The sequence below is a fragment of the Nostoc sp. genome, assembly GCF_036917155.1.
GTDB lineage: Bacteria > Cyanobacteriota > Cyanobacteriia > Cyanobacteriales > Nostocaceae > Nostoc.
In genome coordinates, this window is record NZ_JBALDZ010000129.1 from 1 (window position 1) to 57,671 (window position 57,671).

At 42.0% G+C, this 57,671-nt stretch carries 49 protein-coding genes and 1 pseudogene (1 of these 50 running past the window's edge); 26 read left to right on the forward strand and 24 right to left on the reverse strand.

Annotated features, from left to right (window positions below):
• Positions 1-369: 369 nt before the first annotated feature.
• The 3 genes from V7K67_RS34435 to V7K67_RS17730 form a co-directional block, all read right to left on the reverse strand.
• On the reverse strand, positions 370-498 hold the full coding sequence (locus tag V7K67_RS34435) for a hypothetical protein (protein WP_442943855.1): 129 nt from the start codon (positions 496-498) through the stop codon (positions 370-372).
• A gap of 72 nt (positions 499-570) precedes the next feature.
• Positions 571-717 (reverse strand): hypothetical protein, encoded by a 147-nt coding sequence (locus tag V7K67_RS34440; RefSeq protein WP_442943856.1) that lies wholly within the window; start codon positions 715-717, stop codon positions 571-573.
• The gene (locus tag V7K67_RS17730) at positions 714-1,088 is read right to left on the reverse strand and encodes a DUF433 domain-containing protein (protein ID WP_334731942.1); all 375 of its coding nucleotides are present in this window, start codon (positions 1,086-1,088) and stop codon (positions 714-716) included. The genes V7K67_RS34440 and V7K67_RS17730 overlap by 4 nt, the downstream gene beginning before the upstream one ends.
• Positions 1,089-1,762: 674 nt before the next feature.
• Here V7K67_RS17730 and V7K67_RS17735 point away from each other — a divergent pair.
• The 4 genes from V7K67_RS17735 (at position 1,763) to V7K67_RS17750 (ending at position 7,863) form a co-directional block, all read left to right on the forward strand.
• The gene (locus V7K67_RS17735; protein WP_335167749.1) at positions 1,763-4,519 is read left to right on the forward strand and encodes a DUF3131 domain-containing protein; all 2,757 of its coding nucleotides are present in this window, start codon (positions 1,763-1,765) and stop codon (positions 4,517-4,519) included.
• Positions 4,520-4,685: 166 nt separating this feature from the next.
• Positions 4,686-6,668, forward strand: coding sequence for a glycosyltransferase (locus V7K67_RS17740; protein ID WP_334731944.1), 1,983 nt, complete (start codon positions 4,686-4,688; stop codon positions 6,666-6,668).
• Between the two features lie 47 nt (positions 6,669-6,715).
• Positions 6,716-7,429 carry a PIG-L deacetylase family protein gene (locus tag V7K67_RS17745; RefSeq protein WP_334705504.1) on the forward strand — a complete coding sequence of 238 codons (714 nt, stop codon included), beginning with the start codon at positions 6,716-6,718 and terminating at the stop codon, positions 7,427-7,429.
• 107 nt (positions 7,430-7,536) lie between these two features.
• Positions 7,537-7,863 (forward strand): STAS domain-containing protein, encoded by a 327-nt coding sequence (locus V7K67_RS17750; RefSeq protein WP_334705503.1) that lies wholly within the window; start codon positions 7,537-7,539, stop codon positions 7,861-7,863.
• A 225-nt stretch (positions 7,864-8,088) separates the two neighbouring features.
• On the opposite strand, the gene V7K67_RS17755 is transcribed toward V7K67_RS17750, so the two are convergent.
• Positions 8,089-9,279, reverse strand: coding sequence for a SpoIIE family protein phosphatase (locus tag V7K67_RS17755; RefSeq protein WP_334731945.1), 1,191 nt, complete (start codon positions 9,277-9,279; stop codon positions 8,089-8,091).
• A gap of 150 nt (positions 9,280-9,429) precedes the next feature.
• On the opposite strand from V7K67_RS17755, the gene V7K67_RS17760 reads away from it, so the two are divergent.
• Together V7K67_RS17760 and V7K67_RS17765 are read left to right on the forward strand one after the other, a co-directional pair.
• Entirely contained in the window at positions 9,430-9,846 is a 417-nt protein-coding gene (locus tag V7K67_RS17760) for an ATP-binding protein (protein WP_334705501.1), read from the forward strand.
• A gap of 85 nt (positions 9,847-9,931) precedes the next feature.
• Positions 9,932-10,201 carry a hypothetical protein gene (locus V7K67_RS17765; protein ID WP_334731946.1) on the forward strand — a complete coding sequence of 90 codons (270 nt, stop codon included), beginning with the start codon at positions 9,932-9,934 and terminating at the stop codon, positions 10,199-10,201.
• 171 nt (positions 10,202-10,372) lie between these two features.
• On the opposite strand, the gene V7K67_RS17770 is transcribed toward V7K67_RS17765, so the two are convergent.
• The 7 genes from V7K67_RS17770 to V7K67_RS17800 all read right to left on the reverse strand — a co-directional run bounded on the left by V7K67_RS17770 (position 10,373) and on the right by V7K67_RS17800 (position 23,949).
• A complete protein-coding gene (locus V7K67_RS17770; RefSeq protein WP_442943857.1) occupies positions 10,373-12,790 on the reverse strand; it encodes an ATP-binding protein in 2,418 nt (805 codons plus the stop codon).
• A 4-nt stretch (positions 12,791-12,794) separates the two neighbouring features.
• Positions 12,795-13,319 carry a Rab family GTPase gene (locus V7K67_RS17775; protein WP_334705499.1) on the reverse strand — a complete coding sequence of 175 codons (525 nt, stop codon included), beginning with the start codon at positions 13,317-13,319 and terminating at the stop codon, positions 12,795-12,797.
• A gap of 174 nt (positions 13,320-13,493) precedes the next feature.
• Positions 13,494-15,680, reverse strand: a complete 2,187-nt coding sequence (locus V7K67_RS17780) for an OmpA family protein (protein ID WP_335167754.1) — start codon at positions 15,678-15,680, stop codon at positions 13,494-13,496.
• A 149-nt stretch (positions 15,681-15,829) separates the two neighbouring features.
• Complete coding sequence (locus tag V7K67_RS17785; protein WP_335167756.1) at positions 15,830-16,486, reverse strand: hypothetical protein; 657 nt, start codon at positions 16,484-16,486, stop codon at positions 15,830-15,832.
• 325 nt (positions 16,487-16,811) lie between these two features.
• Entirely contained in the window at positions 16,812-21,518 is a 4,707-nt protein-coding gene (locus V7K67_RS17790) for a GAF domain-containing protein (RefSeq protein WP_335167758.1), read from the reverse strand.
• Between the two features lie 353 nt (positions 21,519-21,871).
• Positions 21,872-23,209 (reverse strand): hypothetical protein, encoded by a 1,338-nt coding sequence (locus V7K67_RS17795; protein ID WP_335167760.1) that lies wholly within the window; start codon positions 23,207-23,209, stop codon positions 21,872-21,874.
• A gap of 413 nt (positions 23,210-23,622) precedes the next feature.
• Positions 23,623-23,949, reverse strand: coding sequence for a S1 family peptidase (locus V7K67_RS17800; RefSeq protein WP_334731951.1), 327 nt, complete (start codon positions 23,947-23,949; stop codon positions 23,623-23,625).
• 56 nt (positions 23,950-24,005) lie between these two features.
• Between V7K67_RS17800 and V7K67_RS17805 the strand changes: the two are divergent.
• From V7K67_RS17805 to V7K67_RS17820, 4 genes and pseudogenes are all read left to right on the forward strand, one after another.
• Positions 24,006-24,539 (forward strand): annotated as a pseudogene (locus V7K67_RS17805) (BamA/TamA family outer membrane protein); the annotation flags it as partial.
• 4 nt (positions 24,540-24,543) lie between these two features.
• Positions 24,544-24,681 (forward strand): hypothetical protein, encoded by a 138-nt coding sequence (locus V7K67_RS17810; RefSeq protein ID WP_334731952.1) that lies wholly within the window; start codon positions 24,544-24,546, stop codon positions 24,679-24,681.
• Positions 24,682-24,714: 33 nt separating this feature from the next.
• Entirely contained in the window at positions 24,715-27,738 is a 3,024-nt protein-coding gene (locus V7K67_RS17815; RefSeq protein ID WP_335167762.1) for a UPF0182 family protein, read from the forward strand.
• A 117-nt stretch (positions 27,739-27,855) separates the two neighbouring features.
• Entirely contained in the window at positions 27,856-28,038 is a 183-nt protein-coding gene (locus V7K67_RS17820; protein ID WP_334706711.1) for a hypothetical protein, read from the forward strand.
• A 163-nt stretch (positions 28,039-28,201) separates the two neighbouring features.
• On the opposite strand, the gene V7K67_RS17825 is transcribed toward V7K67_RS17820, so the two are convergent.
• The 5 genes from V7K67_RS17825 to pheS form a co-directional block, all read right to left on the reverse strand.
• Positions 28,202-28,675 carry a hypothetical protein gene (locus V7K67_RS17825; protein ID WP_334706710.1) on the reverse strand — a complete coding sequence of 158 codons (474 nt, stop codon included), beginning with the start codon at positions 28,673-28,675 and terminating at the stop codon, positions 28,202-28,204.
• Between the two features lie 101 nt (positions 28,676-28,776).
• Positions 28,777-29,079 carry a hypothetical protein gene (locus V7K67_RS17830; protein WP_179066195.1) on the reverse strand — a complete coding sequence of 101 codons (303 nt, stop codon included), beginning with the start codon at positions 29,077-29,079 and terminating at the stop codon, positions 28,777-28,779.
• Positions 29,080-29,342: 263 nt separating this feature from the next.
• Complete coding sequence (locus tag V7K67_RS17835) at positions 29,343-29,987, reverse strand: Uma2 family endonuclease (RefSeq protein ID WP_334731993.1); 645 nt, start codon at positions 29,985-29,987, stop codon at positions 29,343-29,345.
• A 352-nt stretch (positions 29,988-30,339) separates the two neighbouring features.
• Positions 30,340-30,555: a hypothetical protein gene (locus V7K67_RS17840; RefSeq protein ID WP_334731954.1), complete on the reverse strand. Its 216-nt coding sequence runs from the start codon at positions 30,553-30,555 to the stop codon at positions 30,340-30,342.
• Positions 30,556-30,600: 45 nt separating this feature from the next.
• A complete protein-coding gene (pheS, locus tag V7K67_RS17845) occupies positions 30,601-31,593 on the reverse strand; it encodes a phenylalanine--tRNA ligase subunit alpha (RefSeq protein ID WP_179066197.1) in 993 nt (330 codons plus the stop codon).
• Between the two features lie 371 nt (positions 31,594-31,964).
• Here pheS and surE point away from each other — a divergent pair, with 371 nt between their 5' ends.
• From surE to V7K67_RS17870, 5 genes are all read left to right on the forward strand, one after another.
• On the forward strand, positions 31,965-32,762 hold the full coding sequence (surE, locus tag V7K67_RS17850) for a 5'/3'-nucleotidase SurE (protein WP_334731994.1): 798 nt from the start codon (positions 31,965-31,967) through the stop codon (positions 32,760-32,762).
• Positions 32,763-33,059: 297 nt separating this feature from the next.
• On the forward strand, positions 33,060-33,956 hold the full coding sequence (locus V7K67_RS17855; protein ID WP_334731955.1) for an MBL fold metallo-hydrolase: 897 nt from the start codon (positions 33,060-33,062) through the stop codon (positions 33,954-33,956).
• A gap of 310 nt (positions 33,957-34,266) precedes the next feature.
• Positions 34,267-34,485, forward strand: coding sequence for a hypothetical protein (locus V7K67_RS17860; protein ID WP_334706706.1), 219 nt, complete (start codon positions 34,267-34,269; stop codon positions 34,483-34,485).
• 117 nt (positions 34,486-34,602) lie between these two features.
• On the forward strand, positions 34,603-35,667 hold the full coding sequence (locus V7K67_RS17865; RefSeq protein ID WP_335167765.1) for a bifunctional riboflavin kinase/FAD synthetase: 1,065 nt from the start codon (positions 34,603-34,605) through the stop codon (positions 35,665-35,667).
• Between the two features lie 155 nt (positions 35,668-35,822).
• The gene (locus V7K67_RS17870) at positions 35,823-36,731 is read left to right on the forward strand and encodes an AAA family ATPase (protein ID WP_334731957.1); all 909 of its coding nucleotides are present in this window, start codon (positions 35,823-35,825) and stop codon (positions 36,729-36,731) included.
• Between the two features lie 310 nt (positions 36,732-37,041).
• Here V7K67_RS17870 and V7K67_RS17875 read toward each other — a convergent pair whose 3' ends face one another.
• Both V7K67_RS17875 and V7K67_RS17880 read right to left on the reverse strand, forming a co-directional pair.
• Entirely contained in the window at positions 37,042-37,509 is a 468-nt protein-coding gene (locus tag V7K67_RS17875; protein ID WP_334731958.1) for a type II toxin-antitoxin system YhaV family toxin, read from the reverse strand.
• Positions 37,502-37,834 (reverse strand): hypothetical protein, encoded by a 333-nt coding sequence (locus V7K67_RS17880; RefSeq protein WP_334706702.1) that lies wholly within the window; start codon positions 37,832-37,834, stop codon positions 37,502-37,504. Before V7K67_RS17880 ends, V7K67_RS17875 begins: the two co-directional genes overlap by 8 nt.
• A gap of 29 nt (positions 37,835-37,863) precedes the next feature.
• On the opposite strand from V7K67_RS17880, the gene V7K67_RS17885 reads away from it, so the two are divergent.
• From V7K67_RS17885 to V7K67_RS17910, 6 genes are all read left to right on the forward strand, one after another.
• Complete coding sequence (locus V7K67_RS17885; protein WP_442943858.1) at positions 37,864-38,202, forward strand: RNA-guided endonuclease InsQ/TnpB family protein; 339 nt, start codon at positions 37,864-37,866, stop codon at positions 38,200-38,202.
• Between the two features lie 248 nt (positions 38,203-38,450).
• The gene (locus V7K67_RS17890; RefSeq protein WP_335167768.1) at positions 38,451-39,044 is read left to right on the forward strand and encodes a cytochrome C; all 594 of its coding nucleotides are present in this window, start codon (positions 38,451-38,453) and stop codon (positions 39,042-39,044) included.
• Between the two features lie 445 nt (positions 39,045-39,489).
• Entirely contained in the window at positions 39,490-42,282 is a 2,793-nt protein-coding gene (gene secA / locus V7K67_RS17895) for a preprotein translocase subunit SecA (RefSeq protein WP_334731960.1), read from the forward strand.
• Positions 42,283-42,880: 598 nt separating this feature from the next.
• Positions 42,881-44,785, forward strand: a complete 1,905-nt coding sequence (gene dnaK, locus V7K67_RS17900; protein WP_334706699.1) for a molecular chaperone DnaK — start codon at positions 42,881-42,883, stop codon at positions 44,783-44,785.
• 160 nt (positions 44,786-44,945) lie between these two features.
• Positions 44,946-45,317: a hypothetical protein gene (locus V7K67_RS34445; RefSeq protein ID WP_442943860.1), complete on the forward strand. Its 372-nt coding sequence runs from the start codon at positions 44,946-44,948 to the stop codon at positions 45,315-45,317.
• Between the two features lie 167 nt (positions 45,318-45,484).
• On the forward strand, positions 45,485-46,423 hold the full coding sequence (locus V7K67_RS17910) for a phosphoribulokinase (RefSeq protein ID WP_334706719.1): 939 nt from the start codon (positions 45,485-45,487) through the stop codon (positions 46,421-46,423).
• On the opposite strand, the gene V7K67_RS17915 is transcribed toward V7K67_RS17910, so the two are convergent.
• The 3 genes from V7K67_RS17915 to V7K67_RS17925 are packed head-to-tail and all read right to left on the reverse strand — an operon-like array spanning position 46,417 to position 48,640.
• Entirely contained in the window at positions 46,417-46,608 is a 192-nt protein-coding gene (locus V7K67_RS17915; protein ID WP_334731961.1) for a hypothetical protein, read from the reverse strand. The genes V7K67_RS17910 and V7K67_RS17915 overlap by 7 nt on opposite strands.
• A 40-nt stretch (positions 46,609-46,648) precedes the next feature.
• Positions 46,649-47,224: a Uma2 family endonuclease gene (locus tag V7K67_RS17920; protein WP_334706697.1), complete on the reverse strand. Its 576-nt coding sequence runs from the start codon at positions 47,222-47,224 to the stop codon at positions 46,649-46,651.
• 48 nt (positions 47,225-47,272) lie between these two features.
• Positions 47,273-48,640: a cytochrome P450 gene (locus V7K67_RS17925; RefSeq protein WP_334731962.1), complete on the reverse strand. Its 1,368-nt coding sequence runs from the start codon at positions 48,638-48,640 to the stop codon at positions 47,273-47,275.
• A gap of 458 nt (positions 48,641-49,098) precedes the next feature.
• Here V7K67_RS17925 and V7K67_RS17930 point away from each other — a divergent pair, with 458 nt between their 5' ends.
• The gene (locus tag V7K67_RS17930; protein WP_334731963.1) at positions 49,099-49,479 is read left to right on the forward strand and encodes a calcium-binding protein; all 381 of its coding nucleotides are present in this window, start codon (positions 49,099-49,101) and stop codon (positions 49,477-49,479) included.
• A gap of 3 nt (positions 49,480-49,482) precedes the next feature.
• Here V7K67_RS17930 and V7K67_RS17935 read toward each other — a convergent pair whose 3' ends face one another.
• The 3 genes from V7K67_RS17935 to folB all read right to left on the reverse strand — a co-directional run bounded on the left by V7K67_RS17935 (position 49,483) and on the right by folB (position 52,666).
• Entirely contained in the window at positions 49,483-50,043 is a 561-nt protein-coding gene (locus tag V7K67_RS17935; protein WP_334706694.1) for a sugar O-acetyltransferase, read from the reverse strand.
• 39 nt (positions 50,044-50,082) lie between these two features.
• Entirely contained in the window at positions 50,083-51,363 is a 1,281-nt protein-coding gene (locus tag V7K67_RS17940) for a GGDEF domain-containing response regulator (protein ID WP_334731964.1), read from the reverse strand.
• Positions 51,364-52,297: 934 nt separating this feature from the next.
• Positions 52,298-52,666 carry a dihydroneopterin aldolase gene (gene folB / locus V7K67_RS17945; protein WP_334731965.1) on the reverse strand — a complete coding sequence of 123 codons (369 nt, stop codon included), beginning with the start codon at positions 52,664-52,666 and terminating at the stop codon, positions 52,298-52,300.
• A 344-nt stretch (positions 52,667-53,010) separates the two neighbouring features.
• On the opposite strand from folB, the gene menD reads away from it, so the two are divergent.
• The 4 genes from menD to V7K67_RS17965 form a co-directional block, all read left to right on the forward strand.
• Positions 53,011-54,774 carry a 2-succinyl-5-enolpyruvyl-6-hydroxy-3-cyclohexene-1-carboxylic-acid synthase gene (gene menD / locus V7K67_RS17950; RefSeq protein WP_334731966.1) on the forward strand — a complete coding sequence of 588 codons (1,764 nt, stop codon included), beginning with the start codon at positions 53,011-53,013 and terminating at the stop codon, positions 54,772-54,774.
• 101 nt (positions 54,775-54,875) lie between these two features.
• Positions 54,876-55,103 carry a helix-turn-helix domain-containing protein gene (locus V7K67_RS17955; protein WP_334731967.1) on the forward strand — a complete coding sequence of 76 codons (228 nt, stop codon included), beginning with the start codon at positions 54,876-54,878 and terminating at the stop codon, positions 55,101-55,103.
• A 684-nt stretch (positions 55,104-55,787) separates the two neighbouring features.
• Positions 55,788-56,843 carry a magnesium-protoporphyrin IX monomethyl ester (oxidative) cyclase gene (gene acsF, locus V7K67_RS17960; protein WP_334731969.1) on the forward strand — a complete coding sequence of 352 codons (1,056 nt, stop codon included), beginning with the start codon at positions 55,788-55,790 and terminating at the stop codon, positions 56,841-56,843.
• A gap of 317 nt (positions 56,844-57,160) precedes the next feature.
• Positions 57,161-57,671: the beginning of an FAD-dependent oxidoreductase gene (locus tag V7K67_RS17965; protein ID WP_335167772.1), read on the forward strand. The gene runs 1,520 nt beyond the window's last position; 511 of the gene's 2,031 nt are visible here — the first part of the coding sequence; its start codon is at positions 57,161-57,163; the stop codon falls past the right edge of the window.

The window sequence follows — 57,671 nt, forward strand, 5'->3', positions numbered from 1 at the left end:
TCTTGCTCTAAACGGTTAGTCTGGTCAGGTGAAGTCTCCTACAAGCCCCTAGCTTCAGCTATGGGGTTGGTACTCAACTAGAGAACCCTGACATTCTTATGATAGACCTAGTTCAATTTTATGGCTTCTTGGTTGAGAAACACCCTAATCAATAGACATCTGGTGAAAATGAATGTAGAGACGTAGCACTGCTACGTCTCTACAAGGATTCTGTATAACGCATATTTAATTTCTGGAGATGTCTAATATAAACATAAAGCTAAAGCTAATCTAAAATTTAATCTTGCCATATAGCTTAATCTCCTAATAATTCGTAGGGGGTGCAAATTATTGGTAAGTCTTTACGGAATAAAAATCCGCATCGAACCTCTATAGATTAAGCACAATCTCAATCAAACGTTCGACGCACCGTTCACGATATTTGGAGTCATTTAGCAGTCGATCGGTATTTCCAATCGGAATCACGGGCAAAGATATTGCAGTGTTTTCTTCACGCATGACAAGCTGCTAGTGAATCCTTCCCTTTCATACTGCGATTGGCTGTGAGCAAAATCATCTGGTTTTCCTGAGCTACTTGTCATCACTATTGATTGACAACTCCATCTCAGCAAATGTGACAAATTGAATCGAGACTGTATCAAGCCAACCTTGACTAGCGATCGCACCAAAAAAAACCAGTGCATGTCCTTTGAGATTGTGGTCGATCAAAAAAATCATACTTTAGATTCACGTTTTGCCCTAGCTGCCTGAAGTTTTTCCCAAGCCGCTTCGGTTCCGGGTTTTGGAGGCTTTACAGCAATTCGAGCAATCAGATCGCGATTTTTCTCTTCATAGTACTGCTGAAGCTCTTCAGCTTCCTTGAGAACTATTTGATACTCAGCTTCAACATCGGCACGATTTATCTCAATGTAAGCTAGAGCAGCATTAATTTGTTCTTCGGTCAGATCGAACAAGCCTCGGATAAACTTAGGTGGGTACTGTTCTGTTACATAGTCCATCACGTCATACAGAGTGATACGAGTGCCTGCGATCGTCAGTCCGCGTTCTGTGCGAATAATAGCTGCTTGCCCATTTGATGCCAGAGTCATAAGCTGTCGTGCATTTAAATTGTATAATATTGGGTCTAAAACCCTTCCATAGCCTAGAGTCAGCTAAAAAACTAGATGCGTGGCAGCTTATCTCAATGCTTCTCTGAAACTAACTCCATACTACCGAAAAACTTATGAATTAAGGTGTGGGTATCCCGTTGTAGACATCACTATGCAATGTCCAAGATGTGCATCAACACCGCAAGAATAGCAAAAAATGTGGTAAACAAAATCACATATTTGAGACAGCACCATCAGTAATTTTCTTCCTCGCAGCACTTAATGCTGTAATACTTTTTCCAGTGCCGCTCGCTGCAACCAATAGTGATTTTTGAGCATTAGACATCTCCAGAAATTAAATATGGGTTATCCAGAGTCCTTGTAGAGACGTAGCAGTGCTACGTCTCTACATTCATTTTCACCAGATGTCTATTCGATACAGCATACACATCTATGAATTTCTGCTGCCAATCTCCCAGTTCTCTGTATTTGTTAAGTGGCAACGATATTCTCCTTGTAGCTAACTAGACCTGATGAAAACTCGATTTATGAATTATAACTGTACAGACGGGCTATGACGCTCCTAATTCCTTCTTTACACTATGATATACAAACCCCCTCAACAAAAGCTGTTGAGATGGATTGCATTGTTCCTAGTTGGGACATTTCTGCAATTGTTGTTTTACATCCCGACACCAGTCTTATCCCAAAATTCCAATAGCTGTAGCAATATTACAGCCCCGCTCACACCTGAAGAACAAACTTATGCTCGTGCTGCTTGGCAGTATTTTGTCAAAAATTATCAGCCAGCAACGGGGTTTACCAATTCTACTGGGGGTTATCCTTCGGGTACACTCTGGGATATGGGTAACTACCTGATGGCGTTGAATGCTGCACGCTGGTTGAATCTGACTGACCAAGCAGACTTTGATTCTCGCCTCAATAAGTTTTTGACGACTCTCAACACCCTGAAGTTATTTGAAGATGCGCTGCCAAATAAAGTTTATAACGCGGCCACTGCACAGATGGTTGATTATGGTAACAATCCACTAGAGCGGGGTATTGGTTGGTCGGCTTTGGATGTTGGGCGAATTCTGGCTGCTTTTGATGTCATCCGTACCTGTCATCCTCAATATAATGAGTGGCTCAAAGGGATTGTAGCAAAGTGGCAGGTGGCGCGATCGCTCAAAGATGGACAACTTTTTGGTGCTACTGTTCTCCCTGACAACAAAACGTTACTGGTGCAAGAAGGACGACTCGGCTACGAAGAATACGGCGCTAGGGGTTATCAACTCTGGGGTTTCTCTGCACCCAAGGCTATTGCTTTAGAACCGTTTAAGTTAGTCGAAATTAATGGTGTCCAAATTCCTGTTGATAGCCGTGACTTTCAAAGCACCAATGCTAATAATTATGTTGTGAGTGAGTCTTATATCCTGGATGGGATTGAATTTGGCTTGCAAGGTGAGTTAGCTGATTTTGCTGCCAGGGTTTTAGATGTCCAAAAACGGCGTTTTGATACCACAGGTCAGTTAACTGCCGTCACAGAAGATAATATCGACCAAGCACCTTATTTTCTCTACAACACCGTCTACGCCAACGGTGTCAACTGGGCAACTATTACCGATGCCAATCAACCTTATCCACAGTTTCGCAGCATTAGTACAAAAGCTGCTTTTGGCTGGCGCTATCTGTTTCCAGATAATGCTTATGCCCAAAAAGTTTTTGATGCAGTCAAGGATCTTCGCAGTCCTGATGATGGTGGTTACTATGCTGGTATTTATGAAGAATCAAAACAACCCAATAAAGCTTTGACAGGTAATACTAATGGGTTAATTTTGGAGATTTTATACTACAAAGCTAGGGGAAATCACCCTTTAATTGCTTCTGGTAAGCCTAGTGAAAATGCTTCTCCAGCAACACCATCAAATCAATCAAATTCTACTGGTAAGCCTAGTGAAAATGCTTCTCCAGTAACACCCGCAAATCAATCGAATTCTACTGTTAAGACTCCGATCGCAACTCCTGCGGACAATTCTAAACCGATAGAAGTGGCTGTTGCACCGATTCCACCAGTGGATAGTCCATCATCTAACCTGAAACTAGATCGACCACTGACGGTTATTGAACGGCGCTATGCAGAGGCGGCTTGGCAATACTTTCAAGCCAATTATCACTCTAAGAATGGGCTGATCGACGATCGCAGTGATTTCAAAGGCGCGACTCTCTGGGGATTGGGAAATTATCTCGCAGCCCTCCATGCAGCGCGATCGCTCGATATAATTACCCCCAAGGAATTTGACGGGCGCACTCGCCATCTGTTGGCAGCGTTGACAAAGTTACCATTATTTGCTGGAGAATTGCCGAGTCGGAGTTACGATACGCGATCGCTCCAACCAGTAGATTATGGTGGAAATCCAATTCCAGAAGGAAACGGCTGGTCAGCTTTAGATTTAGGTAGAATGCTGGCAGCGCTTTACAACTTAAAAACCTGTCATCCAGAATACACGGCTGCGGTAGATAAAATTGTGCTGGATTGGTCATACTTACGTGTGGTGCGCGAAGGTATTCTCTCCAGTGCCACTGTCACCAAAGAGCAAGATGGGCGATATCTCACCCGCATTAACCCAGAAATCCGCTTGGGTTATGAAGAATATGCCGCTCGTGCTTTTCAATTATGGGGGTTTAATCTTGAGCGTTCTGCTGTTGGGGGAGAATATCAAACTGCCTCAGTGGAAGGGGTGAAAGTCCCAATTCAACGCCATCGCACAGATACTAATTCCAAAGTTAACCAATACACAGTGAGCAATCCTTTTGTACTCTATGCCCTGGAGTTTGGACTAGATCCACAAATGCGATCGCTCTTTGAGCCAATTTTCCAGGCGCAAGCCGAACGTTACCGTCGCACCAGTACGCTCACAGCCTCAGCTACCACCTTGATTGACCATAAACCTTACACTGTCCACAGTACAATTACTGGACAAGGTGAGCCTTGGGCAGCTTTAGGAGATGACGGTAAACCAGTACCAAAGGGGCGATTGGTAAGTACAGCAGTAGCTTTTGCCTATAATGCCCTGCTTCCAGAAAATAAGTATAGTCAACAGTTACTCCAAGGGACGACTGACTTATATAATCCATTAGCTGGATTTTATGAGGGCTTCTACGAAACCACCGGCAAAACAGCAATTGGTTTCACTAGCGACACCAACAGTATAATTTTGCAATCCTTGCTATACAGCGTGACAAATCGACAACCCTTAATTCGGCCGACTACTATCACGAACTCTCTTTGGTGGCAAGCTGTCACCGAGGGAAATTCTGGGCGGGGTCTACCTAGCACTGCCACACAACAAACCAAGTTAATTTCTGATAGTTCTGGAAGTTACTGGGTTTCAGATGGTAAAAATACCCATTTAGTAACTGGCACAAAATAACAGAATTGTTGTAGAGACGTAGCAGTGCTACGTCTTTACATCCGATTTATACCTCAATTCAGCAACGCCAATTTTGGGTTAATCGAGAATAAGTTGTTAGTTATAAATTTAACTAGGGAATACTTGTTTTGAGGGGGATGCAGATACATTAACTATCGGTACTAAAATGACTTCAGCTTCTATTATTGATAATTCCGCAAACTTTTCCGGTAACAGCCGCTCATTACTCAAAAAAAGAACCCTGTTATTTCGTTATCTAGCAGAAATCAATTTAATTTTTGGCATCTGGTATTTGCAATGGCGCATCACCCATTCCATCAATTTTGATGCCCTCTGGATTTCTATTCCTTTGCTGATAGCAGAGATTTATAGCTATTTTGGTGGCGTAATGTTTGTAATTGGCTTATGGCGACCTTTAGTCCGACAAATTAAGTCTCTCGACCAAATGACCCCACCTATACCCAGAGCCGACTGGCCAACAGTGGATGTGTTTGTAACCTGCTACAACGAGCCACCGGAAATTGTCGAAGAAACTGCTAAAGCAGCCCTAGCAATGGATTATCCGCCAACAAAGCTACGCGTTTATGTGCTGGATGATGGTAATTCGGCTGATATGCGAGCGATGACCGAAAGATTGTGTATTGAGGATTTGCAGTCTGCACAATTACAGAAAGAAGTAGTGCGAATTGATGCAGAACGCTCTTATTTGTTCGAGCGCTTGAAGCAACTAGAAAATCTCACAACTAATACTCAAGCTGCTGAACAATGGCTGCAAGCATCATCAAAATCAGTAGTTAACGATTCTGCTGCTGGATTTGTGCAAAGTCTGCGACAGTTAATTCTTTGGCTACCTCCCGAACATCATACTATTAGCGATCGCCTAATTAGCGAACGCAAAGCCTTACAAGAAGCTATTAGCAAGAAAGAACTAGAACTAGTTGAACTCGCTCGTTTTCGCTACATTGCCCGTCCCAAACCAGCTGGTGTACCCCACCATGCGAAAGCGGGTAATCTCAATTACGCGATTTTTTCGGGAGAAACTTCAGGACAGTTTCTTCTTACCCTAGATGCTGACCATATTCCTAAACCACAATTTCTCAAGCGAGTTCTGCCTTATTTCTACACCTATAATCTTTTCACAGGTAAATACGATCAGAATCAAATTGCTTTTGTTCAGACCCGCCAAGATTTTTACAATATTCCTCCAGGCGATCCTTTTGGACATCGAGCAAATTTATTTTATGGCCCACTTCAACAAGGCAAAGATGGCATGAATGCCGCTTTTTATACAGGCACAAATGCAATTCTGAGGCGGGAAGCACTGATTAGTGTGGGACTACAACATTTTGCTGATGAGTTTGCCAAAGATGAAAAACGTCTGAATGAATTTCAATTAATTGGTGGCGTATCCAGCAACAGTATTACAGAAGATATGAATACAGCGATGCGTCTGCATGGTGCTGGATGGAAATCTATTTATCATAATGAACTTCTAGCAGAAGGTTTAGCACCAGATGACCTGAGTTCTACTCTGAAACAGCGACTACGTTGGGCACAAGGAACTATCCAAGTGCTATTGAGAGAAAACCCGCTCACCAAACCAGGACTAAGTTTTTGGCAAAGATTGCACTATTTTAAGACGATGTATAGCTATTTCTCTGGTTTTGCAACTTTGGTTTTTATATCTTGTCCAATTATCTATTTTTTTACGGATATTATTCCAGTTAAAACCTATGGCCCTGACTTTGCCTTACACTTTTTTCCCGCTTTTATTATCAACCGTCTGACTTTTATAGCAGCCACCTGGGGCATTCCAGCTAGAGAAGTTTGGCGCTCTGAACAATATGCGATCGCTTTATTCCCCTTATTAATCCAAGCTGTATGGAGTGTATTCACAGGACAAAAACTCAATTTTCAAGTCACACCTAAGCAACGGCAATCTGGGATTTATCTCAAACTTGTTTGGCCACAATTAGTTGTCTTTATCCTGACCATTTTAGGAATATTATGGAGTCTTTATCAATTTGCAATCGGTCATCTGAATTATCCTGGCGTTCACTTACTCAATGGTGCATGGGCCATCTATAACTTATTGCTTTTGTCGGCTATCATCCGCGCCTCCGTTTGGCAACCTCCAAAAGAGGCCTAATGAGGAGTGCTGAGTTACTTGCAAATTCAATCTAGAAAAAAACAGCTATGAACACTTATTCAGACTTAAACAACTCTAGTCAGCGAAATGTCTTAACAATTTATGCTCATGCTGATGATGAAGTTCTACCTGCTGCTGGTACTCTCAGTTTGATGTCTAAAGCAGGGTGGAATGTTCATTGCTTAATTTTGACTGATGGCGGTCTTTCTAGTTCGCCTATTAAAGGTACACGTCATCAAGAAGCAGATGCAGCAGGTAAAATTATCGGTGCAACTTACGAGTTTCATGCCCTTGAAGAGTGCAACTTCTCAACCCAAGCAGTAATTAAAGTTACTGAAGAAGTTTTGGGACGCTGGCAACCCGATCTGATTATTACTCATGCACCACAACCAGAAAAATATGGGCATAGAGATCATGAAGTGTGTGCGATCGCAGTTTCTAATGTTGCTACCCGCAAAAACATACCTCTATGGTATTCAGCACCACCTGTTTTCTTACGTGGTTTTGAACCCAACTTTTTTGTAGATATCACCTCTGTAATTGAAGAAAAAGTTGCAGCTATTGGTTGTTATGAATCAGAGCTAAATAAAGCATTTATGCAGCTTGATGCCATACTGGTTTTATCTCGTTTTTGGGCACGAGAGTTAGGTCAAAAAGATGGCTATTTTGAAGCTTTTGAAATTTCTCGTCAATGGGTTGATGCTAGCTTTTTTACTGCCATAGCAAATAATAGTCATCACCAAGTAGTCAAACAGAGCTAATTGGATAAGCAACACAAAAGCATTGCTCTATCTATTGCAGTTTTCCTGATATCAATGCCAAAATATAAATACATAGTTTTCAAACCAAAATACAAGGAAATAAAACCATGAATTTGAGTGTAAAAATACTAGAATTGTCTGGAATTTTAGATGGTATTAGAGGTAATGAATTACGTCGTGAAGTTAGCAATATTCTGGAAAATGGAGCCGATGTTTTGTTGCTTGATATGAAAGAAGTAAAGTTTATTGATAGCTCTGGTTTAGGTGCTTTGGTATCAGCAATGCAAATGGTACGAGCTGCTAATGGCAAACTGTTTGTTTGTTCGATCAGCGATCAAGTTAGAATGTTGTTTGAACTGACTAAAATGGATAGAATTTTTCAAACCTTTGCTGATCAAGATGACTTCAATCGCCAAGTATTGGCAATACAGTAAGCTGCTAGTACAAGAAGGCAAAAGTAAAAAGAAAGAATGCTTATTTTGTAAGCTTTCTGGCTATTTTAAATGGTTGGTTTATTTACGCCGTGTTGTACTAGACAATACCAAATTTCAAGCTGCATACAGCATATTTTAGGTAAATGAGGTACAAAATTTAATAAAAAAGTCATATACCAAGAGACTTTCAACCCTGTTCCCTATTCCCTGCTGTATTTGACTATACTAACCAAAGTTAACTTTTACTAAAGATAAGTCATCATCAAGATTATCTTGAGCATTTAAGGTGAGAATGTTCGCTAATAGTTGATTAAGATTACAAGTATCTTTATGACTATATTTGGTTAGTAAGTCAATAAAAGCATCAATACCCCAAATTTTACCATCTGACTGATTAATTTCATAAGCACCATCACTAAAGATGTATAAAGTGCTGTTTGCTTCAACCTCAAAAACAGCATCCTCAAATTGAACTTCTGGTAAAAAGCCAATTGGTAAATCTAAAGAACTTAGCTGTTTAACTTCAATGCTGTTCGTAGAGGTATTAGATAACAATAAAGCTGGTGGATGTCCGGCGTTGGCATAAATGAGTTGACGTTTTAGGCGGTGATAAACTCCATACCAGATTGTGAAGTATTTATCACCGTGCTTCCTCATTTGGAAGGCGTGATTGAGTGCTTTCAAAACTTCACTTGGTTGACAAAAGTTAGTGTTTGGTAGAGATTGCGATCGCAAAACATTCAGCACTGATACAGATAGGAGGGCTGAACCCACCCCATGACCTGATACATCTAACAAATAAATTGCCAAATGATCCTCGTCAATCCAATGATGATCGAAGCAATCACCCCCTAGCTGTGCTGAGGGAATAAACAGATTTTCTGTAGTTACCGATCCTACAAGGGGTGAGGGTAAAAGCGATCGCACATAATCAGCGGCCTCAGACAATTCTGCTTCCAAAATTTGCTTTTGAGTTTGCAAATCCTGATTTAATGTCTCCAAAACTTGCTTTTGACTTTGTAAATCCTGATTTAGCTGGTGTAACCTTAATCCTGCTCTTACCCGTGCTTTCAATTCATTCATCTCTATTGGTTTAGAGATAAACTCATCTGCTCCCGCGTCAAGCCCCCTAACTCTATCTTCCTCCTCTCCTCGAGCTGCTCCTCTAGCCGTCAATAGAATAAAAAAAGTAGTTGCTAACTCTGGATCTGTTCTAATTCGACGACACACTTCTAGCCCATCTACCTGAGACATCATCCAATCACAGATAATCAAAGCAGGATGTAGCCTTTGTGCTTGTATAATTCCTTCTTCGCCATTGCTGGCTACAGTAGTCTCATAACCTTGCCTTTGGAGTGTGCTTTTCAGTACTGCTCGCACTGTCGGGTCATCATCAATAACTAGAATTTTAAACATAGATTACACTTTATGAAGTAAAATTATCGGTAATATAGTTGCTTTAATTCAAGTTATATGAAATTCAGATTTTAATGTATAGTAAAATTACTCAAATTAATCAACTAATTAACGAATATGATGATTTTAAAATATTTTCTTAGTTAAGAAGTGAATAATAAAATTTATCTCCAAGTCAACACAGACCTTAAAGCTTCACCTCAAGTTTTATCTTGGTTTGAGCAGATTAATCAACCACCTATTCTTGATAAACAAATTTGGTGGCAATGTCAAACGCTGATGATAGAAGGCTTTACTAACATTGTTGAACATGCCCACAAAAGTTTACCTATTGAAACTCCCATTGAGATGGAAGCTGTGCGCTTAGATGAATACATAGAAATTCGCATCTGGTCTCAAGGCGAACCCTTCGACTTAGAACAGCAATTGCGTCAAACATCTGAATTTGAAGAGAATGAGCAAGAGCGTGGGCGGGGTTTAAAAATTATGTCCGCCATTGCCGACAAGTTGAGTTATGAGCCGACAGGAGATAATCGTTACTGTTTATTTATTAGTAAATATTATTAAATTTGCGAACTAGTAAGAATAGCTATAGGATTACTATTTGATTTTTGAACAAAATTAGGTACTGTAGTGGCGTGTCAAGGCTAAAATGTTGCAAAAAAATTGTCGGTTGGGGAGCCACTGCGTTGCGCGGGTTAAGAGCGTTGTAGCAAGTGGTGTTGGAGGCTTTGCCAAAGCCAACAGATATCAGGATGTTGGGTTGCGCTCCGCTCCACCCAACCTACGTCTCATGCACTATTTTTTTGCTGCTCCGGTTGATAAACCAGGTATAGGAATAAAAGCACTCCCAAAGGTTGTTACTGCTGCTGCTGCAATTAATTTCCAGGCTAATTCTCTTTTAGACCTCAAGTCAACCTGATGATGGTAATATTTATTTACAGTAACCCAAGCATCCCTGCCTGTAAAAATTGCTGAAAAGCCAGTTATTTAGGAGGTTTTGCCGACAGTTGTACAGATAGTATTGCTGAGTAATAAACTTCAAGAAAATATGTTTTCATACATGCTAATAGCAGTAGTTAATGAAGGCTACTTAACTTTGGATTAAAAATTCTCGGATACGTTTAACAAATTCTTCTAACTCTACGATTAAGTCAGTTGTACCTCGACGCTCTTGGTCGTAAGCTAGTTGTTCTATTTTTTCTGCTACCAGATGCATGGTTGTAACTCCCATATTGGCACTAGAACCTTTAATTTGATGGGTTTGGAGCGCTATTTGCTCAAAGTCATGAGCTGCGATCGCTATTTTTATGACCTCTAGACGAGGTTCAATATCTTCAACAAACATTTGCAGTAGTTCCAATTCAAATTCTGGGTTGTTTTCAGAAAGTTGATGCAAGCGTTCCCAATCAATTGGGAGGTCAACTAAATCTACATCTGTTGTAGAAACTGTCTGCTCTGTGGCATCTATTTCTTTTGCTCTGAATATTACATTTTTCCAATGCTCAAGCATCGCCGCCAAATCTTCTTTCATCACCGGCTTGCTCAAATAGTCGTCCATGCCGGCATCTAGACACATTTGTTGGTCTTGTTTCATGGCATTAGCTGTCATCGCAATTACTACCGGACGACGACCACTAGCAAAGCTGCTTTCTTGCCAACGATGAATTTGTTTTGTGGTTTCCAAACCGTCAAGAATCGGCATTTGGCAATCCATCAGAATCAAATCGTAAGGAACTTTTTCTAATAGCTGCAATGCTTCTTTCCCATTATTAGCGACATCAGCACTGTAGCCGAGGCTTTTGAGTTGCTTCAAGGCTATTTTCTGATTTACCAAATTATCCTCAGTTAAAAGAATTCTTAATTTATGGAATTCAGGAGACGGGGAAGAAGAATCGGGGACGCTGAATAACTCCTGACTCTTGAAGGCCAGTTGCTTCACTTGGGGAGACTCGATCGCTGAGAAGACTGCATTGGCTGCTGCTGACTCCTCTGGAACAATAGAAGCGGCAATCGTAAAGTAAAATGTGCTACCTACACCTAGCTCACTTTCAACCCAAATTCTGCCACCCATTAACTCGCACAGTTGCTTGCAGATGGCTAGACCTAACCCAGTACCGCCATACTGTCGAGTAATGGAGGAGTTAACTTGACTGAAAGCTTTAAATAAACGCTCCAGGCGATCGCGTGGAATTCCAATGCCTGTATCTTTAACCCTAAACTGAATTTCGTCAGTATTTGCAGCAGAATGATTAATATTGCTATTTTTGCGGGTTGTAACTGAAACTTCTATGCTTCCAGTTTCGGTAAATTTAATCGCATTACTGAGTAAATTAATCAAGACTTGGCGCAGTCTAGTGATATCTCCCACAATCGTAGTAGGAAGCTCAGGAGTATCTAAAAACGTGAGTTTTAAACCTTTTTCTCTAGCTGTCGGCCCAAGCATATAAAGAGCATCATGAATGCAATTTCGCAAAGCAAAAGGTTCCTCTTCTAGTTCCAAGTGGCCTGATTGGATTTTAGAGAAATCAAGGAAATCGCTAATAATTTTGAGTAAGGAATTTCCACTTGTGTAGATGGTTTCAACAAAATCTTTCTGTTCGGCAGTCAATTCAGTATATAGCAACAAACTAGCCATACCACTTACTGATGCGATCGGAGTCCGAACTTCATGGCTAATCATCGCTAAAAATTCCTGTTTAGCAAGTTCTGCCTGTTTTCGTTCAGTCATGTCTCGCAAAATATAAACATAACCTTGAAAATGTTCAATTTCTGTCTTGACTATTGAGGATGAGAAAGCTATAGGAATTGTTTTACCACTTTTGGTATAGCAAACGGTTTCCACCTCTTTTACTAAAGTATTTATGTCTTGACCATGAGATATATCAATACATTCTATATCTGCAACTATCAGTGGATAGTTATTAACTTCTCTAATAATTTTTGTGATAGATCGTCCGATTAGTTCTACTTCATTATATTGCAATAAAACTTGTGCAGCGTAATTGATTTTTTTTATCTCGCCTGATAGTGTGGTCACTAACAAAGCATCTGCCATTGATGTCACAATTTGGTCAATATATTGTTTAGAAGCCTTTAAGTTACGTAGCAAAAGATTTGCTTCATTTGCACCTTGAAACAAAGATTGCTCAAGAACCATCCGTTCGGTTGCATCTTCGACAACAATGATAATTCGATTCCTAGAATGGTCTTCTTGGATATTATCAGTAATCCGAATATCAATATACAAGGGAGAGCCAGAATTATGCGATCGCATAATTCCCTTTAATTCAAAATTATCTTGCTCTCCCTGTCTAATTGCATCGAAAATATCTTCAAGTCCCTCTAATTCAGGAAACACAATCCGAATATCCTGACCTAGCTTAACTTCATTAGGAATGTCGGCAAAATGATTTAGTCCCAAAGACATCTCTAGAATCTTCAAGTTTTCATCAATTATTAAATATTCAATACCACATACGGATAATAGCTTTGTCAACAATGAGTTCATCTTACTAAATTAGCCGATTGGCTAAAGATTGAAATATTTTATCAACATTATTGCCAGTTTTAGCTGAAGTTATGTATGTATCTAATATATTAGCTTGATCGGTGAATTGATACATTTGACGAATTTTCTCTAAATATTCGGCTGCAATCATATCTGATTTATTCAGCGCAACAACAATATAGCTTTTAGGATTAACAGCTAAAAAAGTTTGAATATGCTCCTGGATATGATTGAGTGTTTCTGGTTGTGTCACATCACCAACTATTACAGCACCTTTAGAACCTTGAAAATAATTTTTAGCAACTTCTTTAAATTTATTGCTGCCTTCAATATCCCAAATTATCAACTGTAAGTTTTGTCTACTAAGTAGGTCTTTTTCAGAAATACTAACCAATTTACGAGAGATTTTTACTCCTACAGTTGAAAGGTATTCGTCACTAAATTGAGACTCTACAAATTGACGAATTAGACTAGTTTTACCAACACCAAAATCACCAAATAAGCATATTTTTTTAGAGATTGTAGACATAGTTGGGGAAAAGTAGAGAATATTTTATCCAAATCATAGCTAATATAAATAGGACTTACGCAAAAACCCTCTCAAACTCTCATTCCTCCGTGGTCTCTGCGTCCTCTGTGGTAGCCTGCGGCAAGCCGCTCCGCGTCTACGTTTTTCGTTACCTTTGCGTAAGTCCTAATAAATTTAAAATTGCTTGTTTATCGGTTCTAGAGCGACACAGCGACTTAACCACAAGGGATGAGTTACATCGATTCCTGGTGGTAAATTTGTCCTACCAATGACTTGTAAACGAGATGGCTCGATACCTAATTTAATCAGTGCTTGTTGTACAGCTTTTGCTCGCGCCAGTCCCAATTTTTGAGATTTGTTCACGCTAGTATGGTCATAACTATAACCTATGATTTTTAAATGTTTATTTGGATGCTGATTTAGGAAAAACTTGACCTGTTGAACCTTATGCTGTAAATCCGTTTTCATTAAACTCGCTGAGTCGGGTTGAAAGTAAAATCGAATTTCAATCTGTGGGGGTTGCACTCGCACCGCACTAGACACAGATTTTACGCCGGGAATTTGTGCAAATGCATTAGCAATAATCTGAGCATCTGCAATTCGGTTGACAGTTCCTTCAACAGCGACTTTACCAGCGATGTATTGAGCGGAAATAGCTATATCGTCAGTCTGATTTAAAACTGCTGTGACTCGTTTAACTTCAGCAGCCGCTAATACGGGGTCTGCTGGTACTTCTACTAATAAAATTTGATTGTCAATCAACCAATTTGGAGAAGTTATTTTGACAATTTGCTCGGCTTTCTGGCGAAGAAGTTGATTAGGTAATCGTCCTGTTAATTTTAATTTATTGTGTTCTATTTGTACAGTGAGCCGATATACAGCTAGTTCTGGAGTAGAAGTTAGAGCCAAGGAAGTTTGATTTTCAATGGAATGTATAACTCCGCTACGGTATTGCCAAATGCCCCAAGGAATGAGAATACTGCTGATAACTGTTAAGACTAATATCTGTAGCGGTGATATTTTTGTTTTCTTTTTATCCTGAATACCTGTATTTTTCAGTTCTTCTAGAAGTGTATGAACTTCAATAGGTATTAAATCTGGATCGCCGTCAAAATTTTCAATTAAATTGCCATATTTTCTAACAATTGTGCTGAATACTTGCCGCATTTTTTCAATAAACTTTTTGCTTGGTTCTCCTTGCACAACGATGGCTAAATAACAGTATCCTGCAACTTCTAAAATTATTTTGGATGTCCCATATTCAATTGCATCTAATTCGGTTATGCTTCCAGATTGATTGATGCAATCATTGGCGAAGCTGCGGATTGCTGTGAGCATTCCTGCTACCATTTCAGCCTCTAGCTGCTCTACATCAGAGTGCTGAATATCTGAGATAATTAAACCAGATGCTTTATGAATCAAGAAAATGGCTTGAATTTTAAATGGTAAAGCTTCTTTAAGAATTAACTCTGCTTCTGAAACTCCCTGTAATTTGGCACGAATTTTACGTTTGATGCCTTCAACGCTGAGGGTTTCTTCAACTTGTCGGTTAATGGCACGGATTGTTTCTGCCATATATTTGGCGATGGTACTACCAATAATTGGGTAGAGTGCATCTACCACAATATTCTGTTCAATTTCAATTTGCTTTTTTATCGCTCGTCCCATCGCCGGAGCGATCGCATCTGAAACTTCTTCTGGAGCTATAATAATCTGTTGGGAAATAGCGAGAGGAATTACAGGTGCGATCGCTGTACTCATGCTCATTTTATCCTGTTCAGTGCGACTGCGGATAGTCTGATCGATAATAGGAGCAATTATCTGGACAATTTCTTCTCGCGACTCTGTAATCGTCAGCCTTAAAAGCTCAGAAATCCACGGTAGTAGTAGATTTACTAGCTCCTTAGGGTCATAAATTTGATTCTCTATTTTTGTTAACTTTTGTTCAAGTTTAGCTGTAATATTGTCTATTTCTGCTAGTTCATATCCGACCAATATCTCCCGTAATTTTTGCAAGGCATCCTCTGAGTTGTCTAACTTTTCCTCAAATTCTGCAAATATTTCAATAGATTCTTCTTGAGTAGTTTGTGAGTAATTAGATATATCTTGAGGAAAATTAAAATCTGACTCCAAATAAGCTTCACATACTTCTAATGTCACTGGAGGAAGTTGCAGTAATTCAATTTCTTCTAGAATATACTCATTCTTACGATCAGTTTCCAATGGTGATAAAGAAAAAGATTGCTCAGGTGATTCAATAATTTTGAGTTCGATCAGCAAATGCAGCAAATTATCAAGCTGCACAGCTTTTTCTGGCTTCAACTCAACAGATTGAGAAATCGAATTTTCCACCTGAGTCATCCTTTTAAGAGTGCTGAATGTTGAGTGCTGAGTTTGGAGTTAGGAGTTAGGAGTTAGGAGTTAGGAGTTAGGAGTTAGGAGTCATTATTTCCCCCTACTGCCTCATCTTCCCGATCTCCATCATCTCTCCTTACCTTCTGGCTTAATAATCACGAATGTAATTCTGCCGTACTGTTAGAGTGAGTTAACACTTTTGACAACTTTGTAGTTTCTAGAAGTGGTACAGCAGTATATTCATCGCTGCGTTCATCGGCTGCTTCTCGCAATTTAGGAATAAATTCAGTTTCTTTCAGACGCATTCCCAAGGCAAACAAAGTTTCAGCCATATCATCTTTAGAAACTTTAGTGTCTGTCAACTGCGAAAAGCGCCGATCTATTTCTTCTAAAATTAAATCCCGTAATGCCGTGACATCATCTTGTAAGTGGACTTTAGTTTGAAAGATTTCATCTCGAATGGAGGTAGTTTGGCTATCTAAGGTTTCATCAAGCGCCTGAACGCTGCTAGAGAACTTTTTATTAAGTCTATCAACCTGTTGCCGTAAGTCAAGAGTTTCTTCTTGAGTTGCTAGGTTGAGTGATTTCAGCTTTTTATCTAGCGACTCAAACCCCGCTTTTAGTTCAGCCGAAAAGTTGGACTTGAGTTGATCGACATGCGATCGCATCTGTTGTTGCAGGAGAGATATATCTGACTCCAGCTTGCTAAACCGATTTTCGTACTCTCTTAGCTGTGTTCCAAGAATAATATCGCGGATCTGATCGATATTGCCAAGCCTTTCTCGTACATCGTCTCTACTCATCTGACTCATTAGGAAAACCTCGCTTTTCGGGAATCAATTGGGAATAGAAGGTGATGCATTTAACTGACATTTAGGCTAAAAATTCTTAGCTTATGATGTAGCTAACTCATCGAACATACTTTTAGTACATTAGAGTTATTATTCCCAATTGTTCACAAGTTATATCGCAATCCGGTTTAGTTAAGGGCTACTTGCAACAATTTTGGGTTTTTGAGACGCGATAAATCGCCATCTCTACAAGTGTTTTGGGCTGATCTGAAGCATCTTATTTAATCCACGTTCCTTACTCAGAAAAAATCGTTAATGTTAATTATTTAATAAATATTATTATTTTTCATGTTTTGGCGCTACTATCTTTAGCGTTCAAGAATTTTTGGATGCGTTTAACAAAGTCTTCTAACTCTAAGATTAAGTTACTAGTACCTCGACGCTCTTGATTATAAGCTAGTTGTTCTAATTTTTCTGCTGCTAGATGCATGGTTGTAACTCCCATATTGGCACTAGCACCTTTAATTTGATGGGTTTCTCGTGCTATTTCCTCAAAGTCATAATCTGCGATCGCTACTTTAATTAACTCCAGACGAGGTTGAATATCTTCAACAAATATTTGCAGTAGTTCTAATTCAAATTCTGGATTATTTTCTGAGAGTTGATGTAAGCGTTCCCAATCAATTGGGAGGTCAACTGAATCGACATCTGTTGTAGGAACTGTCTGCTCTGTGGCAGCTGTTTCCTTTACCATGAATATCAGACTTCCCCAACGCTGTAGGGCCGCAGCCAATTTTTCTTTCATTACTGGCTTGCTCAGATAGTCGTCCATGCCGGCATCCAGACACATTTGTTGGTCTTCTTTCATGGCATTAGCTGTCATCGCAATTACTACAGGGCGATGACCACTGACAAAGCTGCTTTCTTGCCAACGATGAATTTCTTTTGTCGTTTCTAAACCGTCGAGAACTGGCATTTGGCAATCCATCAGAATTAAATCGTAAGGAATTTGTTCTAATAACTGCAAAACTTCTTTCCCATTACCAGCAACATCAGCACTATAACCAAGGCTTTGGAGTTGCTTCAAAGCAACTTTCTGATTCACCAAATTATCTTCGGCTAAGAGAATTCTTAATTTATGAGAATTAGAAGCTAGGAGTCGGGGGTTAGGAGTCAGTTTGAAATCCTGCTTTCTGCCTCCAGCCGACGCTCTCTGCGAGACGCTACGCGAACGCAGACTCGCTACCGCTGCGCTATCCTGCCTTCCTAAGATGCTCATGATGGTATCGAGGAGTCGGGATGGCTTAACAGGTTTGACTAAATAAGCCGCAAATCCTATTTTTAGTGATCGCTGGATTTCATCGCGTTGATTAGTAGAGGTAAGCATAATCAAAGGTAGCCCAGCGATCGCGGAATTTCCCTTAATTTGTTCTCCTAAAGTCATGCCATCTATTTCTGGCATCTGCATATCAATCACAGCTATGTCATAGGGATTTTTTTGCTTGGCAGCCTCCTGAATAGCTTTAAGACCAGTAGTAGCCGAAGCCGCCTGATCTACCAGCATCCCCCAACGGGTAGCTTGATGGTAGATGATTTTGCGATTAGTAGCATTATCATCCACCACTAATAAGCGCCGATTGAGCAAAAGTTCGGGATCGCTTTCTGAGGAAATAGGGTAAAGTTGGTTGGCGAGAGTTACTTCAAACCAAAATTTAGATCCTTTCCCCAACCGACTTTCTACGCCCATTTCTCCTCCCATCAAGCTCACCAGTTGCTTGCAGATGGCTAATCCCAAACCTGTGCCGCCATATTTACGGGTGGTGGAAGCATCTACTTGAGTAAATGGCTTAAAGAGTTTGCATTGGTCTTCAGGGGTAATGCCAAGACCGGTATCTATGACGGCAAAATAAATGGTAGCTGTAGTAGAGGTTTGCGATCGCAATTCTGCTCGTAATACTACCTCTCCGTCGCTGGTAAACTTGATCGCATTGCTGATCAGATTCATCAGAATTTGCCGCAGGCGGCCAGCATCGCCTTGGAGGTGGGTGGGGACATTGGGATAGATTAACGCTGCAATTTCTAATCCTTTGTTATGAGCCGGGGGAGCCAATAATTCCAACACTTCTTCTACACAGGTAGATAAGTCAAAATCTAGAGTTTCTAGCATCATCTCCCCAGCCTCAAGTTTGGACAGATCCAAAATTTCGTTGATTAGGCTTAAGAGAGCGTCGCCACTAATGCGAATTGTTTCGATAAAATCCCGTTGCTCTGAGTTCAAGGGAGTTTCTAACATTAAGCCTGTCATCCCTAACACAGCATTCATCGGAGTCCGAATTTCATGGCTCATATTGGCCAAAAAGGCACTTTTGGTTTGAGAAGCTAATTCAGCTTGTTGACGGGCAATTTCGAGTTCTCGTCGCTGTTGAGTTTCTGCATTTAACATTTGGGCTTGGGCTAAGGCAATACCTACTTGGTCAGCAATTTGCCGTAAAAGATGAGTTTCAAAGCTAGACCAGTGGCGGGTACTGCCACACTGATGGACAATCAGTAAACCGCAGAGTTCTTCTTTGACAAGCAGGGGTACGACTAAATTAGACTTGACTCCAAATTGTTGCAGTAATTCGATGTGGTTTTTTTGGGCTTCAACTATATCTAAGTCAGCAAGCCCCAGATTCCGTTTTTGACGGTACTGCTGTAGATAGTACTGCTGTATGTATTCGGCTTCAAAGTAAGCATCGGTATACTTTTTCTCTTTGATTGCCAGCCAGCCAGAAACTACTGCCTCAACGACAGTGGTTCCAGATCCATCTGCCAAAGGTTGATAAATTAAAACGCGATCGCTATGAAGAATTTTTTGGACTTCAGTAACAGTGATTTGGAGAATTTCTTTGATTTGCAAAGACTGACGAATCTTGAGGGTGATTTCAGTAAATAGTTGCGATCGCAAGTTTTGGCGTTGGAGTTCTTCTTCTGCCTGCTTACGCTCGATAAACTGCCCTACTTGCTCACCAATCGAATTCATGACTTTTGCCAAATTTGGATCAGCTTGCTGGATCTCATGGCTAAAGCAGGTAATGACACCAATGATTTTTTTATCGCTACGGATCGGAAACCCAAAAGCTCCATGCAGTTCTGCTTGGACAGCGATTTGAGAGCGGATGAAATTCTGATCTTTAACAACATCAGCAATCCATACAGGTTCAACACTAGCCCAGACACGACCAGGTAGCCCAATTCCTTGTCTAAACGTGGTCTGCCGACTGAGGATGTCAAATTCTTGCATTTGCAGCGAAATTTCATACCATGAATTTGACAATGACAGTAGATTTGCTTGCTGATCTACCATCCAAAATTCACTTAAATCCCATCCCAAACTTTCGCAGATTCCTTGCAGAATTTGGGGCATGGCTTCGTTGATTGTAGTTGACTCTGCTAAGACGCGGGTTGTAGCATACTCTGCTTTTAGATGCTGTTCAGTTCGTTTGCGTAAGCGCAGTTCCTCAAAGACATCACTGATATCGATCCCTGTGGCAACAACGTATTCAACGTCGCCCTCATGGTCTCGTAAGGTAGTGTTAGCCCAAGAAATCAGCCGCCGACTGCCATCTTTCGTTAGCCAATAGTTTTCGTATTTTTTAGGGCCTTCACCAGTTCGTAACTCCTCAAAAACTGCTCTCACCGGCTCTATCTCTTCAGGAATGAGAAACAGGTTCCAGAAATGCCTTCCTTTCACTTCATCAAATGAATAACCAGTGGTTTGTTCACAAGCTTGATTGAAGCGAACAATTTGCCCTTTAGAGTCAAGAACTATGACCAAAGCGCTGGTTGTATCCAGAACTGCTGAGATAAAGTTGCGTTCTGTTTTCAGTGTTTCCTCTGTTAATTTCTGCTCTTTTCCCTCACGATAAATAAAGTAGTAGACTGTAGCCAAAATCAGAAAACTTAGGCAAATTGCGATCGCCTGCATCAAAAGAGTATTGCGGGCACTATTTTTGGTGATTTTTAACTGCTGCTGAAGTTCTTCCGTCTCTTTCTTTTCCATCTCACGAATGATATTGCGGATATCACTCATTAAGTTATTTCCCTGATTTGTATTTATTACCTCCAATGCAGCATCTAATCCTAAATTCTGGCGTAAGTCGATAGTCTTTTTCAACTCGTTCAGTTTTACTGCAATTAAGGGTTCAAGGGTATCGAGTTTACTCAGTTGTCTAGAATCATCTGCTGTTAATTTTCTTAGCTCCTTAATTTCAGGAGCAAGTTTAGTAATTGCTGTCTGATATGGTTTTAGATACGCATCCTGTTTAGTGAGTATATAACCGCGTTGTCCCGTTTCCGCATCCTTGATGTTAGAAAGCAGTTCTTGCAAATTGTTGATTGTCAATTGGGTATTGTTCAATTTTTTACTAGTATGAATTAACACTTGCGTACTTTGATACGAAATCGTGCCAATCAAGACTAAAATTGCCAATGCCAATCCAAACCCGGCGGCAACCTTTTTTAAAAATTCTTTGCGTGTCTTCTGCGCCTGTTTGCGGGCATCACTTGCCAATACCAAACTTGCTAAACTGCGCCGCATTTCTAGTTGCTTGATTACCTGGCGGCCTAAAATTCGTAGTGCTTCAATTTGTTCTGAAGAGAGGTTTCTTGGTACATGGTCAACTACACAAAGGGTTCCTAGCGCATATCCTTCGGGGTTAGTCAGGGGTACACCAGCATAAAACCGAACATTCGGGTCAGACGTGACTAGCGGGTTTGTCGCAAACCTTTCGTCTTCTGTGGCATCAGGCACAACAAAAACTTCAGGTTGCATAATAGCATAGGCGCAGAATGCCAAATCGCGGGGTGTTTCTAGGGCATCCAAACCAACTTTTGACTTGAACCACTGACGATTAGTATCAATTAAGCTGATTAAGCCAATGGGAGTTCCACAAATATATGAGGCTAAACGGGTGAGGTCGTCAAAGGCAGCATCCGTTGGAGTATCGAGAATCTTATACTGCAAAAGAGATTCGATTCGCTGTGTTTCGTTATCAGGTAATGGTGCTTTCATTCTTCAGCCTTATACCATTTTGGATTTTAGATTTTGGATTTTAGATTTTGAATTACAGCAGGGAATAGGGAATAGGGAATAGGGAATAGGGAATAGGGAATAGGGAATAGGGAATAGGGAATAGGGAATAGGGAATAGGGAATAGGGAATAGGGAACAGGGAATAGGGAACAGGGAACAGGGAATAGGGCTAAAAATCTCTTGGTATATGACTTTTTCTTAAATTTTGTATCTCATTTACCTAAATCTGCCGTATTTATAAGGATTTATCTCCTGCCCCCTGCCCCCTGCCCCCTGCCCCCTCTGTCCCCTGCCCCCTGCCCCCTGCCCCCTCTGTCCCCTGTCCCCTGTCCCCTAAAATTTGACCCGCAACTGTCCTGTCAAAGAATTACTACCGTAGGAACTTCCTCCGGTTTCTTGATTGCGGACATTACTAAAGCTATAGCCCAAGTCTGCTTCTATATTGGGCGACAGCTTTACCGTACAGCGTGTTTGATAGGTATTAGCATTGTCAAATTCTCCTTTAAGTCGCTGCCGTCCTAAGTTGGCAGCGAGGCGACAGCGTAAGAAATTAGCAATATCTCCTTCCCAAGCCACCTCACCGTTGTAAACTAGGAAGTCTGGTGGAGAAAAGTAGCCACTTGTACGTTCTAAATCGCGATCGAAACTCCAAGTGAATAAGTTAGCTGCCAGAGAAAATTGTCCGAACTTGCGCTCTAATCGGCTAAAAGACTGCACATCAGAATTACCATCGTTGTAGTTACCCAAACGCAATGATGAAAATAAACTGGTGTTACGGTCAATCTGCCAAAATAAATCAGGCCCAAATCGCCAAGCAGTAATTTGATTTTCTAAAGTTCGGACATTAGATTTATAAGGCCCTTGTTCTAAATTACCTGATAGTACTACCGCCGATAGTAATTGACCTGATGTCGAAACTTGCGGCGGCGAAATGGGAGCCTCCACCTTAGCATTGAGATTGATAGCTGTGGGTAAACGATTGAACATATCAACCCCGGCTGCTGTTTGCAGAGTCACTTGCCCAATTTTCCCTTGCCATCCAATTTGCAAAGGAAAATTGGTAATTGATTCAACACCGCGTTGCCCAAAATAGTTAAAACCCGTCCTAAAAAATATTTTGTTGCCATTACTCAATCGAAACTGAATCGTTGGTTCCAGGAAAAAATTAGTTTGGCCAAAGTTGTCTGACTCATAGTGATAATCCGTATCAATACTTTCCAAAACAGCATCCGGTGTTCTTGGTTCTGTGGAAGTTTTTGGTGGGCTACTTTCCAAAACAGCATCCGGCTTTCCTGATTCGGTGGAAGTTTTTGGTGGGCTGGAATTCTGCGGTGGTTCGGGTAGCACTGGCGGTAATCGCAAATCAGGATTGAAGTTTTCGGGTGCTGCCATCAAAATGGGTATTGGCCCTAATCGATAGGGAAGGGGTCTTGAAAGTTCTAAGTCATCAAAGTTCAGTTCCCCCTTAGCAAAGTCAGAAGCTCTGGTGCTAACTCTGACTTCTCTATGAGTTGTAAGCTTTGAGTATTGCTCTACTGACTCAGGATTTACTGTGGTAGCTCGCTCAGTCAATTCTGAAGACAATTTCCAGTTTTGATGTGCTTGGGCAGCTTGTAACTTAGCTTCTGATAATATCCAAATACCTACACTACAAATTAATCCCAATTTCATCTGTAGACATCCCAAAATAAACTCAGTGTACAAACTAGATCGAGAAACAAAGAAATAACGTCTAAAACTATCTGCCATAGGTTGATACTATAGTTGTAGATAAAAAACTTGCTACCAAAAAATTTCCTGGCTGCTAGCTGATGTATTACGCTTGGGATTATGATGCCCACAATAGATGCTTGTTAAGACATGGAAAAGAAAAAAGACGCTACTAAACGAAGGGATGATTAGCTATGACTTTTCACGTCATGCGGAAAAGCCCATGAAAATAACGGCAGGCTAACGCCGATGGGAAGGGTAATTCACAGTTGGCTGTCCCTTAATATCTAAAATCATCCCAACGTGTAGATATTTAAACGCCTCAAAACTTCCCACTTCTGGAAATAGCTTTCTCTATACCATTCAAGTAATCGTCAATAAATTTTTCTCAATCTTGTGAAAACTAAGCCTTGTTGTTCATCAGGATAACCAGTTGCAAAGGTTTCATCCCCAACGGCCAACGATGAACTAGCGATCGCTGCGATCGCATAATTATTCGCACTCCTAAAACTCAGTAATCCTAAATCATCATCTGGAAACTGAGTGGATTTAATCGGCTGTGCAGTGTAAATCTTGCCATCAGCAGTTTGGATTTGATAACTCTTACCAATCCTCAGGACGTGGGCGTTAGTTATAACTGTGTAAACTTGACCTTGTTTTTTAATTAAAATCCCTGAACCCCAACCTTGTCCAGCAAGCACTTTGACAGTAATTGCCCGACCGCGATCGCGTAACTGCGCTTTTGCTTGACTAGTTATTTAGTTTAGGTCTTGGTAGCTTTGATGCCACTATCAATCCTGAACCTATTCCCGATGGTCGTTTTTTCAGTTGGTTGGCGCAAGTCCAACGGGTGCAACGGTTGACTAATGATAATCTCTTAATCGCCCAAGCCGAAGTACAATTAACACCCAATGGTTTATTACCCTCTCAGCAGTTTGTAATTGGCGGTGGTCAATCTTTGCGCGGTTATCGGCAAAATGCTCGTGCTGGCGATAACGGAGTCCGATTTTCACTAGAAGACCGCATCACTCTAGAAAAAGACGAATCTGGAAATTCGATGCTGCAAATTGCTCCATTTTTTGATTCGGGAGTCATTTGGAATGTGAATAATAACCCCAACCAATTACAGAAACAGAGATTTTTAGCAGGTGTGGGTCTAGGAGTTTTATGGGAACCTTTACCAAATCTAAATATGCGGCTAGATTATGGTCTTCCTTTAATTAACTTAGATGATCGAGGTGAAAACGCTCAAGATCATGGCTTTTATTTTAGTGTAGGATATAGAATTTAAGGCCTTGCTAAACTCAGCTATTGTAGAAAGTATTCAGGAGTGGGGAGATGAGGGAGATGAGGGAGCAGGAGAGAAGTTACAGTTAGTTTTCCCCAGTCCCCAATCCCCAGTCCCCAATCCCCAATCCCTTTTATTGCAGTAAGGTTAGCTTTGCAGATAGTTTGGCTGCAACGGAATGTATCGGAAATGGGGCTTTAGACTATTAATCGGATTCTTAGGGCTGTGGCTACTATTGAATTCGGCTTCCCGCTTGGGAGTAGAGATTTTTTGGTTTCAAGAAGTCGGCTATCTCCAAGTATTTCTGTTGAGGGTGATGACTGGTGGGGTTTTGTGGGTAGTGGTGGCTGGTATAACCACTGTCTATCTATTGATAAACTTGGCTTTGGCACAACGGCTAAAATATCCCCAGTCTCCGAAGATTGAGTCAGCACAACTCAGCAGTGAATTAACAAATTTTCTCAGTCCTGATTATCGAAGACACAACGAAGCCCGGATACTTGCACCACAACGCTTTCAAATATTGAGATTGCGTTGGTTATTACCTCTAACTCTGGTACTGAGCTTGTTGATCGGGTTGATGCTGGCTCACTATGGTCAAATTGCTCTTTTATACTTGCATTCTCCCGTTAATCAGGCTAATCTAAGCATTCCCGCGCTATTTCGACCATTCACAATCTGGCAACTATTGAGGCAGATTTGCTCTCAAGTCTGGTATCTGGGCTTAATTGGGGGAGTAGCGATCGCAATCTTAGTTTATCCCCAATTTTTATTAACTGCGATCGCCATTTTATTCAGTCCCATTTTTGCATTCATCCTCTTCCAACACTGGCCAAAGGTGCTGCAATATTTCCACCCTACCCTTTTCAACAGCACTGAGCCTTTATTTGGTCGAGATATCAGCTTTTACGTATTTTCTTTACCTTTTTGGGAACTGCTAGAACTCTGGCTAATGGGATTATGTTTGTATGGCTTCGTCGCCGTTACTCTCACTTATCTTCTGTCAGGGAACAGTTTAAGTCAGGGAATTTTCCCCGGTTTTTCGCCCCAGCAGCAGCGTCATTTATATGGTATGGGTGGCTTATTGATGCTGGTAGTGGCTCTGAGTTATTGGTTGAGTCGCTATGAACTCGTGTATTCTAGTCGGGGAGTCAGTTATGGTGCCAGCTATACGGATGTCACAGCCCAGTTGCCAGCTTACACCGTCTTGTGCATCCTGGCAGTTGCGATCGCCTATTACCTACTTTGGCGAACATTTTTCTGGCGATCAAAATCTCAGCATCGCCGCTTGGTATTTTATAGCTTAGGGGTTTATCTCTTATTAGTTGCAATAGCTGGCATTGTTCTACCTACTGTAGTGCAATATTTAATTGTCCAACCGAATGAGTTGCAACGAGAGCAACCCTACATTCAGCGTACTATCGCCTTAACTCGCCAAGCATTTGATTTAGAGGCAATCGATGCTAAAACTTTCAACCCGCAAGGAACATTGACTGAAGCAGATATTCAAAAGAATGACTTGACAATTCGGAATATTCGCCTTTGGGATCAGCGGCCACTATTAGAAACTAACCGCCAACTGCAACAAATTCGACCGTATTATCGGTTCCCCGATGCCGATATCGATCGATACACTTTAGTAACAGATATAACTTCACACCGACCATCTGCCCCGCAAAAACCGCTAGAACCAGTTGAATCAGAACGGCGGCAAGTACTGATTGCTGCACGAGAATTAGACTACAGTGCAGTACCACAGGAAGCTCAAACATGGGTTAACCGCCATTTGATTTATACCCACGGTTTCGGGTTTACTGTTAGCCCAGTTAATACAGTTGGGCCTGGTGGGCTACCAGAATATTTTGTTAAAGATATTAGCGGTAATAGTAGTGCCCTCACAACTTCCAGTGAAGCCATTCGTCAAAGCATTCCCATTGGGCAACCCCGAATTTATTACGGTGAGATTACCAATAGCTATGTGATGACTGGCACAAGAGTTAGAGAGCTAGACTACCCTAGTGGAAGTGACAATGTTTACAACTCTTACGATGGACTAGGTGGCGTTGAAATCGGTTCAGCATGGCGGCGCTGGCTATTTGCCATGTATTTGAAAGATTGGCAGATGGTGCTAACGCGGGACTTTTTGCCAGAGACAAAATTGCTACTGCGACGGAATGTTAAGCAAAGAATTCAAGCGATCGCACCCTTTCTGAAATTTGACAGCGATCCTTATTTAGTCGCTGCTGCTGCTAATCAAGATTTTCCCAGTAATCCCAGTTATCTTTACTGGATTGTTGATGCCTATACAACGAGCGATCGCTATCCTTACTCTGACACTGGTAGCGATGGTATCAACTACATTCGCAATTCTATCAAAGTCGTGATTGATGCTTACAACGGCACTGTTAACTTTTATATTGCCGATTCAAGCGATCCAATCATTGCCACTTGGGCAGCGATATTTCCCAAAATGTTCAAACCGCTCAGTACAATGCCAGTCAATCTCCGCAGTCATACCCGTTATCCGGTGGACTTTTTCAAAATTCAATCTGAGCGGTTGATGACTTACCACATGACTGATCCTCAGGTATTTTACAACCGGGAAGACCAGTGGCAAATCCCCAACGAAATCTATGGCAGTGAGCCTCGTCCGGTAGAGCCGTATTATTTAATTACTAGTCTACCCACAGTACCTTTTGTTGGGGTTCGCGATCGCGTCTCTGAAAGAGAAGCCTCTAGCAGAGAAGAATTTATCCTGCTTCTACCCTATACTCCCAAACAACGGACTAATTTAATCGCTTGGCTAGCGGCGCGATCGGATGGCAAGAACTATGGTAGGCTAGTTTTGTACGTCTTTCCTAAAGAACGCCTGGTTTATGGAACAGAGCAAATCGAGGCGCGAATTAACCAAGACCCAGTAATTTCACAGCAAATTTCCCTGTGGAATCGCCAGGGGTCGAGAGCCATTCAAGGCAATCTCCTAGTAATTCCCATTGACCAATCGCTGCTATATGTTGAGCCAATCTATCTAGAAGCCACACAGAATAGTTTGCCAACTTTGGTGCGGGTAGTCGTGGCTTACGAAAACCGGATTGTCATGGCACAAACCTTAGAGCAAGCATTGCAGGGAATTTTTAAACCAGAAGTTACACCAGCCCCGGCGATTATCCGTCCCTTTGAAGAAGCAGCCCCCCCAGGTTAATGATTTTAATACTGAATAATTACATAGCAGGCGACAGTGAGCGATTGCCATTAACAAAATTTATTACAACAGACATAGTTTAATAGTTCAACATAATGTGATAGACACTAAAAGTTAATGGACATGGTACAAAGTAACCAACTAGAAATTCGCCACATTAGTCCTGAAGTGAGGCAGTTGATTAAAATGTACGCCGATGTTAATAACTGTACGCAGTCTGAGATGTTGGAGCGCATTGTTTTGGAGTGGAACGCCCAACAAAGCGAGAGCGAACGACCGCCAGGAGACGAAGATGAATAACTTTTTGTGAATTACGTAGCTGGCTTCTTGTCGGAGGCGAGAATTACGAATTACGTTAGCGTAGCGGTAGCGAGTCCGCGTACCCTTACAGAGAAGCAAGCTACGCTTTTAGCGTCTCGTAGAGAGCGTCATTACAAATTACGAATTATTTCAACTTGGCTCTCTAATTCAAGAAAAACTTTCTAGAGATTGGCTCTTGTTTGAGGGATTGAATAAAATCCCTCAAAGTCATCATACTGCCTGTTAAGGTGAACTTAGGAGTGCCATTTTGAGCAACGATTCTCACTTCACCGTCTTGGATCTGAATCTTATTCTTAATGCTATCCCATAGAGTATCAAAGCTCTCATCATCCTTGCAACCATTAGCTTCAAGGAATCTTTGGCGTACTTCTGTTTTTAGCGCTAGTGCTTCCGCTGCTTGAGTCCGTGCCTCAAAGTGCCTAATTACATCTTCATAAGCACTTTCCCTCAAAGTTTTGTTTTCAGTCTGAACTTGTTCTAACTGAGTTTTTATGGCTTGCAGTTGGGATGCTAAAGCGGATGATTTTTGGTATTCAAGTTTTAAGGCTTGCTTTGCATTGGCTAACAAGGTTTTATAATCTAGCTGATCTCGATCTTGATTTTTTTCGGATTGCATTTTTATCTCTCGATCAACAGATTTTTGGTGTCAACTCTCGCTAGTGTTGTCAGGTAACTAACGAGAGTTTAGTAAATTTTCTCTGTGTTAGATGAGTATAGTTATTTCACCAATAATGGCGATTCAGAGGTAGGATTTTCCTGGATACTACTTAAACAACAACTAATGTGAGAACGGATAGCTCGCTCATAAACTCCAGTCTGCTGAGTGCGTACCCCTACAGCTTGATATATTAAATTCACTTCTGGAAATTCAGACCAATACATCAAAAAAATGTCTTTAGCTGGAGTAATAATTTCATAATTATTCTCTTGTCTTTTCTTTCTGAGCTTACAATTATTTAGTTGTAATTTTTGTCTGAATAGTTTTTCAAATTCTAGAATTAAATCTGAAGTATTTTTCATGGGTTATACACGTTAAAACGTGTTAAGGATGCAAAGACTATCTGGTGATATTATTAAGTATGACACTTCAGATACCTCTTACAATATAGTGTATCAGTTATCGGCTATTTGAGAAGGGGATTCAGTCGTCGGCTAATTCGTTAGTGCAGTCTACTGTAGAAAAAAGGCTGTGCGATGGCTAGGTTAGGCTACGCCTACGCCCAAACCTAGATATATCAAGAAACTCAGCCAAAGGATATCCAAGCTTTTCTGTATAATTTCAACTAAGAGATGGCATCACCCACATTGCTTTCTCCAGCGTTAAGTATTTGCTCTGCGGTTAGCTGTAACTCTGGGAAGATAGTAGAAGCGATCGCAGTATTTCTGGTAAATCTGGTTTCTTCATAAAACCCGTCAACTAATCTCAGTACGGTAACTACATTTGTTTGGGGGTCAACAATCCAATATTCAGCAATTCCCCTTGCTGCATACTCGGAACGTTTGTAGCGATAGTCCCGATCTGCGTTAGCTTTGCCAGGAGAAACTACTTCGACAACTAATGCTGGAGGCGGCATATCCAAGGTAATTGTGGATCGCGTTGCGCCTTCTAAAGCTGCTGCAAGTTCATCCGTCAGCACAACTAAGTCAGGAATGCGAGTTGTCGCACGAGAACCAGCAACAACAATTTCAACTTTGTTACTTAACCGATTAAACGGGATGAACTTGAGGAAATTGACCAGTAAAAAGAGAGATATCTGGACATTTTTTGGGCTTTCGGGTGGCATTGCAACTAACTCACCTGCCACTAGTTCATATTGATTATCCGTGCGATCGTCATATTTTAAATATTCTTCAAGGGTTAAACGTTTGCCACGTTGTTGAACCAGTTCAACAGGTTTTCCGCCAACCCGCAGCACCGCTTGCTTCATCTGTTCTTCAGTCACTTCTGGAATGTCAGAAAGATCAATGTCCTCATCTTGCATTGCATTAATCCTCTCTCAATCAGTTTGAGAAACTTTGAAAGAAAATGATTTGCTAACGTGAGCAAAACACTATAACAGCACCTAAAAATTAGTAAACTTCATCATGAGTGCCGATATCAATTAGCAAAATTTCCTCTTCACCAGATTCTATATTTTGCACAAAGTTAAAGACAATACGACAATCATAGTCCACTGAACACGCCCAAGCTCCAGACAGTTTGCCCTTAAGTTTATGGGTCTGCAACTCCTATCAATCGCTTAAATGCTCGTTTAAAGGAGGATGCCAGGACTACAGTTTTCACTTACGTAACTCATCAATTATCTGAGTAACCGTTCCACGGAACACTTTACCCGTCTGGTATTCTACCTGTGCTTGAGCGATATTAGCAGCAATTGCAGAACGCCGCCGTTCTGCCAGCCGATGACGTATCAGATCAATTAGTGCTTCTTGTTCATCTACTGATAAGTCTTCGATACTTTCTATAACTTGATCTAACCTGGAGAATGAAGTCATTATTTATGATTAACTTGCTTGCAGTACATAACTATTACATAAGTCCTAAAATTGCTGCAAAAACCGCAAATCACTAGCATACAAGCGGCGAATATCATCAATTTGGTGTAACACCATTGCAAAGCGTTCTACACCAAAACCAGCAGCAAACCCTGTATAAACTTCTGGATCATAACCCACAGACTTAAGTACATTTGGATCGACCATACCGCAGCCCATCACCTCTAGCCACCGCCCATTCCACTGCAAATCTACCTCAGCGGAGGGTTCAGTAAACGGGAAATAACTGGCACGGAAACGAATAGGTAAATCGCCAAATATTGCTTGTAAAAATACTTTAATTGTGCCTTTGAGGTCTGTAAAAGTTAGTCCCTCGTCAATGGCTAAAAGTTCTATTTGATGGAAAACTGCTGAGTGAGTCGCGTCTACATTATCTCGCCGATAAACTCGCCCTGGAGCCACAACCCGAATCGGTGGTTCTTCTCTTTCCATGTAACGAATTTGCACTGATGAGGTATGAGTCCGTAAAAGATTCCCATCTGGTAGATAGAAGGTATCCTGCATATCACGGGCGGGGTGGTCAGGCGGGGTATTGAGAGCCTCGAAATTGTAGTAATCTGTTTCCATCTCTGGCCCTTGAGCTACGGTGTAGCCCATACCAACAAAGATATCCAGTGCCCGATCGATAATGCCATTGAGGGGATGAATGCGACCTTGGGGGCTGTAAATTCCCGGCATAGTCACATCCAGAGTTTCCGCCTCTAGCTGTACCTGAATTTGTGCGGCTTCTAAGGTAGCACGTTGCTGGTCTAGACTAGTTTGCAGGGATTCTTTGACTGTATTGGCGATCGCTCCAATTTTCGGTCGTTCCTCTGCGCTCATTTGCCCCATACTTCGCAACAGTGCCCCCAGTTCCCCTTTCTTACCCAGATAGTTAACTCTGAGTTCTTCCAGACGTTCTAGGGTGTCGGCGGCTGCGATCGCTTTTTCTCCTTCTTGCCGCAGTGCTAAAAGTTGAGCTTCTAAATTGCTAGTCATTAGTTATTAGTCATTGGTCATTAGTCATTAGTCTATAGTCAAAAGCTGTGAACTGGTCGATAAATAAACTTACGTCATATCCATTAACATCAGCTAAAGGTGAGAGTCGAAATTAAATCTCTATTTATCAGTTAGAGAGGTTGGGCTAGTACAGTGGGCGAAAAAATCCGCCTAACATCCCAGTTAACAAGACTTAGGGATTGAGTAACTTGTCTTAAAAGTAAGCAAACTTCTGCCACGGTGTACTAGTCAGTATCCATGTTTTTTTGCTGCTTGTGACCTCAGACATTGACAAATGGCTAATAACAAATAACAAATAACTAATGACCAATGACTAATGACTAATGACTAATGACCAATGACTAATGACTATGAAATTACTAATTAGCAACGATGACGGCATTTCTGCCTTGGGGATTCGTACCCTAGCCAATTACTTGGCAGAGGCCGGTCATGATGTGAGTGTAGTTTGTCCAGATCGAGAGCGATCGGCAACTGGACACGGGTTAACTTTACAGCAACCCATTCGTGCCGAAATTGTTGAAGGGATTTTTCATCCTGCTATCAAAGCCTGGGCTTGCGATGGTACGCCTTCAGATTGTGTCAAACTGGCGCTGTGGGCTTTACTCCCGACTCCCCCCGATTTGGTTCTCTCTGGCATTAATCAAGGTGCGAATTTGGGAACTGAAATCTTGTATTCCGGTACTGTTTCTGCGGCAATGGAAGGTCTAATTGAAGGCATTCCCAGTGTAGCACTGAGTCTTATAAGTCACACATCGAAAGACTTTCAACCTGCTGCGAAGTTTGCCAAAATTCTCTTAGACCAGTTAGCCCAAAAACCACTGCCAGATTTGATGTTGCTCAACGTCAATATTCCTGCGGTCAAATGGGAAGAAATTGCTGGTGTTACTCTCACCCGTCAAGGAATACGGCATTACATTGATGTATTTGATAAACGAGTTGATCCTCGTGGAAAAACGTACTACTGGCTAACTGGAGAGGTAATTGAAGACGTGGAACCCCCAACCGGATTAAACTTGCCTCAAAATGTACCGACAGACGTGCAGGTTGTGCGTAAAAACTACATCAGTGTAACGCCGTTACAATACAATCTTACTTATGCAACTGGACTAGATAAATTATCTGAGTGGGAATTCAATTTTCCTTGAATCATTTGATTTATCAGGACAAAACTGGGGTTGTGTAAATGCATCATAGAAAAATGTAGGCTATAACGTAGGGACACTCTTGAAATAAGTGATACACATCCACCCCAAAACGCGGAAAATTCTAACTGATTCTAACTGACAGTATTTCATTCACATTTACACAATCAACCAGAAACAGGGTATGCTGTTTTACCAAGAAATCCTCCCTCTAGCAAAATCGGTGAGACAGCATAAACTTAGACAAAATAAGTAAAAATTCTTCCAATTATCGCCCGCTCAGTCCAGCAAGCAACACCCATGTCTAGGATAGAGAACCAATTTACCGTACAATTTTGGGGCGTTCGCGGTAGCATCCCCAGTCCAGGGCCACACACCGTTCGTTACGGCGGTAATACCCCTTGCATATCAATGCAAGCGGGCGATAAGCGCTTAATTTTCGATGCTGGCACAGGACTACATGTTTTGGGGCAATCTATGTTGCGCCAAATGCCGTTAGAAGCTCACATATTTTTTACCCACTCTCACTGGGATCACATGCAGGGTTTTCCCTTCTTTACCCCAGGGTTTGTGAAGGGGAATGACTTTCATATCTACGGGGCGATCGCACCTGATGGTTCTACCATAGAACAGCGCCTCAACGATCAAATGTTACACCCGAATTTTCCCGTACCCTTGCAGATTATGCAGGCCAATTTAAATTTCTACGACATTCGACTGGGGCAACCAATCCACATCGATGACGTTACCGTAGAAACAGCACCTTTAAATCATCCAGGTGAAGCTATAGGATACCGTGTCAATTGGCGTGGTGGTGCTGCTGCTTATATCACTGATACCGAACATTTTCCCGATCGACTTGATGATAATGTGCTGTGGCTAGCTCGTAATGCCGACATCTTAATTTACGATTCTACCTATACAGACGAGGAATACCACTCCCCAAAATCCCCGAAAATTGGCTGGGGACATTCTACCTGGCAAGAAGCGGTGAAAGTGGCACAAGCTGCTAACGTCAAAACTCTGGTGATTTACCACCACGATCCGGCGCACGATGACGACTTTTTGGACTGTGTAGGCAAACAAGCCGCTGCAAAATTTCCTGGCGCTATTATGGCACGGGAAGGATTGGTGCTTCAGATTCCCACCTCAGTAGCCTTATCAGAATCTTTTCCTGTTAGTAAGTTTTCTACCTAAAGATTGCGATCGGAGGAATTGGAGATTTTAGATTAGATTGGTGATCAGAAGCTTTCAGCGCGAGAGCGTACCTGTTGGACGCTAAGACAGCGCTGCCTAGAGTTGTCAAAGCGCCACGGGATCGGGGCGACAACAGGAGGACACACTTTATCGATTCATCAACACAGCCCAGACACCCACAGATGACCTCTCTTGCGGCTGATGGTCGGGGTAAGTCTCAATACGAAACTAGAGCCTTTTTAGCTCTAGTATTTGGGATTATCTGGACTTAGCTATTAGCTGTTAGGGCAACTTTCTTTGGGTTAGGCTTTTGGCTGATAGCACAAGACCTCAGATGCAGTTGGTGGAAGTTCAGACGATCTACAAAAGCTTTCCTCCTCAACAGGTTGCACCGATTCCTTTCCAGCAAGTTAGGGATGGCAGTTGCTCCACTTGGGCAAATCCCTTGGGAGAAGACCGCACTGCCTCAGGAATGAGCGCTCCAAGACTGGGTATTGGGTACTGTATGCTGGGGAAGAAATTCTTTTAAGATTTGCTTGGGGTATGAATCCTCATACTTATCTTCCCCAGTCCCCAATTCAAAGCGGTTTACCATAGGGTAGCTTCCTGCTGATAGCTAAAATAAACCTAAAATCTCAGAATCCACGTGCTAAATTTGTCTAAAAATGGGTGTTCTGTGCGGGTTGCTTCTTCAAGCGAAGGGCTGCTAACGCCGACTGCTGTTGCCCTTGGCAAGTTTGATGGTGTTCATCTTGGGCATCAAAGAGTAATTCAACCAGTCTTGCACGCTGGTGGTAACTTGTCAGTAGCTAGTAGTCGGCAGTCAAAGGAAAATCAACTGGCAAATCAAGAATATACTTACTCAACAGTTGTCACCTTTGACCCCCATCCACAGGAGTTTTTTACGGGGCAACCCCGGACTTTGCTAACGCCACTGGATGAAAAAGTCCAACAATTGCGATCGCTTGGGGTAGAACAACTGGTACTACTACCCTTTGACAAAGAATTGTCTGCACTGAACCCCGAAGAATTCGTCGAAAAAATTCTTGTGCAACAGCTGCGATGCCAACAAATTAGTATCGGGCAAGATTTTTGTTTCGGCGAAAAGCGTAGTGGTACTGCTAAAGATTTGCAATTACTCGCCGCCAAACACAATATTCCCGTTACTATCGTTCCCTTACAAACTTATACAGGTGAATCGCCCATCGAAAGTAGTTGCGTCAGCACTACTCCGACTCAAGATGCCCGCATTAGCACTTCATTGATCCGTCAAACCCTTGAGCATGGCGACATCGAAAACGCAAATCTACTACTAGGACGCCCTTATACTCTCCTTGGTGATGTCGTTCAAGGTCAACAATTAGGCAGAACAATTGGCTTTCCCACCGCCAACCTCCAACTACCAAAAGATAAGTTTTTGCCCCGCCAAGGAGTCTACGCTGTCCGCGTTTTCACTCTCAGCGAAATATCAGATACCGCTCCTAGTGAGAACTTGGGCGTAATGAATATCGGCAATCGCCCAACTGTGAATGGTAGTTATTCATCTGCGGAAGTACATTTATTTGATTGGTCTGGTGATTTGTATGGCAAAAAACTAGTTGTGCAGCTAGTTAAATTTTTGCGCCCTGAACAAAAATTTCCTTCTCTCGAAGCCCTGAAAACACAAATTCAACTTGACTGCGTTGTTGCTAGAGAAGTTTTGAGTTCTTAGTGGGAACAATAGATAGGAAATGGGGCATGGGGCATACAAGTAAAAAGAACCAAGTAAAAAGTAAAAAGAAAGATAAATTCAATATTTCTTTTAACTTTTAACTTGTTTCTCTTCCCCTGCTCCCTCATCCCCTCACTCCCTACTCCCCGCAACGCATGAGAGAAAAAATCGACGCTTTAACACAAAATCTAGCTCTTACCATCGTTGGCAAAGCTGAGGCAATACGCTTAGTGCTAGTTGCTTTGTTAGGTGGTGGTCATGCTCTCCTAGAAGATGTCCCTGGTGTTGGTAAAACCCTGCTCGCTAAATCCCTAGCTCGTTCACTGGATGGCAAGTTTCAACGGTTACAATGTACCCCCGATTTACTACCAACAGATATTACTGGTACTAACATCTGGAACCCAAAAAGCGGCGAATTTACTTTTCTTCCTGGCCCAGTCTTTACCAACATACTACTAGCTGACGAAATCAACCGCGCTACACCCCGTACTCAGTCAGCGTTGCTGGAAGTTATGGAAGAACATCAAGTAACCGTTGATGGTGTCTCTCGTACAGTTCCCCAGCCCTTCTTTGTGATTGCCACTCAAAACCCGATCGAGTATCAAGGTACTTTTCCTCTGCCAGAAGCGCAAATGGATCGGTTTATGTTGTCCCTGAGTTTAGGCTATCCTTCTGAGGGAGAAGAACTCTTGATGCTGCAAAATCTCCAAAAGGGTGTAAAAGTTGCTGATTTGCAGCCTTGCATTACCTTGGCAGAAGTACAGGAATTGCGTTACCTCTGTTCTCAAGTAAAAGTGGCAACTTCCTTGCAACAGTACATCCTCGAATTGGTGCGGGCAACACGCCAAGATGAGGAGATCGCCCTTGGTGTCAGTCCGCGTGGCACATTAGCATTACAACGGGCTGCCCAAGCGCTAGCTTTTCTATTAGGTCGTGATTATGTCATTCCTGATGATGTAAAATTTCTCGTCCCTCATGTTCTTTGCCATCGTCTTATCCCTAGAGGAGGACGCAATTCCAGAACTGTTGTTGAGCGATTATTGCGATCGGTTTCTATTCCTTAATGTAAGGTGAGTTTGATGAATTAAAAAACAATACACTTGGGTTAAGCACTATCTGTACAAAATCGTGGGTTTTCGAGACGCGATAAATGTTTTCGAGACGCGATAAATCGCCGTCTCTACAAGTGTTTTGTTCTTATCTGAACTGTATTGAACTAAAAAACTTGGCGGTCAATACTGCGTAGGTTTTGGAATTTCTTGGTTGAGGCAAGCAGGGGAGGCAGGAGAAGAATTTTGCCTCCCCTGCTTATCCGAGCAGTATTAGAGTGGCGGTAACTCTATTTCTGGCTGTGGAGGATATTTGTTTGCGCTTCTACTCCGGTTCGTCTTGCGTCAGTTCGTATTCTGCTATCAATTCATCCAAACTATCAGGGAAAGTTCCTCGCGCTACCATTTTAGTGAATACCTCATAACAGTCATTCCTCGCACCTTGTTTACGCGGAAAACCCAACCACAAAATTGCGATCGCTTTCATTGGTGAGGTATCAAAAGCTCTGAAAAATAGTCTATATCTTTCGGGTAAGCCCATTTTTTTCACCCTCCCATACCGTTTTAATGCCCCTGTTAGCGCAAAATGACTTGCTAAAGGGTCGGAGGGAATTTTAGTTTCAATGACAATAGTAAGAGCGGCAAATAGCTTAACAGTCGTATGGGTTTTAAACTCAGCTTCCGGCAACTTCTCGCGTAATTGAGAAACCCGGTTAAATAATTCTTGATATTGAGTGCCAAATAATTGCGGGTGAAAATAAATTTCCCAGCCATTGCTGACAAAGTTAGCCATTTTCTGGCGACTCGCTTTCTAATTCGACACCCTCAAGTAGTTTGTGAGCAGCATCAGACATCTCGGTTGTATAAGGTTGCAATGTATTCTTTTTCAGCGCTTCGGTCATTGCAAAATCGAGAAACAGCCGCATCATTAACGAATCCTCTTCTTCGGCTTCAGTTGATTTAGGTACAATCCGCAAAATTGCCGTATCGGATGATAATACCTCTATCCAACCATCTGCATTTGCAAACTGGGGATACTCACGGTAAAACTCCGCAGGTAATCGAAACCCAGCACTGTTACCTATTTTGGTACTGCGAATGCTGTAGGAGTTACTCATTATGTAATGTATATACGTTATGTACTTACATGTTAGCGGTTTTTGGAAAGTTTGGGAAATGCGTAGACGTAGCCCGTAATAAATGCGATTGGTATGGTCGTACATTTGTCAAGATTGACCGATGGTTTCCTAGTTCTAAACGTTGTGGGCATTGTGGTCATATTGTTGATAAGTTGCCTTTAAATATCAGAGAGTGGGATTGCCCAGAATGCAGTACACATCACGATAGAGATGTCAATGCTGCTAAGAACATTTTGGCTGCGGGACTCGCAGTTTCAGCGCCAGTCACTCATGGGGGAAACCCCCATCGCCCTTGGCGTCTCCCCTTGGGAGAAGACCGCGCTGGCTTGTCTGTGGAGCGAACATAAGACCCGATAGAGATATCTCTAAAAGGCAGTTGCAAAAAACCAGCAATGGAAAGAAACAGAAACCTAAGTCGTGAGTCTTAGGAATCCCCGACCGTTTACGGTGGGGAGGATGTCAAATTACTGTTGTGGATATGTTAAAGATGCGTTGCTTGCCAAAACTACTTACGCAAAATTTAAAACACTACCAATACTGCGTAAGTCTTATGATTAGCACAAGCGCCACTTTTAAATATCTGGGAATGTGAGGAATGTCAATTTTTGTTAAGCGCAAAAACCGCGATGGTGAAACGCGATCGCTCTTAGGCAATCGCCAAGCGCTACAGCAAAGCGCTGAACGTGAATTCAAACGCCAATTTTTCGGTTTACTTCTGGTAATTGTAACCTGGAGTTTAGCTATGGGCTGGATTCTAGCCTTGGCAACTAACGCCCAAAGTGCTACTCCCACTGCCGAAATTGGTACTGTTGACGTAGTACCTGCACAATACAAACTAGGGCAAGAACTGTATTTAGAAAACTGCTCCACATGCCACATCGGTTTACCACCAGCAGTTTTACCTACCCAAACTTGGAAAAATCTTCTGCAAGATTCGCAGCACTACGGCGCACAACTCAAGCCTTTAGTCGATCCGCAGCGCATATTGGTGTGGAAATATCTTTCGACTTTCTCTCGCGTGCAGCTAGACGACGAAGAAACACCATATCGCCTCAACAACTCGCGTTATTTCAAAGCTTTGCATCCAAAAGTGAAGTTACCACGTCCAGTCCAGATTAGCAGTTGTGTCAGTTGTCATCCCAGTGCTAGTGATTACAATTTCCGTCGCCTGACAGCAGAGTGGAAGTGAAGAGAGAAGTTAGGAGTGCGAAGTTAGGAGTTAGGAGTTGAAAAATTCATCACTCATCACTCATCACTCCTAACTCTATTCCCCCACTCCCTCTCTGGCCCCATCTGGGGGCAAAATGATACTATGAAGAAAGACTAGTGCGATTCGATGTCGCACGTAATGAGTTAAATATCCTGACTGGACAAGGTTTTTCTTAAAAGCATGATTATTGCACCGATGCCGAAGGATATCTACAGGCGAGTGTCCAACGCCTGTCCTCATCTCAAAGGGGCAAGATAAGTAACCAATCATTGTAATAGACTGATTGGATAGTTTTTCTCCTGTTTTTGAGGTAATTCTCATTTCACACCCATCCACGACCAAGACGGTTAGGCTGGGTTAAATGTTTATAATCAATGCCGACCCTTTAATTCCCATCCCCTTTGATTCAGTTCTATAACCTGCCATGCTAAAACTTTTGTTGGGCGACCCCAACGCTCGTAAGCTTAAAAAATACCAACCTTCTGTTACTGAAGTTAACCTTTTAGAGGAAGAAATTAAGGCTCTTTCTGATGATGAGTTAAAAGGTAAAACCGTCGAATTTAAACAACGGCTCGCCAAAAGTGAAACTCTGGATGACATATTGCCAGAGGCTTACGCTGTTGTTCGGGAAGCAGGACGGCGAGTCTTAGGCTTGCGACACTTTGATGTCCAACTCCTTGGCGGTATCATTCTGCATGTAGGGCAAATTGCCGAAATGAAAACCGGCGAGGGTAAAACATTAGTAGCTACCTTGCCGAGTTACTTAAATGCCCTTACTGGTAGAGGTGTACACGTCGTCACCGTTAACGATTACCTGGCTCGTCGGGATGCGGAATGGATGGGACAGGTGCATCGGTTCTTGGGGCTGAGTGTGGGGCTAATTCAGTCAAGTATGACTCCTAGTGAACGCCAGAAAAACTATGATTGCGATATCACTTATGTTACCAACAGCGAGGTAGGGTTTGACTACCTGCGGGATAACATGGCAACATCAATGGCAGATGTGGTGCAACGCCCGTTCAATTATTGCGTAATTGACGAAGTAGACTCGATTTTAATTGATGAGGCGAGGACACCGCTAATTATTTCTGGGCAGGTGGAAAGACCTACAGAAAAATATCTGCAAGCAGCTGAAATAGCATTCACGCTCAAAAAAGATGAGCATTACGATGTGGATGAAAAAGCTCGGAACGTGCTGTTGACAGATGAAGGGTTTGCGGAATCTGAAAATCTTTTGGGAGTCACAGATTTATTTGATCCAGAAGATCCTTGGGCGCATTTCGTTTTCAATGCTATTAAAGCCAAAGAACTTTTCCTCAAAGATGTAAATTACATCGTTCGTAATGGGGAAGTTGTAATTGTAGATGAATTTACTGGTCGGGTACTACCTGGACGGCGTTGGAGCGATGGATTACACCAGGCGATTGAAGCCAAAGAACACGTAGATATTCAGCCAGAGACTCAAACTCTCGCGACAATTACTTATCAAAACCTCTTTTTGCTGTATCCAAAACTCGGCGGAATGACAGGAACGGCAAAAACAGAAGAACCGGAATTTGAAAAAATTTACAAATTGGAAGTTGCGGTAATTCCTACCAATCGTGACAGAAGACGCCAAGACTTGTCTGATATGGTGTTCAAGACAGAACCAGGCAAGTGGGGGGCGATCGCCAAAGAATGTGCCGAAATGCACGAACTCGGCAGACCTGTATTAGTAGGAACCACTAGTGTAGAAAAATCCGAACTTCTCAGTCGGCTGCTGAAGCAGCTGGAAATTCCCCACGAATTACTCAACGCCCGACCGGAAAACGTCGAACGTGAGGCGGAAATCGTCGCCCAAGCAGGACGAAAGGGTGCTGTTACCATTGCTACTAATATGGCGGGTAGAGGTACAGACATCATCCTGGGTGGTAACTCCGAATACATGGCACGTCTAAAGCTGCGGGAATATTTCATGCCCCGGATCGTCCAGCCAGAAGATGAAGATGCATTTGGCGTTCAAAGACCAGCCGGATTGCCCACAGGACATGGTGGGGGTCAAGGCTTTGTCCCTGGTAAGAAAGTCAAAACTTGGCGGGCTTCGCCAGAAATTTTCCCTACCCAATTAACAAAAGAAACAGAAAAACTACTCAAAGACGCAGTAGAAATTGCAGTGCGTGAGTACGGTGAACGTAGCTTACCCGAACTGGAAGCTGAAGATAAGGTAGCTGTAGCCGCAGAAAAAGCTCCCATAGATGACCCGGTAATTCAAAAATTGCGGTCAGCTTACAACCGGGTTAAGCAGGAATATGAACAATTTACGACCCGCGAACATGATGAGGTAGTGGGAATCGGTGGTTTGCACGTAATTGGTACAGAACGCCACGAATCGCGGCGGATTGACAACCAGTTGCGCGGACGTGCAGGGCGACAAGGCGACCCCGGAACCACAAGATTCTTCCTGAGTTTAGAGGATAACCTACTACGGATTTTTGGTGGCGATCGCGTGGCTGGATTAATGAATGCCTTCCAAGTGGAAGAAGACATGCCCATCGAATCTGGGATGCTTACCCGCAGTTTGGAAGGCGCACAGAAAAAAGTTGAAACCTACTACTACGACATTCGGAAGCAAGTATTTGAGTATGACGAGGTGATGAATAATCAACGTCGTGCTATTTATGCTGAACGTCGCCGAGTGCTAGAAGGTCAAGATTTGAAAGAACAGGTGATTAAATACGCCGAAAAAACGATGGATGACATCGTTGATTACTACATCAACATAGACCTGCCCTCGGAAGAGTGGGAGTTAGAAAAGTTGGTTGAGAAAGTCAAAGAATTCGTCTATCTGCTAGCAGATTTACAAGCTAGTCAATTAGAAGATATCACCGTCAGCGAGATTAAAGCCTTCCTCCACGAACAGGTGCGAATTGCTTATGACCTCAAAGAAGCACAGATTGACCAAGTTCAACCCGGACTGATGCGCCAAGCAGAACGCTTCTTTATCTTGCAACGCATTGATACCCTGTGGCGGGAACACCTGCAACAAATGGATGCCTTGCGCGAATCTGTAGGATTACGTGGCTATGGACAAAAAGACCCGCTAATTGAGTATAAGAGCGAGGGGTATGAATTGTTCTTGGATATGATGGTTAACATTCGCCGAGATGTGGTGTACTCGTTGTTTATGTTCCAGCCTCAGCCTCAATCACTGGTGCAGGCTTCCTCTGAGATGGTGTAAGTAGGGAACATCTCACACAGAAACGCAGCGAAAAGTCTGGGCGTCGGCTTCTTGCAATAGCACAGAATTAGCAATTTTGTAAGTGTCTGTTTTTGCTAACGCCAAGAGTGAACAGAACTTTCCAAAATAGAGGCGCAAAATTACTCTTTGCGCCTCTATTTTATAGTAAATTACGGAAACGGTGCCTGGGTTGAGGCTACACATACGCGCTTTTTCACCCTTATATTCTCAGTGCTTCTGTAGTTTGTTACCTCTAAAGACGGCAAACACCACTCAGACGTTACGGTTCACCCTAATTGCTGAAAGTATTAATTCTTCTACATTAGACAGAGTGAAGGCAAATTAATCTATGAACCAACTAAAAACACAATTTAGTTAGTTTAACCGTCCCAAGCAAGGTTCGGGAAACCACCCTTCATGGACTGGCTACCACTAAGCTTCAGTATATATATCAGCATAATCTGGAGTTTTCACCCCAGAAGAGCCAAAACAAAGGTATTCATGCTGAACTGGCTGATTTATTGACCCTGTTGGTTCAAAATTTAGTCCTTTATATTCTCATTCATTCATTTGTAGTTATACGGAGCCAGCACCTAAAATGGCAAAAGTAGTTGGAATTGACTTAGGAACAACGAACTCCTGCGTGGCAGTGATGGAAGGTGGTAAACCCACAGTAATTGCTAATGCTGAAGGTTTTCGGACAACGCCATCAGTAGTTGCATTTGCAAAAAATGGCGACAACTTGGTTGGCCAAATCGCCAAACGTCAAGCGGTGATGAACCCCGAAAATACGTTTTACTCAGTCAAACGCTTTATCGGACGCCGTTACGATGAAGTGAGTAACGAAGCTACGGAAGTTTCTTACAAAGTCCTCAGCAGCAATGGCAATGTCAAATTAGATTGTCCGATAGCTGGTAAACCATTTGCTCCTGAAGAAATTTCTGCAAAAGTTCTTCGCAAACTAGTTGAAGATGCCAGCAAATACCTGGGTGAAACCGTAACCCAAGCTGTAATCACCGTTCCCGCATACTTCAACGACTCCCAGCGGCAAGCGACAAAAGATGCTGGTAAAATTGCCGGGATTGAAGTTCTGCGGATTATCAACGAACCGACAGCTGCTTCTCTGGCTTACGGATTTGACAAGAAGAGTAACGAAACCATTCTTGTATTTGACCTTGGTGGTGGTACCTTCGACGTATCCGTGCTGGAAGTAGGAGACGGAGTTTTTGAAGTACTAGCTACATCTGGGGATACCCACCTTGGTGGTGACGACTTTGATAAAAAAATAGTTGACTTCTTAGCTGAGAAGTTCAAAAAAGCCGAAGGTATTGACCTACGCAAAGATAAACAAGCTTTACAACGTCTGACTGAAGCCGCAGAAAAGGCCAAAATTGAGCTTTCTAGCGTTACCCAAGCAGAAATTAACTTGCCATTTATCACCGCTACCCAGGATGGGCCCAAGCACCTGGATACAACCCTGACTCGCGCTCAGTTTGAAGAACTTTGCTCTGACTTAATCGACCGTTGCCGTATTCCTGTAGAAAACGCCCTCCGGGATGCCAAGTTAACCAAAGGCGATATTGATGAAGTCGTGTTAGTTGGTGGTTCTACCCGGATTCCCGCAGTCCACCAGATTGTAAAGCAGGTATTGGGTAAAGAACCCAACCAAAGCGTTAACCCTGATGAAGTCGTAGCAGTTGGTGCAGCCATTCAAGCCGGGGTATTGGCTGGTGATGTAACTGGCATCTTGCTGTTAGATGTGACACCCCTATCTTTGGGTGTGGAAACATTGGGTGGCGTGATGACGAAAATTATCCCCCGCAACACCACAATTCCCACCAAGAAATCGGAAGTCTTCTCTACTGCTGTGGATGGTCAAACCAACGTAGAAATTCACGTCCTCCAAGGTGAACGCGAATTCTCTAACGATAACAAGAGCTTAGGAACCTTCCGCCTTGATGGTATTCCTCCTGCACCACGCGGCGTCCCTCAAATTGAAGTAGTGTTTGATATTGACGCCAACGGTATCCTTAACGTCACCGCTAAGGATAAAGGCACTGGTAAAGAACAGTCCATCAGCATCACAGGTGCTTCAACCCTGGATAAAAATGACGTTGACCGGATGGTAAGAGAAGCTGAACAAAATGCTTCATCTGACAAAGAGCGGCGTGAGAAGATTGAACGCAAGAACCAAGCCGATTCTTTGGCATACCAAGCTGAAAAGCAGTTACAAGAATTGGGCGATAAAGTTCCCGATGCTGATAAAACTAAAGTCGAAGGTTTAGTGAAAGAACTGCGGGAAGCAGTTGCTAAAGAAGACGATGAGCAAATCAAGAAGCTGACCCCAGAATTGCAACAAGCGCTATTCGCTGTTGGTAGCAACATCTATCAACAAGCTGGTGGCGGTGCTGCGCCAGGTGCGGAACCTCAAGATAGCGGTTCTACATCTAGCTCTGGTAGCGGCGACGATGTGATTGACGCTGATTTTACAGAGAGCAAATAATTCCCTTACTTCTTTTGGGAAGATGGTTTTGTCCGACCTTATATTACCCACTCAGGCATTTGTCTGGGTGGGGATTTTTTATTAAGCTGCGTAAGAGCTTATATCAATTAATAATTTTATGTCAGATTTAGTACTTCAACCTGACAAGAAATAACACGATTTGCCGACAAGCTCAGTGTCTTCTCCCAAGGGGAGAGTACTTCTCAAAAAACTAAATACCTATCCAACCTTACGAAGACAAATTCGAGCTTGGTTAAAAGCTGGTGTTATGGATGGGAAAAGTCTGTTCCCAACTAATGAAGGCACACCACAAGGCGGGGTAATTTCACCTCTACTTGCGAACATTGCCCTACATGGAATGGAAGAACTGATTATGGGATTAGCCCCAAAATTCGATATGAGAGATAGTCGCGGTCATACTCTTGGACTGCGAGATAAAGTAGATTGTAATTATTATGCAATAAACCAGCGCACAGACATTCTATATGTAGAGATATTGCATACCAAGCTTTTGGTTGAGTTACTCGCCTAAATCCTTCTAGAATTAAAACTATTGTAGGGAATTTTATTAATAAACTTGTTTTTATCGTAAATTCAAGGGTTTAAGACCCCTACATCTATATATAGTATCAGTTCCAGTCGGGGTTTAAATCCTGTCTGAAATGTTTTTAATTTTGAATTGTTAATGTGGGAGGTATGATGAGCCGTCCAATAATTCTTGGTATTGTCGGCGACAGCGCTGCTGGTAAAACAACACTAACGCGAGGAATCGCTCAGGTACTCGGCCCAGAAAATGTTACGCTCATTTGTACAGATGATTATCACCGTTACGATCGCCAACAACGTGCAGAAATTGGTATCACTGCCCTCCACCCTGACTGCAACTACTTAGATATTATGCAGCAACACCTATCGTTGCTACGCACAGGACAGCCAATTCTGAAGCCAGTTTACAGCCATAAAACTGGCACATTCGAGCCACCGCAGTATATCAAGCCCAGTAAATTTGTGATCATTGAGGGATTACTCGGTTATTCTACTCGTGCCGCCCGTGACTCTTACGACGTAAAAGTTTACCTTGCACCGCCTGAAGAACTACGCGCTAAGTGGAAAGTCAAGCGGGATACCCAAAAGCGCGGCTACACTGCTGAACAGGTAATAGCGGAACTAGAAAAACGCGAACCAGACTCAGCACAATTTATTCGTCCGCAGCGACAGTGGTCTGATATAGTCATTAGTTTCTATCCACCCGCTGAGAATGATGATGAAATCAATGGACATCTGAATGTCCGTCTGGTACTACGTCCGACAATTCCCCACCCAGATTTTACCCAGATTATCAACTCTGGCTATGGTAATTCTGACTCAGCGATCCGCCTGGGTCTTGACAGGGATATGAGTAAACCTGTGGATGTCTTAGAAGTTGATGGCCATGCCACCTTAGAACAGGTGAATAAGCTAGAGCATATTATTTGTTCTGATATGCCCCATTTACGAAGTATTTGCGATCGCGAAAGTAATCCAGAGCTGGGTAAAATTGCTGGTACAACTGGAGAAACACTCCAAAGTTATCCTCTAGCTCTGACTCAGTTGATCATTACCTACCACATGCTGAAAGCAACGCAAATTTATCAGTAATCAGGAAATGATGGAAGGGTTGACAAGCACAAAGTTTTAGTTACCCTGAACTCGTGGCGAGTACCAGGAATAGTAAAAGTATTTTGTTGCACGAATTCTGAGCTTGTTTCTTTAAGATAGATCACCACTTGACGCATCTGCTTTTGGGGAAAGCGGCGATACACTCGCAAGCGATAATCAATCATGCGAAACGCTATATGATAATCTTAACAGAATATGGAGCGCCTAACTCAAAATCTGTGTTATATCCAGTACAAACCCAGGCAATACATCCTCACCTGATAAGCTGGTAGGTGATTGCAAAACCTCAACTTCCTGTCCTGGGCGGTAAATTTCTACCTGTTGGTTCTGCGGATCAATCAGCCAACCTAAACGCACACCATTCTCTATGTACTCCTGCATTTTTTGTTGCACAGTTTTTAAGCTGTCTGAAGCAGAGCGTAATTCTACCGCAAAATCGGGAGCAAGCGGTAGGAATTTAGCAGGGTCGGGATTTAGGGCTTCTAATCGCTCCCGGCTCACCCAAGACGCATCGGGAGAACGGTTTGCACCATTGGGGAGTTTGAAACCCGTTGAGGAGTCAAAAGCCAAACCTGTGCCATCAGCGTCAGTCCAATTACCTAAACGCTGTGTAAGTCTACTATTTCGATTTCCGCTTTCCCATCCAGTTGGTGGCATGATAATTAATTCTCCCTCTGCTGTGCGCTCAAGTCGCAAATCTCGATTATTCTGACACAGTTGGAAGAACTGCTCATCTGTTAGTTCAATGGTGGGGCTGAGGTTCAGAATCAGGGCAGTCATAGTTGCCTCTCAATCTTGCTAACTGTAGCGTAGCACTTGCTTGACATACTAGGTTGACCATTTATGAGATGAGCTTCTGCTATTCAAAGGCTCAATATATGCTTGTAGAGTATCTTTAACTTTAGAAGGCTGACGAACTGGAGCGATCGCAGAATAATCCGGTTTTACTGTCCAGTCGTAATGACGAAGCAGTGTGGAAAGCACAATTTTCATTTCCATTTGGGCAAATTCCATACCTAAACAACTGTGCGAACCATAACCAAAACCCATTAGTGCCAAAGGATGTTTCTTATCTTCTTCGCGAGGTGGTGCAAAGCGATCGGGGTCGAAGCGATCGGGATCGGTGTACAGTTCTGGTAAACGGTGAGTCAACATTGGCGAAATAGTCACAAACCAACCAGCGGGGATGCGATAGCCTCCATACTCAATATCCTTGAGAACTCCACGATTATAGGCATACACTGGCGGATAGAGCCGTTCTACTTCTTTTAGTACGTTGGTTAACTGCGGAAGTTGTTTGAGATGGGACAAGTTAAGGGAATTATTTCCCACAACTGCTAATTGTTCTTGGCGCAGTCGTTCTCGCCATTCTGGGTGATTACCTAATTCAAATATTACCCAAGTCAGCAAGGAGGCTGTAGTCTCATGTCCAGCAAACAGCAATAATAATGCTTCGTTGATTACCTGTGCTTCGCTCAACTTATTGCCGTCTTCATCAACAGCCGCTAAAAGTAATCCCAACACATCTTTTGATTCTTCTAAGTTACCCTGCTCCATACGTTGGGCGATCACTTCACGCAAGAAAGCCACTAACTTACCCCTAGCATTTTGACCGCGACCATATAAAGTGAAAGGGACATTCCATTTCAATATTGCCATACTGCTATCTATCAGTTGTGTAAACCACTGACTGGTTTGCTCAACTTCGCTTTTGTTCTGACTTCCCAAGAACAGGCGAGTCGCAACTATCAGGGTAAGCTGGCGGAAACTAGAATTTAAGGGAATCGTTTCCCCCTCCCCCCAATCTTTGAGGAAGTCTTGCACAATATTTTGAATGGTATCGAAGTATGTAGCGATCGCTTTTCCGTGAAATGCTGGATACATCAAGCGACGAGTTAGCCGATGTTCTTCCCCATCTTGTAATAAAATATTATTGCCAAATGTTGATTCTAAGAAATACCACCCGATCCGCGACGACATATTTTCCGCTTGTTCTACCAGCACCAGCCGATTAGCATCAGGGCCAATTAAATAAGCACGTTTGTATCCCATAACACTCGTCTTAAAAACTGAACCATGCTGCTGGAATCGTCGCCATATATACAGTTCTAAATCCCGAAATATTTCTAAAGTCTCACCTAAGATGGGCAAGCCATAGCTACCAGGCATTTCCTCGGCGGATTTTAGCTGCCGCATATTTAAGTACCTCCAGCAGTAATTAGCTACAGTGTCTACTTAATTGTAAAGCGCAGTTAGGCTTTGCAAATTTAAATTACCAATCGCGGTAGAGTTTTGCTGCGTAAGTTCTCATCTCTTCATTTGGCAATCAGACTTATTTATACACGATAGTGGCGTGGCAAGCAAAAAAATTGTTCATTAGACGTAGGTTGGGTGGAGCGGAGCGCAACATATATCAGGATATTGGCTTTGGCAAAGCCTCCAACGCCACTTGCTACAACGCTCTTAACCCGCGCAACGCAGTGGCTCCCCAACCGACAATTTTTTTGCAACATTTTAGCCTCTTTGTTCTTAGAGTTTAATTAAGTAATCAAACGGACACAACATTAGATATATTTAACTATGTTTGAGAAAAATTATTCTTAGTCAAGACTTTGCTAATATTATCAAAACGTATTTACGCAACGCGTCATTTTATGCCTAGTGTTGAAGCCGACGAAAACCGAGAGCATCGCATTAAAACAGAGATTGTTGTAGATGCTGAAGACAAAGAAGACAGGGCTATGGGTTGGTACTATTACCTCGAAGAGACTCTAAATTTTCCCTTTCTGGCAAAATGGACTAAGAAGGGACGCAAATCAGCTTCCGCTGAGGAGAAACAAGTCGAAGTCGTGGGAATGGCCCCAGATGATGAGTGCTTAAAAGATATGTTTGTAGAAGTGGCTTATATTAATGGTAAAGATGATGATGTATATTCTGCAAAATTATCTGAAATAGCAGCCATTGACGCTGATAGTGAAACTCAAGAAGCGATCGCAGACTGGCTCTATTGGATTGCTAGAGAATATAAGTTTTAAATTCTAGGACAAATACCGAATGACGCGGCAGGGATTACCAGCAGCGACAACATTTTCAGGTATATCTTTGACAACTACACTGCCGGCACCAATGGTTGTATTATCACCAATAGTTACACCTGGACAAATAATTGCACTGCCACCAATCCAGACATTATTACCAATGTTGATTGGAGCAGCTAATTCTCTGCCAGAAAGACGAATTTCTGGCTCTGTAGGATGATAAGCAGTATAAATTTGCACATAAGGAGCGCACAAGACATTTTCACCAATGTGAACTGGATTACAGTCTAAAATTACACAGCCATAGTTCATATATAATTTGTCACCAGCGAAAATATTACTGCCATAGTCACAGTGAAAAGGTGGCACAATTGCTATTTTTTCACCGATTCTGCCAAATAATTCTTGCAAAATTTGCTGTCGTTGCTCTTGCTGTTCTTCGGTTGTAGAATTATATCTTCGCAACAGACGACTAGCTCGCTTATTTTCGGCAGCCAATTCTGGATCTTCTGCCAAATATAATTCGCCTGCGAGCATTTTCTGTTTTTCAGTTTTTTCCATGACTGACTTATTTGAAGTGGCAGTAGAAAGGACTATTAACTAAAATATGGCATAAGTAGCTTTTCCCTGGCGTTTAGCTCGGTACATAGCAATATCAGCATCCCGTAGCAAAGTTGCAGGCTCCTCATGATTACTAAAATTCCAAGTAATACCAATACTAGCTGTAGTAGATAATTGATATCCATTGAGGTTAACTGGCAATCGTAGGGAGTCTTGAATACGTTTGGCAACATTGGTAGCATCGGTAATGTCTTTAATATCCTCCAAAAGAACTGTAAACTCATCACCACCAAATCGTGCTACAGTATCGCCACCACGTAAACACGACTCTAAACGTCTAGCGATCGCTATTAAAAAATCATCCCCGATTCCATGTCCAAAGCGATCGTTAATCTCTTTGAAGCCATCTAAATCCAAAAATAAAACTGCAAAATAATAATCGCTTCTGCGTTTACTACGTTCAATAGTTTGTCTGAGCCGATCTAAAAATAAAACACGATTCGGTAATGCTGTCAGCCCATCATAAAACGCATTACGGATCAGTCGCGCCTCTGTCTGCTTGCGTTTGGTGATATCTTGAAAAATTAAAACCGCGCCAGTAATATTACCATCTCGATCGCGGATGGGCGAAACATTATCCCCAATCGCTATTTCTTTACCATCTTTTGTAATCAGTGTACAGTTTTCCGGTAAATTGAAAATTTCACCTGCTTCCATTACATCTGTGGCTAAATTTGCAATTGTTTCTCCTACATCTTTGTCAACTAAGTTAACAATTTCTACTAAATCTTTACCAAATACTTCACTTTGCTTCCAACCAGTGATTCGTTCTGCGATGGGATTCATCATTTGAATAGAACCATTTGTGTATGTCACAATCACTGCACAGCCCATACTGTTAATAATTGTCGCTAACCTCTGTTTTTCTTCGTATAATATCTTTTTGCTTTGATGTTTGTACAGAGCCATTTCAATCGCAAAATGTAAATCTCTTTCAATAACTGGTTTGACTATGTAGCTAAAAGGCTCACTTAGCTGATTTTTATGTAATGTTTTATATTCCAAACACTCTGTTAGATATACTACAGGTACATGAAAGTGATTCTGGATAATATCTGCTACGTGTACACCGTCAATTTCCCCAGCTAGGCAGATATCAATTAATACTAAATGTGGATGAGTTTCTGCTACCTTTTTTATTGCCTCTTTCCCAGACTTAGTTATTTCTGAAACGGAATAACCTAGTTTTTGTAAACTTTTTCTAATATTTGAGGCTAGAATTTTTTCATCCTCAACAACTAGGATTTTGCGGGCGAGCATATTACAATAGCCTGTTTGCTAAGGTTAAGATTTTTGCTGTCAGTGTCAAATCGATTCTAAAAGTAATTATTTTATCACAAACAATCTCTAAGTAACCTGTCTTCTTGCTTGATATCAATACTAAATTAATGAGTAAATAGCGTTATGTTATTAACCTCCGGTAATTTCTGTACTTGTCAAAGCTAATTCTAATTAATTCATACAGCTAATATCATGCTATCAGCATCCAATCCAAATTACCATGTAATTACAAGCATTCAATAACTGATTTTAAAACGTATACAATAATTTTTCTTCGGAGAAGCATAAATACTAAGTATAGTATTTATGTAAAAATTAATCAAGAATAAAAGTTCATGAAATCACGATATACTACTTTCATATAAGTTAAGAAAATTATAGAGTGTGTTGTACGTAATATAATAATATACATTCACTCAATTGATATTAAACATTAATCATTATCTGGAATTTAAGAGTTTAATATCACTTTATCTAGAAATAGTTTTTGTCTCAGCCTGGGTCTAAATTACCGTCTGAAACTGTCTTAAATCTTGAATGGTGAGTGAAATGGTATTACTTAGAACTATTCATTGCTGCTGGTTAATTCTTAACAAGAAAGAATTCAGGAGTCAGGAGCCAGAATTCACTTCTGAATCTCCGACGAGAGTGATTCTAACGCCTTGGCAGAGCTTTTATTGCTCCGCCCCTAAATTCTGACTTCTGAATTCTTGTTCAATCAAAAATCTGACGATCTGAAAATGTGCAAGTTAAATGCTCATCAGCCAATCGCGGAATTTTTTAGTTTTTTGATCGTGAGCCAATGCTGGGGGCAATGGCAGGAAAAATTCTCTTTATGAGATACTTCTACGCTCCACATAAACTCCTTTTTTTTGCTAGCTGATAGATATTGAAAAAAAACATATTGTATGCCTTATAGATTGGATTTACTTTTAGTCAATTCAATGCTGATTCTGCCACCAAAGTCTGGAATAGGTGCGGCAGGTTTACTGAGAGTGATTTGGACTTTTGTTACAAGATCGCACTCTTGGAGGATAGAATCTGCGATCGTTGTTACCAATTTCTCCACCAAAGCAAATTTAGACGTTTTGAGCAGATGTTGTATCAAGCTAATGACGCTGCGATAATCTAAAGTGTCTTCGATCGCGTCAGTCTTGGCCGCTGTGGAGATATCCAACCATAACCTCACATCCACCTCAAACCATTGTCCTAGCACCTGTTCTTCTGGTAGATATCCAGTGTAGCCATAGCCGCGAATTCCCGTTAAATGAATGCAGTCCATAAAAGTTTGAGAGCAAATTGGGCATTTTGTAGAAAGTGGAGCAAGTTTGCTTGGAGATTTTCTTTCCCAGAAACTCGCGTGGCGGTGTTGGGTTCCATCACCGAAGAGGCAGAGGGGAAGGGTGCTCTTAGCACGGGGAGTAAGCCGTTCTCAAGAGCGACAAGCGTTGCGGAACATGGGTATGAAGCCCCGTCCTTCCAGGACACTTGAAGGCTTGGCGGAGTACAAGCTCCGTCTCAGTCTTTCCCCCTGCCCCCTGCTCCCTTGCCTCTTTTGACCGCATTGATGGATTTTAAATTGAATTTCCCTAGACAAAATCTAAAATTTAAGATTGTTTTATCGCTATGTTTGATTTAATGCCGATCGCTTATAGGAATGTTAATCAACTTTGGGCTTATATTTTAACAGAGACACTAAAGCGGTTGGGATTGACTTGTGCCATCATTTGCCCTGGATCGCGCTCTACACCCCTAGCGATCGCCTTTGCTCAACAAGTACCTGAGATTGAAGCGATTTCCATTCTCGATGAACGTTCCGCCGCCTTTTTCGCTTTGGGACAAGCAAAAGCAACCGGAAGACCTGTGGTAGTTGTTTGTACTTCTGGTACAGCAGGGGCAAACTTTTATTCAGCAGTCATTGAAGCTAAAGAAAGTCGTGTACCACTCTTGCTATTAACCACCGATAGACCGCCAGAATTGCGAGATTGTCACTCTGGGCAAACTGTAGATCAATTGAGATTATATGGAAATTACCCAAATTGGCAAACAGAGTTAGCCTTGCCCTCAGCCGATTTGGGAATGCTAGCTTATCTGCGACAAACAGTAATTCATAGCTGGGAAAGGGCGCAAACTCCTACAAAGGGGCCAGTACATTTGAATATTCCCTTTCGCGATCCCTTAGCACCTGTACCTGATGGAACTGATTTGAGTTATTTGCAATCACAGTTTCACCCAGAAGACTTTTTCGCAGGAATAGCAAACCCATGCCCTATGCCCCATGCCCTATGCCCAATTCCCAAAGAGTGGAAAGAATGCGATCGCGGTATCATCATTGCAGGTGTTGCCCAACCGTCGCAACCAGAGGAATATTGTAGGGCGATCGCGCGCCTTTCCCAAACTCTCAAATGGCCCGTGCTAGCTGAGGGACTTTCCCCAGTCAGAAATTATGCCGAACTCAACCCTTATTTGATTTCCACTTATGACTTGATTTTGCGAAATCAGCAACTAGCAAAGCAGTTAGCACCCGAAATGGTGATTCAGGTGGGTGAAATGCCTACAAGTAAAGAACTGCGTACCTGGATAGATGCAACTCAACCCCAACGATGGGTAATTGACCTCAGTGACCAAAACCTCGACCCTTTGCATGGAAGAACGACGCATTTACGGATATCTGTAGAAGATATAAAAGCAGAGGAGATAAATTTATCTCTTTCTTCAGACTATTTGCAGCAATGGTGTGATGCGGAAGCTAAAGTCAGGTTAGTTGTTGACCAGACGATGGGGAAAATAGATGAAATGATTGAGAGTAAAGCAGCTTGGTTAATTTCTCAGATTTTACCGCCCGGAACGCCTCTGTTTATTGCCAATAGTATGCCTGTGCGGGATGTGGAATATTTCTGGAAACCGAATAATTTAGGAGTGCGATCGCACTTTAACCGGGGTGCAAATGGCATCGATGGTACATTATCCACCGCTTTAGGAATTGCCCATCGCCAGCAAAGTAGTGTGATGTTAACGGGAGATTTGGCTTTGCTGCATGACACCAATGGTTTTTTAATCCGCAATAAGTTTGTGCGACATCTGACGATTGTGTTAATTAATAATAATGGCGGTGGAATTTTTGAAATGTTACCCATTGCCAAATTTGAGCCACCATTTGAAGAGTTTTTTGGCACACCGCAAGATATTGATTTTGCACAGTTGTGTGCAACTTATAAGGTGCAGCATGAATTGATTACTTCTTGGCAATTGTTGCAGCAAAGATTAAACCCGCTCCCAGCTACAGGAATTCGGGTTTTAGAGTTGCAGACAAACCGCAAAGCTGATGCCAAGTGGCGACAGGATAATTTACGTAATTTTGCCGCAGATATTGTAATTTCACTAAATTAAAAGTGATTTATATAAGGGTTTCAAGTACTGGTGGTGCTGCTGAACCTTGCAAAATACTAGAATTAGTAGTATAATAGCGACTCTAGCGAACTTAGCGACAAATGCGACAAGATGCAGAACATAACAATAATGAGAGTGAAGAAGATATTTCGTTTTTAAAAACTATTGAAGTAGCTCAACTTCTTCGTGTTCACCAAAGAACTGTACAAAGATGGATATCATCAAATAATCTTAAAGCTACAAAAGTGGGGCCAAGAATTTGGCGTATCAGACAAAAAGACTTAGATGAGTTCTTACAAATAAATAACAGTAGAAAACAAGAAGAATAAAATATTAACTCAAATGGCAACAGGAATACCTAGTCAAAATAGTCGTAAAAGTCAAAAACAAAATGTAATTCCTTTTCGTATAGAATATGAAGGAAAAATCCCTATAGAAGATATCTTAAAAATTCCTGTAGCCAAGTTACATCGCATAATAAGTATAGATGAACATCCAAGAAACAGACTCATCTATGGAGAGAATCTAAGAGTTCTGAGTTCATTCTTGAACGATGATACTGTCGCGGGTAAAGTTAGTTTAATTTATATTGACCACCCCTATGCATTTTGTAATAATTTCGAGTAAATTTGCAGAGTTTGTTGCTTCGTGTACCAATTCTATGAAACGCTCCAAAACTTTTTCGTAGAGCATTTTAGCCTCATCTAAAGAATCTGGGTAAAATGGTGAGTCAAATATGGTAATCCATTTAGATGCAGTTACTTTGTAGCTACTGAATAAAATCAAAGGACTATCTCCATTGCTATAATCGATACAATTTTTTAAGTATAAAACACATAACTTTATAAAAAACCCTAAATCCAACTATTCCAGCAATAAAGACTTCGGCGTGACACTTCGGGTGTAGTTTTGCGTAAGTCCTATTTACTGAAGGATTGTAAAGAGGTCTAGCAAAATAATCGTATTTGTCATAACTTAATAGTTATAGAACTATTGACTCCGCTTCATTACTCATGGTTAACACCCTACCCAAACCCGAAACTAAAACCCCCAGCAAAGAAACTGTACTCACCCCCCGGTTTTATACTACAGATTTTGAAACCGCAGCCCAGCTGGATTTGTCTGCCCAAGAAACGGAATTGCAGGCGATGTTGACAGAAATGCGGACAGACTATAACCGCCATCATTTTGTTCGTGATAAAGCGTTTGAGCAGTCTTGGGAACACATTGGCGGTGAAGCAAGACAGGCGTTTATAGAATATTTGGAACGCTCTTGTATTTCCGAGTTTTCCGGCTTCTTGCTATTCAAGGAATTATCCCGCAAACTAAAAAATCGCAGTCCAGTGCTGGCGGAAATATTTCAACTGATGGCGCGTGATGAAGCCCGCCACGCCGGATTTCTCAACAAAGCAATGGGCGATTTTAAAGTTTCCCTTGATTTAGCCACTGTTACTAAAACCCGCACTTATACGTTTTTCCCCATTGAGTGGGTACTTTACACAGTTTACCTCTCAGAAAAGATTGGGTACTGGCGTTACATTATTATTTTCAGACATCTGGAAAAGCACCCAGAAAACCAGTTTTACCCCATTTTCCACTACTTTGAGAGTTGGTGTCAGGATGAAAACCGCCACGGGGATATATTCAAGGCACTCTTACGTTCTCAACCGCAACTCTGGAACACCTGGAAATCTCGGCTGTGGAGTCGCTTTTTCTTACTATCGGTATTTGCTACCCACACCTTGACAGTTCATGAACGTTCTGGGTTCTACAAATCACTAGGACTTGATGCCACAGAATTTGATCTCCAAGTTGTCCGCAACACTAATGAAACCGCAGGACGGGCTTTTCCTGTGATGTTGAATACCGAACATCCCAAGTTTTTCCCCCGCCTGCAACGCTGTGCAGGTTACAACTTGAAAATTACAGAGATTGAGGGCAGTTCTGGGCCAAAATTGGTGAAGCTAATTCGCAAACTACCTTTGATTGCAGCAATTGTTTGGAATCTACTGTTAGTTTACCTCATCAAACCAATTGATACTGAAGTCCTGCGGGGAACGGTTCGTTAGCTATTAGACATCTGCTAATGAAAAAGTAGAGACGCAAGATTTCGCGTCTCTACAAGGGTTATGGATAACGCATAATTAATTTCACCAGATATCTATTAGACATCTCCGAAAAAGAATGTAGAGACGTAGCACTGCTACGTCTCTACAAGGATTCTGGATAACGCATATTTAATTTCTGGAGATGTCTATTAAGTAAGAAGCCCCAAGCTATACTTGCGATCGCTCTATTACAAATACATTCAATTAGCTTGTAATGAACATTTGCTGGATGCTACCTTCTACAAGGTGACACAGGATTTGGAGCGGTTTTTTTAACAATGAAGCGTAAACACAAGGTAGCTTTTAGCTTAACATCACTGATCAGTCTCAATTTAATATCTAGTTTAATTGTATTTGATAGAGCGAAGGCCGCACCACCAAGAACCCCAGACAAAAATGTTAATTGTGAGATTTTAGTGGTTGGTGGTGGATTATCTGGTGTTGCTACAGCTTATGAGGGGTTGCTAGCAGGACGAACGGTTTGTCTGACGGAAATTACTGACTGGCTGGGAGGGCAAATTTCTGCTCAAGGGACATCTGCATTAGATGAACGCCCAACTCAGCGAGCTCTAAAATTCTATTCTCGTGGCTATCTGGAATTGCGAAACCGCATTGGGCGCAAATACGGTAAGCTTAACCCCGGCGACTGTTGGGTAAGTGAATCTTGTTTTCTTCCCCGTGATGCTCACACTATTTTGACCCAGATGCTTAAAGATGCCGAAAAGCAGGGCAAAGGGAAGCTGCAATGGTTTCCCAACACAGTAATTAAGGATTTAGAAATCTCTACTG

Bases quoted from the DNA above. Each gene is read 5' to 3' on its own strand.
- V7K67_RS17830 (WP_179066195.1), bottom strand. From the start codon at position 29,079: ATGAAAAATACTTCAGATTTAATTCTAGAATTTGAAAAACTATTCAGA.
- V7K67_RS17835 (WP_334731993.1), bottom strand. From the start codon at position 29,987: ATGAAGCAAGCGGTGCTGCGGGTTGGCGGAAAACCTGTTGAACTGGTT.
- surE (WP_334731994.1), top strand. From the start codon at position 31,965: ATGAAATTACTAATTAGCAACGATGACGGCATTTCTGCCTTGGGGATT.
- V7K67_RS17925 (WP_334731962.1), bottom strand. From the start codon at position 48,640: ATGCGGCAGCTAAAATCCGCCGAGGAAATGCCTGGTAGCTATGGCTTG.
- V7K67_RS17790 (WP_335167758.1), bottom strand. From the start codon at position 21,518: ATGAAAGCACCATTACCTGATAACGAAACACAGCGAATCGAATCTCTT.
- folB (WP_334731965.1), bottom strand. From the start codon at position 52,666: ATGGACTGCATTCATTTAACGGGAATTCGCGGCTATGGCTACACTGGA.
- V7K67_RS17875 (WP_334731958.1), bottom strand. From the start codon at position 37,509: ATGGCTAACTTTGTCAGCAATGGCTGGGAAATTTATTTTCACCCGCAA.
- V7K67_RS17755 (WP_334731945.1), bottom strand. From the start codon at position 9,279: ATGTTTAAAATTCTAGTTATTGATGATGACCCGACAGTGCGAGCAGTA.
- V7K67_RS17935 (WP_334706694.1), bottom strand. From the start codon at position 50,043: ATGGAAAAAACTGAAAAACAGAAAATGCTCGCAGGCGAATTATATTTG.
- V7K67_RS17825 (WP_334706710.1), bottom strand. From the start codon at position 28,675: ATGCAATCCGAAAAAAATCAAGATCGAGATCAGCTAGATTATAAAACC.
- V7K67_RS17910 (WP_334706719.1), top strand. From the start codon at position 45,485: ATGAGCCGTCCAATAATTCTTGGTATTGTCGGCGACAGCGCTGCTGGT.
- V7K67_RS17780 (WP_335167754.1), bottom strand. From the start codon at position 15,680: ATGACTCAGGTGGAAAATTCGATTTCTCAATCTGTTGAGTTGAAGCCA.
- V7K67_RS17885 (WP_442943858.1), top strand. From the start codon at position 37,864: ATGTTAGCGGTTTTTGGAAAGTTTGGGAAATGCGTAGACGTAGCCCGT.
- V7K67_RS34440 (WP_442943856.1), bottom strand. From the start codon at position 717: ATGATTTTTTTGATCGACCACAATCTCAAAGGACATGCACTGGTTTTT.
- V7K67_RS17775 (WP_334705499.1), bottom strand. From the start codon at position 13,319: ATGTCTACAATCTCTAAAAAAATATGCTTATTTGGTGATTTTGGTGTT.
- V7K67_RS17820 (WP_334706711.1), top strand. From the start codon at position 27,856: ATGGACATGGTACAAAGTAACCAACTAGAAATTCGCCACATTAGTCCT.
- V7K67_RS17765 (WP_334731946.1), top strand. From the start codon at position 9,932: ATGTTGCAAAAAAATTGTCGGTTGGGGAGCCACTGCGTTGCGCGGGTT.
- V7K67_RS17890 (WP_335167768.1), top strand. From the start codon at position 38,451: ATGTCAATTTTTGTTAAGCGCAAAAACCGCGATGGTGAAACGCGATCG.
- V7K67_RS17840 (WP_334731954.1), bottom strand. From the start codon at position 30,555: ATGACTTCATTCTCCAGGTTAGATCAAGTTATAGAAAGTATCGAAGAC.
- V7K67_RS17750 (WP_334705503.1), top strand. From the start codon at position 7,537: ATGAATTTGAGTGTAAAAATACTAGAATTGTCTGGAATTTTAGATGGT.
- menD (WP_334731966.1), top strand. From the start codon at position 53,011: ATGTTTGATTTAATGCCGATCGCTTATAGGAATGTTAATCAACTTTGG.
- V7K67_RS17955 (WP_334731967.1), top strand. From the start codon at position 54,876: ATGCGACAAGATGCAGAACATAACAATAATGAGAGTGAAGAAGATATT.
- V7K67_RS17745 (WP_334705504.1), top strand. From the start codon at position 6,716: ATGAACACTTATTCAGACTTAAACAACTCTAGTCAGCGAAATGTCTTA.
- V7K67_RS17740 (WP_334731944.1), top strand. From the start codon at position 4,686: ATGACTTCAGCTTCTATTATTGATAATTCCGCAAACTTTTCCGGTAAC.
- V7K67_RS17785 (WP_335167756.1), bottom strand. From the start codon at position 16,486: ATGAGTCAGATGAGTAGAGACGATGTACGAGAAAGGCTTGGCAATATC.
- V7K67_RS17920 (WP_334706697.1), bottom strand. From the start codon at position 47,224: ATGACTGCCCTGATTCTGAACCTCAGCCCCACCATTGAACTAACAGAT.
- V7K67_RS17930 (WP_334731963.1), top strand. From the start codon at position 49,099: ATGCCTAGTGTTGAAGCCGACGAAAACCGAGAGCATCGCATTAAAACA.
- dnaK (WP_334706699.1), top strand. From the start codon at position 42,881: ATGGCAAAAGTAGTTGGAATTGACTTAGGAACAACGAACTCCTGCGTG.
- pheS (WP_179066197.1), bottom strand. From the start codon at position 31,593: ATGACTAGCAATTTAGAAGCTCAACTTTTAGCACTGCGGCAAGAAGGA.
- V7K67_RS17880 (WP_334706702.1), bottom strand. From the start codon at position 37,834: ATGAGTAACTCCTACAGCATTCGCAGTACCAAAATAGGTAACAGTGCT.
- V7K67_RS17855 (WP_334731955.1), top strand. From the start codon at position 33,060: ATGTCTAGGATAGAGAACCAATTTACCGTACAATTTTGGGGCGTTCGC.
- V7K67_RS17730 (WP_334731942.1), bottom strand. From the start codon at position 1,088: ATGACTCTGGCATCAAATGGGCAAGCAGCTATTATTCGCACAGAACGC.
- V7K67_RS17795 (WP_335167760.1), bottom strand. From the start codon at position 23,209: ATGAAATTGGGATTAATTTGTAGTGTAGGTATTTGGATATTATCAGAA.
- V7K67_RS17940 (WP_334731964.1), bottom strand. From the start codon at position 51,363: ATGCTCGCCCGCAAAATCCTAGTTGTTGAGGATGAAAAAATTCTAGCC.
- acsF (WP_334731969.1), top strand. From the start codon at position 55,788: ATGGTTAACACCCTACCCAAACCCGAAACTAAAACCCCCAGCAAAGAA.
- V7K67_RS17815 (WP_335167762.1), top strand. From the start codon at position 24,715: ATGTATCGGAAATGGGGCTTTAGACTATTAATCGGATTCTTAGGGCTG.
- V7K67_RS17770 (WP_442943857.1), bottom strand. From the start codon at position 12,790: ATGAACTCATTGTTGACAAAGCTATTATCCGTATGTGGTATTGAATAT.
- V7K67_RS17870 (WP_334731957.1), top strand. From the start codon at position 35,823: ATGAGAGAAAAAATCGACGCTTTAACACAAAATCTAGCTCTTACCATC.
- V7K67_RS17915 (WP_334731961.1), bottom strand. From the start codon at position 46,608: ATGATTGATTATCGCTTGCGAGTGTATCGCCGCTTTCCCCAAAAGCAG.
- secA (WP_334731960.1), top strand. From the start codon at position 39,490: ATGCTAAAACTTTTGTTGGGCGACCCCAACGCTCGTAAGCTTAAAAAA.
- V7K67_RS34435 (WP_442943855.1), bottom strand. From the start codon at position 498: ATGCGTGAAGAAAACACTGCAATATCTTTGCCCGTGATTCCGATTGGA.